General features: G+C 71.7%; 62 protein-coding genes and 1 pseudogene (1 of these 63 only partly in view). 31 read left to right on the top strand and 32 right to left on the bottom strand.

The window, feature by feature from the left end; all coding sequences use genetic code 11:
• The 4 genes from ABZ215_RS07680 to ABZ215_RS07695 form a co-directional block, all read left to right on the top strand.
• Window positions 1-786: cbb3-type cytochrome c oxidase subunit I (locus ABZ215_RS07680; RefSeq protein ID WP_354948587.1), on the top strand; the 786-nt coding region annotated here is incomplete at its 5' end.
• 28 nt (window positions 787-814) lie between these two features.
• Complete coding sequence (gene serB, locus ABZ215_RS07685; protein WP_354713676.1) at window positions 815-2,038, top strand: phosphoserine phosphatase SerB; 1,224 nt, start codon at window positions 815-817, stop codon at window positions 2,036-2,038.
• Window positions 2,035-2,790, top strand: a complete 756-nt coding sequence (locus tag ABZ215_RS07690; RefSeq protein ID WP_020422426.1) for a peptidyl-tRNA hydrolase — start codon at window positions 2,035-2,037, stop codon at window positions 2,788-2,790. The genes serB and ABZ215_RS07690 overlap by 4 nt, the downstream gene beginning before the upstream one ends.
• 19 nt (window positions 2,791-2,809) lie before the next feature.
• The gene (locus tag ABZ215_RS07695; RefSeq protein WP_354948590.1) at window positions 2,810-3,205 is read left to right on the top strand and encodes an OsmC family protein; all 396 of its coding nucleotides are present in this window, start codon (window positions 2,810-2,812) and stop codon (window positions 3,203-3,205) included.
• A 243-nt stretch (window positions 3,206-3,448) separates the two neighbouring features.
• Here the strand turns inward: ABZ215_RS07695 and ABZ215_RS07700 are convergent, their stop codons facing one another.
• On the bottom strand, window positions 3,449-5,494 hold the full coding sequence (locus tag ABZ215_RS07700; RefSeq protein WP_237339952.1) for an ATP-dependent DNA helicase: 2,046 nt from the start codon (window positions 5,492-5,494) through the stop codon (window positions 3,449-3,451).
• A gap of 162 nt (window positions 5,495-5,656) precedes the next feature.
• Between ABZ215_RS07700 and ABZ215_RS07705 the strand changes: the two genes are divergently transcribed.
• On the top strand, window positions 5,657-6,307 hold the full coding sequence (locus tag ABZ215_RS07705) for a choice-of-anchor P family protein (RefSeq protein WP_354948592.1): 651 nt from the start codon (window positions 5,657-5,659) through the stop codon (window positions 6,305-6,307).
• A 4-nt stretch (window positions 6,308-6,311) separates the two neighbouring features.
• Here the strand turns inward: ABZ215_RS07705 and ABZ215_RS07710 are convergent, their stop codons facing one another.
• The 3 genes from ABZ215_RS07710 to ABZ215_RS07720 are packed head-to-tail and all read right to left on the bottom strand — an operon-like array spanning window position 6,312 to window position 8,844.
• Complete coding sequence (locus ABZ215_RS07710; RefSeq protein WP_354948594.1) at window positions 6,312-6,971, bottom strand: bifunctional 4-hydroxy-2-oxoglutarate aldolase/2-dehydro-3-deoxy-phosphogluconate aldolase; 660 nt, start codon at window positions 6,969-6,971, stop codon at window positions 6,312-6,314.
• Entirely contained in the window at window positions 6,971-7,540 is a 570-nt protein-coding gene (locus ABZ215_RS07715) for an isochorismatase family protein (protein WP_020422431.1), read from the bottom strand. Before ABZ215_RS07715 ends, ABZ215_RS07710 begins: the two co-directional genes overlap by 1 nt.
• A complete protein-coding gene (locus tag ABZ215_RS07720) occupies window positions 7,540-8,844 on the bottom strand; it encodes a nicotinate phosphoribosyltransferase (protein WP_354948596.1) in 1,305 nt (434 codons plus the stop codon). Before ABZ215_RS07720 ends, ABZ215_RS07715 begins: the two co-directional genes overlap by 1 nt.
• Before the next feature lie 97 nt (window positions 8,845-8,941).
• Here ABZ215_RS07720 and clpS point away from each other — a divergent pair, with 97 nt between their 5' ends.
• From clpS to ABZ215_RS07760, 8 genes are read left to right on the top strand one after another with little or no spacing between them, the layout of a single operon-like run.
• A complete protein-coding gene (gene clpS / locus ABZ215_RS07725; RefSeq protein WP_017987362.1) occupies window positions 8,942-9,241 on the top strand; it encodes an ATP-dependent Clp protease adapter ClpS in 300 nt (99 codons plus the stop codon).
• On the top strand, window positions 9,238-9,795 hold the full coding sequence (locus ABZ215_RS07730; RefSeq protein ID WP_020422433.1) for a DUF2017 domain-containing protein: 558 nt from the start codon (window positions 9,238-9,240) through the stop codon (window positions 9,793-9,795). Before clpS ends, ABZ215_RS07730 begins: the two co-directional genes overlap by 4 nt.
• A complete protein-coding gene (locus tag ABZ215_RS07735) occupies window positions 9,792-10,781 on the top strand; it encodes a P1 family peptidase (RefSeq protein WP_354948598.1) in 990 nt (329 codons plus the stop codon). Before ABZ215_RS07730 ends, ABZ215_RS07735 begins: the two co-directional genes overlap by 4 nt.
• Before the next feature lie 24 nt (window positions 10,782-10,805).
• Window positions 10,806-11,048 carry an ATP-dependent Clp protease adaptor ClpS gene (locus ABZ215_RS07740; protein WP_354948600.1) on the top strand — a complete coding sequence of 81 codons (243 nt, stop codon included), beginning with the start codon at window positions 10,806-10,808 and terminating at the stop codon, window positions 11,046-11,048.
• Window position 11,049: 1 nt separating this feature from the next.
• Window positions 11,050-11,550, top strand: coding sequence for a hypothetical protein (locus ABZ215_RS07745; protein WP_354948602.1), 501 nt, complete (start codon window positions 11,050-11,052; stop codon window positions 11,548-11,550).
• Between the two features lies 1 nt (window position 11,551).
• Window positions 11,552-11,968 (top strand): M67 family metallopeptidase, encoded by a 417-nt coding sequence (locus ABZ215_RS07750; protein WP_017987367.1) that lies wholly within the window; start codon window positions 11,552-11,554, stop codon window positions 11,966-11,968.
• Between the two features lie 55 nt (window positions 11,969-12,023).
• On the top strand, window positions 12,024-12,302 hold the full coding sequence (locus ABZ215_RS07755; protein WP_017987368.1) for a MoaD/ThiS family protein: 279 nt from the start codon (window positions 12,024-12,026) through the stop codon (window positions 12,300-12,302).
• A gap of 3 nt (window positions 12,303-12,305) precedes the next feature.
• The gene (locus ABZ215_RS07760) at window positions 12,306-13,256 is read left to right on the top strand and encodes a cysteine synthase (RefSeq protein ID WP_237339956.1); all 951 of its coding nucleotides are present in this window, start codon (window positions 12,306-12,308) and stop codon (window positions 13,254-13,256) included.
• A gap of 52 nt (window positions 13,257-13,308) precedes the next feature.
• On the opposite strand, the gene ABZ215_RS07765 is transcribed toward ABZ215_RS07760, so the two are convergent.
• Entirely contained in the window at window positions 13,309-13,671 is a 363-nt protein-coding gene (locus tag ABZ215_RS07765) for a group 1 truncated hemoglobin (protein ID WP_020422438.1), read from the bottom strand.
• Window positions 13,672-13,802: 131 nt separating this feature from the next.
• Between ABZ215_RS07765 and ABZ215_RS07770 the strand changes: the two genes are divergently transcribed.
• The 3 genes from ABZ215_RS07770 to ABZ215_RS07780 are packed head-to-tail and all read left to right on the top strand — an operon-like array spanning window position 13,803 to window position 16,010.
• The gene (locus tag ABZ215_RS07770; RefSeq protein WP_354948605.1) at window positions 13,803-14,426 is read left to right on the top strand and encodes a rhomboid family intramembrane serine protease; all 624 of its coding nucleotides are present in this window, start codon (window positions 13,803-13,805) and stop codon (window positions 14,424-14,426) included.
• On the top strand, window positions 14,423-15,223 hold the full coding sequence (murI, locus tag ABZ215_RS07775) for a glutamate racemase (RefSeq protein WP_354948607.1): 801 nt from the start codon (window positions 14,423-14,425) through the stop codon (window positions 15,221-15,223). Before ABZ215_RS07770 ends, murI begins: the two co-directional genes overlap by 4 nt.
• 19 nt (window positions 15,224-15,242) lie before the next feature.
• Complete coding sequence (locus ABZ215_RS07780) at window positions 15,243-16,010, top strand: MBL fold metallo-hydrolase (protein WP_237339957.1); 768 nt, start codon at window positions 15,243-15,245, stop codon at window positions 16,008-16,010.
• 24 nt (window positions 16,011-16,034) lie between these two features.
• Here ABZ215_RS07780 and ABZ215_RS07785 read toward each other — a convergent pair.
• Both ABZ215_RS07785 and ABZ215_RS07790 read right to left on the bottom strand, forming a co-directional pair.
• Window positions 16,035-16,847: pseudogene (locus ABZ215_RS07785) on the bottom strand (YbhN family protein); the annotation flags it as partial.
• A gap of 68 nt (window positions 16,848-16,915) precedes the next feature.
• A complete protein-coding gene (locus tag ABZ215_RS07790) occupies window positions 16,916-17,713 on the bottom strand; it encodes a hypothetical protein (RefSeq protein WP_354948609.1) in 798 nt (265 codons plus the stop codon).
• Between the two features lie 35 nt (window positions 17,714-17,748).
• Between ABZ215_RS07790 and rph the strand changes: the two genes are divergently transcribed.
• Together rph and rdgB are read left to right on the top strand one after the other, a co-directional pair.
• Window positions 17,749-18,525: a ribonuclease PH gene (gene rph, locus ABZ215_RS07795; protein ID WP_020422444.1), complete on the top strand. Its 777-nt coding sequence runs from the start codon at window positions 17,749-17,751 to the stop codon at window positions 18,523-18,525.
• Window positions 18,522-19,130 (top strand): RdgB/HAM1 family non-canonical purine NTP pyrophosphatase, encoded by a 609-nt coding sequence (rdgB, locus tag ABZ215_RS07800; protein WP_354948611.1) that lies wholly within the window; start codon window positions 18,522-18,524, stop codon window positions 19,128-19,130. The genes rph and rdgB overlap by 4 nt, the downstream gene beginning before the upstream one ends.
• 46 nt (window positions 19,131-19,176) lie before the next feature.
• Here rdgB and ABZ215_RS07805 read toward each other — a convergent pair whose 3' ends face one another.
• Genes ABZ215_RS07805 through ABZ215_RS07820 form a run of 4 tightly spaced genes read right to left on the bottom strand, consistent with a single transcriptional unit; the run spans window position 19,177 to window position 22,767 of the window.
• Window positions 19,177-20,055 (bottom strand): biotin-dependent carboxyltransferase family protein, encoded by an 879-nt coding sequence (locus ABZ215_RS07805; RefSeq protein WP_027931981.1) that lies wholly within the window; start codon window positions 20,053-20,055, stop codon window positions 19,177-19,179.
• Window positions 20,052-20,672 carry a 5-oxoprolinase subunit PxpB gene (gene pxpB, locus ABZ215_RS07810; protein ID WP_020422447.1) on the bottom strand — a complete coding sequence of 207 codons (621 nt, stop codon included), beginning with the start codon at window positions 20,670-20,672 and terminating at the stop codon, window positions 20,052-20,054. The genes ABZ215_RS07805 and pxpB overlap by 4 nt, the downstream gene beginning before the upstream one ends.
• On the bottom strand, window positions 20,669-21,445 hold the full coding sequence (locus ABZ215_RS07815) for a 5-oxoprolinase subunit PxpA (protein WP_354948614.1): 777 nt from the start codon (window positions 21,443-21,445) through the stop codon (window positions 20,669-20,671). Before ABZ215_RS07815 ends, pxpB begins: the two co-directional genes overlap by 4 nt.
• A complete protein-coding gene (locus ABZ215_RS07820; RefSeq protein WP_235716282.1) occupies window positions 21,442-22,767 on the bottom strand; it encodes an MFS transporter in 1,326 nt (441 codons plus the stop codon). Before ABZ215_RS07820 ends, ABZ215_RS07815 begins: the two co-directional genes overlap by 4 nt.
• A 208-nt stretch (window positions 22,768-22,975) precedes the next feature.
• Between ABZ215_RS07820 and ABZ215_RS07825 the strand changes: the two genes are divergently transcribed.
• Entirely contained in the window at window positions 22,976-23,686 is a 711-nt protein-coding gene (locus ABZ215_RS07825; protein ID WP_020422450.1) for a GntR family transcriptional regulator, read from the top strand.
• A 46-nt stretch (window positions 23,687-23,732) separates the two neighbouring features.
• Here ABZ215_RS07825 and bcp read toward each other — a convergent pair whose 3' ends face one another.
• From bcp to ABZ215_RS07840, 3 genes are all read right to left on the bottom strand, one after another.
• The gene (gene bcp / locus ABZ215_RS07830) at window positions 23,733-24,212 is read right to left on the bottom strand and encodes a thioredoxin-dependent thiol peroxidase (RefSeq protein ID WP_020422451.1); all 480 of its coding nucleotides are present in this window, start codon (window positions 24,210-24,212) and stop codon (window positions 23,733-23,735) included.
• 24 nt (window positions 24,213-24,236) lie between these two features.
• Window positions 24,237-24,764: a hypothetical protein gene (locus ABZ215_RS07835; RefSeq protein ID WP_237339959.1), complete on the bottom strand. Its 528-nt coding sequence runs from the start codon at window positions 24,762-24,764 to the stop codon at window positions 24,237-24,239.
• A 201-nt stretch (window positions 24,765-24,965) separates the two neighbouring features.
• Complete coding sequence (locus ABZ215_RS07840; protein ID WP_017987385.1) at window positions 24,966-25,148, bottom strand: hypothetical protein; 183 nt, start codon at window positions 25,146-25,148, stop codon at window positions 24,966-24,968.
• A gap of 180 nt (window positions 25,149-25,328) precedes the next feature.
• Between ABZ215_RS07840 and ABZ215_RS07845 the strand changes: the two genes are divergently transcribed.
• Window positions 25,329-26,126: a hypothetical protein gene (locus ABZ215_RS07845; protein WP_020422454.1), complete on the top strand. Its 798-nt coding sequence runs from the start codon at window positions 25,329-25,331 to the stop codon at window positions 26,124-26,126.
• Between the two features lie 53 nt (window positions 26,127-26,179).
• On the opposite strand, the gene ABZ215_RS07850 is transcribed toward ABZ215_RS07845, so the two are convergent.
• The 6 genes from ABZ215_RS07850 to ABZ215_RS07875 all read right to left on the bottom strand — a co-directional run bounded on the left by ABZ215_RS07850 (window position 26,180) and on the right by ABZ215_RS07875 (window position 30,510).
• Entirely contained in the window at window positions 26,180-26,920 is a 741-nt protein-coding gene (locus tag ABZ215_RS07850) for an SDR family NAD(P)-dependent oxidoreductase (RefSeq protein WP_354948616.1), read from the bottom strand.
• A gap of 21 nt (window positions 26,921-26,941) precedes the next feature.
• Window positions 26,942-27,574 carry a DUF4383 domain-containing protein gene (locus tag ABZ215_RS07855; protein ID WP_027936527.1) on the bottom strand — a complete coding sequence of 211 codons (633 nt, stop codon included), beginning with the start codon at window positions 27,572-27,574 and terminating at the stop codon, window positions 26,942-26,944.
• Between the two features lie 81 nt (window positions 27,575-27,655).
• On the bottom strand, window positions 27,656-28,468 hold the full coding sequence (locus ABZ215_RS07860) for an ABC transporter permease (protein WP_354948618.1): 813 nt from the start codon (window positions 28,466-28,468) through the stop codon (window positions 27,656-27,658).
• Entirely contained in the window at window positions 28,428-29,234 is an 807-nt protein-coding gene (locus ABZ215_RS07865) for an ATP-binding cassette domain-containing protein (RefSeq protein ID WP_354948620.1), read from the bottom strand. The genes ABZ215_RS07860 and ABZ215_RS07865 overlap by 41 nt, the downstream gene beginning before the upstream one ends.
• Window positions 29,231-29,680 carry a MarR family transcriptional regulator gene (locus ABZ215_RS07870; RefSeq protein WP_354948623.1) on the bottom strand — a complete coding sequence of 150 codons (450 nt, stop codon included), beginning with the start codon at window positions 29,678-29,680 and terminating at the stop codon, window positions 29,231-29,233. The genes ABZ215_RS07865 and ABZ215_RS07870 overlap by 4 nt, the downstream gene beginning before the upstream one ends.
• Window positions 29,681-29,757: 77 nt before the next feature.
• Window positions 29,758-30,510, bottom strand: coding sequence for an MBL fold metallo-hydrolase (locus ABZ215_RS07875; protein ID WP_354948625.1), 753 nt, complete (start codon window positions 30,508-30,510; stop codon window positions 29,758-29,760).
• Between the two features lie 103 nt (window positions 30,511-30,613).
• Here ABZ215_RS07875 and ABZ215_RS07880 point away from each other — a divergent pair, with 103 nt between their 5' ends.
• Window positions 30,614-32,110, top strand: a complete 1,497-nt coding sequence (locus ABZ215_RS07880; protein ID WP_354948627.1) for a hypothetical protein — start codon at window positions 30,614-30,616, stop codon at window positions 32,108-32,110.
• Here ABZ215_RS07880 and ABZ215_RS07885 read toward each other — a convergent pair whose 3' ends face one another.
• On the bottom strand, window positions 32,111-33,088 hold the full coding sequence (locus ABZ215_RS07885) for a YafY family protein (protein WP_354948629.1): 978 nt from the start codon (window positions 33,086-33,088) through the stop codon (window positions 32,111-32,113).
• 90 nt (window positions 33,089-33,178) lie between these two features.
• On the opposite strand from ABZ215_RS07885, the gene ABZ215_RS07890 reads away from it, so the two are divergent.
• On the top strand, window positions 33,179-33,583 hold the full coding sequence (locus tag ABZ215_RS07890; RefSeq protein WP_237338449.1) for a VOC family protein: 405 nt from the start codon (window positions 33,179-33,181) through the stop codon (window positions 33,581-33,583).
• A gap of 10 nt (window positions 33,584-33,593) precedes the next feature.
• Here the strand turns inward: ABZ215_RS07890 and ABZ215_RS07895 are convergent, their stop codons facing one another.
• Window positions 33,594-34,556, bottom strand: a complete 963-nt coding sequence (locus ABZ215_RS07895; RefSeq protein ID WP_354948632.1) for a nucleoside hydrolase — start codon at window positions 34,554-34,556, stop codon at window positions 33,594-33,596.
• 11 nt (window positions 34,557-34,567) lie between these two features.
• Here ABZ215_RS07895 and ABZ215_RS07900 point away from each other — a divergent pair, with 11 nt between their 5' ends.
• Complete coding sequence (locus tag ABZ215_RS07900) at window positions 34,568-35,323, top strand: acyltransferase (RefSeq protein WP_237338447.1); 756 nt, start codon at window positions 34,568-34,570, stop codon at window positions 35,321-35,323.
• 53 nt (window positions 35,324-35,376) lie between these two features.
• On the opposite strand, the gene ABZ215_RS07905 is transcribed toward ABZ215_RS07900, so the two are convergent.
• Both ABZ215_RS07905 and ABZ215_RS07910 read right to left on the bottom strand, forming a co-directional pair.
• Entirely contained in the window at window positions 35,377-35,913 is a 537-nt protein-coding gene (locus ABZ215_RS07905) for an NADPH-dependent FMN reductase (RefSeq protein WP_354714244.1), read from the bottom strand.
• A gap of 9 nt (window positions 35,914-35,922) precedes the next feature.
• The gene (locus ABZ215_RS07910) at window positions 35,923-37,347 is read right to left on the bottom strand and encodes a short-chain fatty acyl-CoA regulator family protein (RefSeq protein ID WP_354948634.1); all 1,425 of its coding nucleotides are present in this window, start codon (window positions 37,345-37,347) and stop codon (window positions 35,923-35,925) included.
• Between the two features lie 227 nt (window positions 37,348-37,574).
• Between ABZ215_RS07910 and aceA the strand changes: the two genes are divergently transcribed.
• The 3 genes from aceA (at window position 37,575) to ABZ215_RS07925 (ending at window position 41,555) form a co-directional block, all read left to right on the top strand.
• Window positions 37,575-38,861 carry an isocitrate lyase gene (gene aceA, locus ABZ215_RS07915; protein WP_020422468.1) on the top strand — a complete coding sequence of 429 codons (1,287 nt, stop codon included), beginning with the start codon at window positions 37,575-37,577 and terminating at the stop codon, window positions 38,859-38,861.
• A gap of 67 nt (window positions 38,862-38,928) precedes the next feature.
• Window positions 38,929-40,536 carry a malate synthase A gene (gene aceB / locus ABZ215_RS07920; RefSeq protein ID WP_354948636.1) on the top strand — a complete coding sequence of 536 codons (1,608 nt, stop codon included), beginning with the start codon at window positions 38,929-38,931 and terminating at the stop codon, window positions 40,534-40,536.
• Window positions 40,537-40,763: 227 nt separating this feature from the next.
• A complete protein-coding gene (locus ABZ215_RS07925; protein WP_020422470.1) occupies window positions 40,764-41,555 on the top strand; it encodes a serine protease in 792 nt (263 codons plus the stop codon).
• A gap of 702 nt (window positions 41,556-42,257) precedes the next feature.
• Here ABZ215_RS07925 and ABZ215_RS07930 read toward each other — a convergent pair.
• Window positions 42,258-42,803: a TetR/AcrR family transcriptional regulator gene (locus ABZ215_RS07930; protein ID WP_354948638.1), complete on the bottom strand. Its 546-nt coding sequence runs from the start codon at window positions 42,801-42,803 to the stop codon at window positions 42,258-42,260.
• 84 nt (window positions 42,804-42,887) lie between these two features.
• On the opposite strand from ABZ215_RS07930, the gene ABZ215_RS07935 reads away from it, so the two are divergent.
• Window positions 42,888-43,346, top strand: coding sequence for a nuclear transport factor 2 family protein (locus tag ABZ215_RS07935; RefSeq protein WP_354948640.1), 459 nt, complete (start codon window positions 42,888-42,890; stop codon window positions 43,344-43,346).
• A 120-nt stretch (window positions 43,347-43,466) separates the two neighbouring features.
• Entirely contained in the window at window positions 43,467-43,958 is a 492-nt protein-coding gene (locus tag ABZ215_RS07940; protein ID WP_354948642.1) for a GNAT family N-acetyltransferase, read from the top strand.
• Window positions 43,959-44,010: 52 nt separating this feature from the next.
• Here ABZ215_RS07940 and ABZ215_RS07945 read toward each other — a convergent pair whose 3' ends face one another.
• The 4 genes from ABZ215_RS07945 to ABZ215_RS07960 all read right to left on the bottom strand — a co-directional run bounded on the left by ABZ215_RS07945 (window position 44,011) and on the right by ABZ215_RS07960 (window position 49,317).
• Window positions 44,011-45,339 (bottom strand): glycosyltransferase family 4 protein, encoded by a 1,329-nt coding sequence (locus tag ABZ215_RS07945; protein WP_354948644.1) that lies wholly within the window; start codon window positions 45,337-45,339, stop codon window positions 44,011-44,013.
• 900 nt (window positions 45,340-46,239) lie between these two features.
• Entirely contained in the window at window positions 46,240-47,721 is a 1,482-nt protein-coding gene (locus ABZ215_RS07950) for a glycoside hydrolase family 57 protein (RefSeq protein ID WP_020422726.1), read from the bottom strand.
• On the bottom strand, window positions 47,718-48,485 hold the full coding sequence (locus ABZ215_RS07955) for a class I SAM-dependent methyltransferase (protein ID WP_354948646.1): 768 nt from the start codon (window positions 48,483-48,485) through the stop codon (window positions 47,718-47,720). Before ABZ215_RS07955 ends, ABZ215_RS07950 begins: the two co-directional genes overlap by 4 nt.
• A 22-nt stretch (window positions 48,486-48,507) precedes the next feature.
• Complete coding sequence (locus tag ABZ215_RS07960) at window positions 48,508-49,317, bottom strand: ATP-binding protein (protein ID WP_020422728.1); 810 nt, start codon at window positions 49,315-49,317, stop codon at window positions 48,508-48,510.
• A gap of 142 nt (window positions 49,318-49,459) precedes the next feature.
• Between ABZ215_RS07960 and ABZ215_RS07965 the strand changes: the two genes are divergently transcribed.
• Window positions 49,460-49,888, top strand: a complete 429-nt coding sequence (locus ABZ215_RS07965) for a hypothetical protein (RefSeq protein WP_020422729.1) — start codon at window positions 49,460-49,462, stop codon at window positions 49,886-49,888.
• On the opposite strand, the gene ABZ215_RS07970 is transcribed toward ABZ215_RS07965, so the two are convergent.
• Together ABZ215_RS07970 and ABZ215_RS07975 are read right to left on the bottom strand one after the other, a co-directional pair.
• Window positions 49,848-50,018, bottom strand: a complete 171-nt coding sequence (locus tag ABZ215_RS07970) for a hypothetical protein (RefSeq protein ID WP_017987410.1) — start codon at window positions 50,016-50,018, stop codon at window positions 49,848-49,850. The two genes, ABZ215_RS07965 and ABZ215_RS07970, sit on opposite strands and share 41 nt — an antisense overlap.
• A gap of 71 nt (window positions 50,019-50,089) precedes the next feature.
• Window positions 50,090-50,932, bottom strand: a complete 843-nt coding sequence (locus tag ABZ215_RS07975) for a DegV family protein (protein WP_020422730.1) — start codon at window positions 50,930-50,932, stop codon at window positions 50,090-50,092.
• Between the two features lie 213 nt (window positions 50,933-51,145).
• Between ABZ215_RS07975 and ABZ215_RS07980 the strand changes: the two genes are divergently transcribed.
• Window positions 51,146-51,931, top strand: coding sequence for an electron transfer flavoprotein subunit beta/FixA family protein (locus ABZ215_RS07980; protein WP_020422731.1), 786 nt, complete (start codon window positions 51,146-51,148; stop codon window positions 51,929-51,931).
• 18 nt (window positions 51,932-51,949) lie between these two features.
• Entirely contained in the window at window positions 51,950-52,906 is a 957-nt protein-coding gene (locus ABZ215_RS07985; RefSeq protein ID WP_020422732.1) for an electron transfer flavoprotein subunit alpha/FixB family protein, read from the top strand.
• Window positions 52,907-52,962: 56 nt separating this feature from the next.
• Here the strand turns inward: ABZ215_RS07985 and ABZ215_RS07990 are convergent, their stop codons facing one another.
• A protein-coding gene (locus ABZ215_RS07990; protein WP_354948649.1) for a mechanosensitive ion channel family protein crosses the window boundary here: on the bottom strand, window positions 52,963-54,018 show its 3' portion. Its footprint extends 93 nt past the window's final position; the window shows 1,056 of its 1,149 coding nt (coding positions 94-1,149); its start codon lies off the right edge, out of view; its stop codon occupies window positions 52,963-52,965.

Consider the following 54,018-nt stretch of genomic DNA (forward strand, 5'->3'; position numbering starts at 1 on the left):
CCGACCGGTGTCAAGTTCTTCAACTGGATCGGCACCATGTGGAAGGGCCAGCTGAGCTTCGAGACGCCGATGATCTTCTCGGTCGGCTTCCTCGTGACCTTCCTCTTCGGTGGTCTGACCGGCATCCTGCTGGCCGCCCCGGCCATCGACTTCCACGTGTCGGACAGCTACTTCGTGGTGGCGCACTTCCACTACGTGCTCTACGGCACGATCGTGTTCGCGACCTTCGCCGGGATCTACTTCTGGTTCCCGAAGATCACCGGGCGGATGCTGGACGAGAAGCTGGGCAAGCTGCACTTCTGGACCACGTTCCTCGGCTTCCACGCCACCTTCCTGGTGCAGCACTGGCTGGGCGCGGAGGGCATGCCGCGCCGCTACGCCGACTACCTGGCCAGCGACGGCTTCACCACGCTGAACACGATCTCGACGATCGGCGCCTACATCCTGGGCGCGTCGACCCTGCCGTTCATCTACAACGTGTTCAAGAGCTACCGCTACGGCGAGCTCGTCACGGTGGACGACCCGTGGGGCTACGGCAACTCGCTGGAGTGGGCCACCTCGTGCCCGCCGCCGCGGCACAACTTCACCGAGCTGCCCCGGATCCGTTCCGAGCGCCCGGCGTTCGAGCTGCACTACCCGCACATGGTCGAGCGGATGCACCACGAGGGTGAGATCGGCTTCTTCGGCAAGCCGAAGGTCCACGCCGGGGTCAAGGCCCCGTCGCAGGCCCTCACCGACGCGGTCATCCCGGGCGACCACGACAAGGACAACGCGAGCGAGCAGTGATCCGCGGCGTCCGGGTAGGAACGAGACCATGACGCCAGTGCTGATCACGACGACCGGTCCGGACAAGCCGGGCGTCACGTCGGTGCTCTTCGCCGCTCTCACGCGGCACGGCGTCGAGATGCTCGACGTCGAACAGGTCGTCATCCGCGGCCGGCTCACCCTCGGTGTGCTGGTCGCGGTGGCCGACGACCCGGAGGGCCTGCAGGAGTCCGTCGAGCAGGCGATGGCCAGCGTGGCCATGCACGTCGACGTCCGGATCGGGGACGAGATCGGGGAAGACCCGTTCGCCCCCGCCCGGCAGGGCTCGACGCACGTCGCCGTGATCCTCGGGCGGCCGTTGACCGCCCGCGCGTTCACCGATTTCGCGGGCAGGCTGGCCGCGCTCGGGGCCAACATCGACGCGATCCGGCGCATCGCCGACTACCCGGTCACCGGGCTCGAGGTGCACCTGTCGGTCGCCGAGGACACCGAGCAGGCCGACACCGAGCTGCGGGCCGCGGTCGCCGATGTCGCGTCCGCCGGCGGCGTGGACATCGCCATCGAGCGCGGCGGGCTCGCGCGGCGGGCCAAGCGCCTGATCGTGTTCGACGTGGACTCGACCCTCATCCAGGGCGAGGTCATCGAGATGCTGGCCGCGCACGCCGGGGTCGAGCCGAAGGTCCGCGAGATCACCGAGGCCGCCATGCGTGGCGAGCTGAACTTCACCGAGTCGCTCGAACGGCGGGTCGGCCTGCTGGCCGGGCTGCCCGAGTCGGTGCTCGACGAGGTGGGTGAGCAGATCCAGCTGACCCCGGGAGCGCGCACCACGGTCCGGACGCTCAAGCGGCTCGGGTTCCGCTGCGGTGTCGTGTCCGGTGGGTTCACGCGGATCATCCAGCCGATCGCCGACCAGCTCGGGCTCGACTTCGTCGCGGCCAACGAGCTGGAGGTCGTCGGCGGCAAGCTCACCGGCCGGGTCGTCGGCGAGATCATCGACCGGGCCGGGAAGGCGACGGCGCTGCGCCGGTTCGCCGACCACTACGGCATCCCGCTCGCCCAGTGCGTGGCGGTCGGCGACGGCGCCAACGACATCGACATGCTCAAGGCGGCCGGCATGGGGGTCGCGTTCAACGCGAAGCCCGCGCTGCGCGAGGTCGCCGACACCGCGTTGTCCCACCCGTACCTCGACGCCGTGCTGTTCGTGCTCGGCGTCAGCCGCGCGGAGGTCGAGGCCGCCGACGCGGCCGACGGCCTCTCGCTCGCCCGGCCATGAGCGTTCTCGACCCGCTGGCCGCCCGGTACGCCACCTGGCTCGGGTTGCCCGCGGAGGAGACCGCGCTGCCGGAGGCCGCGCCCGAGGAGGTCCGGGCGATGCCGGTGATCCTGCGGCTGGAAAAGGCCGAACCGCCCTCGCGCACCCCGCTGCTCGAAGCCGCCGCCACCGCGGCGCTCGCCGTCTGCCTGGACGAACGCGCGCAGCCCGGCGGGGAGTGGCACGAGCCGGTGCACGACTGGGTGTCCGGGCACATCCGGAAGGTCGCCCGCCGGGCGCGGGGCGCGCACTGGGCCGCGGCGCAGGACTTCCCCGGCGTGACCGTGTCGGTCGAGGGGGCCGAGGTCCGCGCGCTGGTGCCGGGCCGCGTGGTCGACGTGCCGAAGGAGATCAGCCGCTTGCAGATCTCGGGCAGCGACCTGCCGCCCGACGAGCCCGGTCCCGCCCCGGAGGACCTGCCGTTGCTGCTGCTCAACCCCGAGGTCGCGATGACCGTCGGCAAGGCGGCCGCCCAGGTCGGTCACGGCACGATGATCCTCGCGTCGCTCCTCGGCGACGACGAACTGGCCGCGTGGGGCGAGCGTGGCTACGCGTGCGCGGTGCGGACCGCGACCGTGGACCAGTGGAAGCAGTTGCACCCGGGTGACGATCCCGCGGGGGCCTGGCGCGAGCGGCGGGTCGTCGCCGTGCGGGACGCCGGGTTCACCGAGGTCGACCCCGGGACCGTCACGGTCCTCGCCCAGTGGCGTTGACCCCGATCGAGGAGTGCGTGTGAGCCTGGACGTCCGCCGCGAGGGCGAGCACGAGTTCGTCGGGCGCAACGAGCGAGGCGCGTCGGTGCGGATCGGGCGGAAGGGCGCGCCCGGGTCGTTCTCGCCGGCGGAGCTGCTGCAGATCGCGGCGGCCGGGTGCGCCGCGGTGACGGCCGAGGAGCTGATCACGCGCCGGACGGACGCGCCGCTGCGCGTTGCGGTGACTGCCGACCGTCGCGAGGGCGCGTCCGAGCTGGACGCGGTGCACGTGCTCTTCGACGTCGACCTGTCGACCCTGCCGGACGACGAGCGGGAGAAGCTGGTGGCCACGGTGGACCGGGCCATCGAGCGGTTGTGCACGGTGTCGCGGACGCTGAAGAAGGGGATCCCGGTGACGGAGGAGTTCGCCGGTTAGACCGGAGGACGGCTGCTCGCGCCGGTAGGGCAGGCGGGGATTGGCGAGTGGGACGCGGGCCCTCGCGTGAGCGCTCGGCCCGCACCGGGGGATGGTTCGGGTGCGCCGAGCGCGGAGCTTGCGGCGGGGTGGTGACTCGCGCTGCTGACGCGCGCCGCTGAGCGCGGGGTTCGCGGCGGTGGGGTGGCGCTCGCGGTGCTGGGTGTGGCGCTCGCGTCGGTGGGCGCGGTGCGAGCCCCGGCGTCAGCCGGCGGCCGCGTCCAGGCGTTTGAGCGCCGCTTTCGCCACCTCGGGGTCGTAGGTCGGCCAGAACGGGGGGAGCGAGGAGCGCAGGAAGCCGCCGTAGCGGGCCGTTGCCAGGCGGGAGTCCAGCACCGCCACCACGCCCCTGTCGCCGACCGAGCGGTGCAGCCGTCCGGTGCCCTGCGCCAGCAGCAGCGCCGCGTGGGTGGCCGCGACCGTCAGGAAACCGTTGCCGCCGCGGGCTTCGACCGCCCGCTGGCGCGCCGACTGCACCGGGTCGTCCGGGCGGGGGAACGGGATCCGGTCGACGATCACCAGCTGCAGCGACGGGCCAGGCACGTCCACGCCCTGCCACAACGACAACGTCCCGAACAGGCAGGTCCGCGGGTCCTCCGCGAACTTCGTCACCAGCAGCGACGTCGTGTCCTCCCCCTGGCACAGGATCGGGAAGCCGACCCTGTCCCGCAGCTCCTCGGTCGCCTGCTTCGCCGCGCGCATCGACGAGAACAGGCCCAGCGTCCGGCCGCCCGCGGCCTCGATCAGCGACGCGATCTCGTCCAGCGTCTTCTCACCCAGCCCGTCGCGGCCCGGCGGCGGCAGGTGCTTCGCCATGTAGAGGATCCCGTTGCGCCGGTGGTCGAACGGCGAACCGACGTCCAGACCGGTCCACTTCAGCTCGTCGTCGTCCGCGGGCGGCGCCTTCTCCGTCGCCATGCCCTCCGCGGCGACCACTCGCGCCTGCGACGGCGGCAGCCCCCACTGCCGCGCCAGCGTGTCGAACGCGCCGCCCAGCGCCAGCGTCGCCGACGTCAGCACCGTCGTCTTCTGCGCGAACACCCGCTCCCGCAACAACCCGGCCACCGACAGCGGCGCCACGTGCAGCATCGGCGGCCTGCTGCTGAACGAGAACTTGTCGTTGGACAGCCACACCACGTCCCGCTGGTGCGCGGTGTCCTCGGCGAACGCGTCGAGCAGCCGCACCGCGGTGTCGTGCACCTCCTCCAGCTGCGAGCGCGCGAGCTTGCGGGCCGTGGCCTCCTCTACGTCCTCCTTGCGGTCCGAACCCAGCGCGCTCAGGCACGCGTGCGCGCCGTCCCGCACCGCGGCCACCGCGCCGCCCAGCGCCTTCGGCAGCGTGTCCAGCCGCCCGGCCGGCATGTCCTCCAGGATCATCGCCAGGCCCTCGGAAGCCTCCTGCAGCCGGTCGGCCGTGTCGGCGTCGATCAGCTTCCCGCAGCGCCGCACCGCCACCGCGACCGCCGACGACGTCAGCTCGCCCGTCGCGACCGACGTGACGCGGTCGACCAGCTCGTGCGCCTCGTCGATGATCACCAGGTCGTGCTCCGGCAGCACCTGGTAGCCCTGCAGCGCGTCGATCGCCAGCAGCGCGTGGTTGGTGACCACCACGTCCGCCTTGCCCGCTTCACCGCGCGCCCGCTCCGCGAAGCAGTCCTGGCCGATGGGGCAGCGCGCCACGCCGAGGCACTCCTTGGCGGTGACCGACACCTGCCGCCACGCCTGCTCGGTCACGCCGGGCACCAGCTCGTCGCGGTCACCGGTCTCGGTGTCGGAGGCCCACTCGCGCAGCCGCGTGACCTCCTTGCCCAGCCGCGACACCGCGAACGGGTCGAACAGGGCCGGGTCCTCCGGCTCCTCCGGCGCGCCGGAGTCGAGCCGGTGCAGGCACAGGTAGTTGCGGCGGCCCTTGAGGATCGCGAACGTCGGCATCCGGCCCAGCGGCTTCTTCAGCGCCTTCGCCAGCCGGGGCAGGTCGCGGTCGACGAGCTGGCGCTGCAGCGCGATCGTCGCCGTCGACACGACCACCGTGGTGTCCTTCTCGACCGCGTGCCGGATGGCCGGGACCAGGTACGCCAGCGACTTCCCGGTGCCCGTGCCCGCCTGCACGGCCAGGTGCTCGCCGGTGCGGATGGCGCGGCCGACCGCCTCGGCCATCTTGACCTGCCCCGGGCGCTCCGCACCGCCGAGCGCCTCGACAGCGGTCGTGAGGAGCTCGTTGACACCGGGGAACGCAGTACGGACGGCCACCAGGACACGGTACCGGGGGCCACCGTCAAGACCGGGCCGCCGCCCCGCTCCGGGCAAGTCCGGGATCCACTCGTCCGGGTGGCATCCGGGCGGGTGGGTCAGGCTCGCCGCGGGTCCTGCCGATTGTCGAGGAGGCATTTCCTCAGGCGAAAGGAGCGGCTCATGAAGCGGGCCAGGCGGATCGTGGCGGTGGGGGCCCTGTTCGGGGCGGTGGTGGCCGCGCCGGCGACCGCGCAGGCGCAGGCCGAAGCGACCGGCGCCGGTTCGGTGGGCGCGGTCGACATCACGGTCGACGGCGTGTCGGCCCACGCGGACCCGATCGCGCCGTGCGTCGTGGACACCACCGCGGAGGGCCGCACCGACCCGATCACCGTCGGCACCCGCACGAAGTACGGCCTGGGCAGCACCACCTGCACCCGCAACGCCGACGGCACGGCGAGCGTGAAGGTGACCGGCCAGCGGTTCGAGACCAGTGTGCTGCAGCAGTTCGGCGGGCCGGTGATCAAGGCGAGGACGTTCGGCGCGGGCTGCAACACCACGGCCAACGGCAGCAACGGCTACATGTCGCTGGGCACCGTCACGGGCATCACGGTGCCGCAGAACATCCCGCCGAACCACGTGATCACCATCCCGGGCACGACGCCGGGCGCGCCGCCGATGGCCGAGGTCGTGCTGAACGAGCTCGTCGTGCCGGTGCCCGCGGACGGCAGCCTCACGACGAACGCCATGCACATCAAGCTGTTCCCGCAGGGCGGCCCAGCTTCCGGCGACATCCTCGTCGGGTCCGCGAGCTGCTCGCCGTTCGGGCTCTGACGGCTCAGGCGTAGCGGTCGGCGGTCGCGGCCAGCCGGGAGGCCCGCTTGCCCAGCTCGTCCAGGCGGCCGCCGTCCAGGGCGTCGCCGAGCAGCGGGGATCCGACGCCGACCGCGAGAGCGCCCGCCGCCAGGTAAGCGTCCACATCGGACAGTTCCACCCCGCCCGCGGGCACCAGCGGCACCTCCGGCAGCGCGGCCTGGACCTCCTCCAGGTACCGCGCCCCGCCGGCGGTGGCCGCCGGGTGGAGCTTCACCGCCGCCGGGCCGTAGCGCCAGGCCGCGTCCACCTCCGTGGGCGTGAGCGCGCCGCACACGATGGGCAGCGCGTACTCCTGCGCCCGCCACAGCACGTCCGGCGAAAAGACCGTCGTCGCGACGAAGTCCACGCCCGCCGCGGCGCACCGGTCCACCGCGGCGACCGTGCGCACCCCGCCGGCGCCGATCAACGCGTCCTGCCCCAGTTCGGCCTGCAGGACGCCGATCGCGTCCAGCGCGCCCGGTGTCGTCAGGTCGACCTCCAGCACGCCGAGCCCGGCCTCGTAGAGGACCTGGCCGGCGTCGGCGAACCAGGACGGGTCGTCCGCGCGCAGGATCGCCACCACACGGCCGGTCGCCAGCCGCTCCCGGAAGCGGTTGTTGTGCTTCCGCAGGACGGTGCGCATCAGCCGACCCGCGGGGTGCCCACGAGATCCACGTCCGCGGCCCGCAGCTGTTCCAGCGCGTTGTCCACGGTCTCGCGGGCCACGCCCGCGGTGAGGTCCAGCAGGACCCGCACCGAGAACCCGGCCGCCGCCGCGTCCAGCGCGCTCGCCCGCACGCAGTGGTCCGTCGCGATGCCGACCACGTCGACCTCGGTGATCTGCCGCTCGCGCAACCAGTCGACGAGCTTCTCACCGGCGTCGGTGTGGCCCTCGAACCCGGAGTAGCCGTCGCTGTACTGGCCTTTCGAGAACACCGCGGTGATCGGCCCGACGTCGAGCGCAGGGTGGAACGACGCGCCCGGCGTCCCGGCCTCGCAGTGCCGCGGCCACGACCGCACGTAGTCCGGGTTCTCGCTGAAGTGCGCGCCGGGGTCGATGTGGTAGTCGCGGGTCGCGGCGACCGCCGAATAGCCGCCGCGGGCGAGGTGCTCAGTGATCTTCGCGGCCACCTCGGCCCCGCCGGTGACGGCGAGTGAGCCGCCTTCGCAGAAGTCGTTCTGCACGTCGACGACGATCAGTGCCCTGCTCATCACGCCTCCTGGGGGAAGACGGTGGGGATCGCGGGTTCGCCGCTGGAGAGCTTGAGGCCCTCCCACGGCAGGCTGACCAGGCCCTCGCGCAGCCGCTGACGGCTGTCCTCCAGCGTGGGCAGGCCGTCGACCGGCTTGCCGCCGCGCACCAGCGGGATCGGCAGCTCGCGGTCGTTCTCCCCGGCCTCGGGGCGCTGGCCGGCCGCGTAGACGACCTCCTCCAGCGCGGTGCCGGTCGGCTTGTGGCGGCGCAGCGCGGACTTCTCGCCACCGCGCGAGGCCTTGTTCTCGCTGCGCTTGGCGACCGGGCGGCCGTCGACCTCGACCAGCTTGTAGACCATCCCGGCGGTCGGCGCGCCGGACCCGGTGACCACCGACGTGCCCACGCCGTAGGCGTCGACCGGCTCGGCGCGCAGGGCGGCGATCGCGTGCTCGTCGAGGTCGCCGGACACCACGATCCGGGTGTCCTTCGCGCCGAGCGAGTCGAGCTGCTCGCGCGCCTTGCGGGCCAGCACGCCCACGTCGCCGGAGTCGATGCGGACCGCGCCCAGCTCCGGGCCCGCCACGCGCACCGCGGTCTCGATGCCGCGGGTGATGTCGTAGGTGTCGACCAGGAGGGTGGTGTCGGTGCCCATCTTCTCGACCTGGGCGCGGAAGGCGTCCTCTTCGCTGTCGTGCAGCAGCATGAACGCGTGCGCCACGGTGCCGCGGGTCGGGATGCCGTAGCGGCGCCCGGCCTCCAGGTTCGACGTGGTGGCGAATCCGCCGATGTAGGCGGCGCGCGCGGCGGCGACCGCGGCCATCTCGTGCGTGCGGCGGCCGCCCATCTCGATGATCGGCCTGCCGTGCGCGGCCGAGGACATGCGGGCCGCGGCGGAGGCGATCGCGCTGTCGTGGTTGAGGATGGACAGCGCGACGGTCTCCAGCAGGACCGCCTCGGCGAAGGTCCCCCGAACGGTGAGGATCGGCGAGCCGGGGAAGTACAGCTCGCCCTCGGGGTAGCCGTCGACGTCGCCGCCGAACCGGTAGTTCGCCAGCCACGACAGCGTGTCGTCGTCGACCACCGCGGTGGCCGCGAGCTGGTCGATCTCGGCGTCGGTGAACCGGAAGTCGGCGATCGCCTCCAGCACGCGCCCGGTGCCGGCGACCACGCCGTAGCGCCGTCCGGCGGGCAGGCGGCGGGCGAAGACCTCGAACACACACTGGCGGTCGCCGGTGCCGTCGGCGAGGGCGCTGCCCAGCATGGTGAGCTCGTAGTGGTCGGTCAGCAGGGCCGTGCTGCCGTGCGTCTCGGGGAAACCCATGGGATCAGACTATGAGGTACTTGCGCGTTCGGCCGAATCACCCGAACAGACCCACCACCGGTCCACGCCGTGCCGGTTCCGTGACACCATGGGGCGCATGACCACGCCTGTCGCATCCGAACAGACGCAGGTTGAACCACTCGGCACCGAGGCAGGCGCCGAAGACCAGCCGTGGCAGACGATCGTCTGGAACGACCCGGTGAACCTGATGTCGTACGTGACGTACGTCTTCCAGAAGCTGTTCGGCTACAGCCGCGACCACGCCACCAAGCTGATGCTGGACGTGCACCACAAGGGGCGCGCGGTGGTGTCCTCGGGCACGAAGGAGAAGGTCGAGGCGGACGTGACGAAACTGCACGCCGCGGGACTGTGGGCGACGATGGAGCACACTTCGTGAGGGGCTGGCAGCGCAAGGGCGGCCGCATCCACGCCGGGTTCGAGCAGCAGGAGGCCGCGGTGCTGCGCGGCCTGGTGAGCCAGCTCGAGGACATGCTGCGGGCGCGCGCCGAGGAGGCGCCGCAGGACCCGCTGGCCGAGCTGACCGGCATCCGCACCGGCCCGTCGCAGTCGCCGGACGACCCGGTGCTGTCCCGCCTGCTGCCGGACTACCACAAGATCGACCCGGACACGCCCAGCCAGGAGGTCCTGGACTCGGCGAGCGCGCTGCGGTCGCTGCACGAGCCTGAGCTGGTCGACGCGAAGGTCGGCGTCGCCGCGGTGGTCATGGAGACCCTGCCGCGCGACGGCGGCGACGTGAAGCTGACCTACGAGCAGGCCGACGCGTGGCTGTCCGCGCTCAACGACGTCCGGCTGGCGCTGGGCACGGCGCTGGACGTCACCGAGGACATGCCCGACGAGCTGCCGGAGGACGATCCGCGCTCGCCCCACCTCGGGGTCTACCACTGGCTGACCTGGGTGCAGGAAAGCCTGGTGCAGGCGCTCACCGCATGATCACGGACGTGCCCGGGGTGCTGGTCGGGCACCACCACCGGATCGGGGACGGCTGGGCGACCGGGACGACGGTCGTGCTCGCGCCGCCCGGCACGACGGGCGCGGTCGACCAGCGCGGCGGTGCGCCCGGCACGCGCGAGACGAACCTGCTGGAACCGGAGAACCTGGTCCGGTACGTCGACGCGATCTGCCTGTCCGGCGGCAGCGCCTACGGGCTGGCGGCCGCGGACGGGGTGATGCGGTGGCTGGCCGAGCGGGACCGCGGGTTCCAGGTCGGCGTCGAGCCGCACGAGGTGGTGCCGATCGTGCCGGGCGCGGTGATCTTCGACCTGCCCCGGTCGGCGTGGGGCAACCGGCCGGACGCCTCCTTCGGGTACGCCGCCTGCGAGGCCGCGAGCACCGCGGTCGAGCAGGGCTGCGTCGGCGCGGGAGCGGGTGCGACGGTCGGCTCGCTGAAGGGCGGGGTCGGCACGGCGAGCGAGCGGGTCGGCGACTTCGTGGTCGGGGCGCTCGCGGTGGTCAACGCGCGTGGCGAGGCGGTGTCGTTCGACAGCGGCCGCCCGTTCGCGGCGGATCACGAGGTCGCGGGCGAGTTCAGCGTGCGCTGGCCGGAGCGGGCGGCGTCGGTGCCCGGCCGGGACGCGGACCTGAACACCACGATCGGCGTGGTGGCGGTCGACGCGGACCTGTCGAAGGCCGAGTGCCGCCGCCTGGCGGTCGCGGCGCAGGACGGCCTGGCCCGCGCGGTGCGCCCCGCGCACTCGATGTTCGACGGCGACACGGTGTTCGCGCTGGCCACGGGCGCGCGGGACCTGCCGGCGGCCGAAGGCCCCTTCGGGGTGACCACACGTGCGGCAGGCCTGGACGACCTGTGCGCGGCGGCGGCGCGGGTCTTCGCGCGGGCCTGCGTGCACGGGCTGGTGAGCGCCGTCGGAGTGGCGGGCGTGCCCGCGTACCGCGACGTGTGGCCGGAAGCGTTCGAGTAACGCGGCTGGTCCCGGAGCGATCTGATGGCCGTGGAAAAGGCCTGGGCGGTCGTCGTGCACAACGACGACGTGAACTCGTACCAGACGGTGATCTTCGCACTGCACAGCGTGGTCGGGCTCGCCGTCGAGCGGGGCATGGAATTCGCCGACGTCGTGCATCACCAGGGGGCGGCCGAGCTCACCCGGTTCAGCGCGCGCGAGCAGGCCGAGGGGCTGGTCGCCGAGCTGCAGGTGCTCGGTCTGCACGCCACGGTGCAGGGCGTCTGACGTGGACTTCCTGAACGCTCAGCCGTTGCCCGGCGGCCAGGTCCTGGTCGAGATGTCGTCGAACGTCGGCCAGTGCCTCTACAGCATCGCGGGCGAACTGCTGACCGCGCTGGAAACCGGCTACCGCGGTCGGCGCAGGCTCCGGAACGAGGACCTCTTCCCCGACGCCTACCTGCTCATCCGCGAGGCCAGGGCGTTCCGGGAACGCCACGGCGCGGCGATGCGCGAGAGCGTGACCGCCGCGGTCCGGGCCGTGGTGCGCGGGTGGACCGGCGCGACCGCGTTCACCCTGGATGCGGCGTGGCAGCGCGCGTGGATCATCACTTTCGGCCACGCGCAGGTCCTCTACCTGCGGAACCCCCGGTGGCGGGACCGGCGCGCCTGGGCGCGTCTCCCGGTCAGCCAGCGGGACTACACGCTCGAGTGGCTCGCGCACGCTCAGGACGACGTCGCGCTGGCGTGCGCAGTCTCACTCTGTGAACCCCCGGTGTCCGGCACGTAAGATGTCCGTCGTGCTTCGGATCCGCCGTGAACTCGTCGACGAGATCGTCGCCCACGCTCGCCGGGACCACCCGGACGAGGCGTGCGGCGTGATCGCCGGGCCCGAGGGCTCCGACCGCCCCGAGCGGTTCATCCCCATGCTGAACGCGGCCCGCTCGCCGACGTTCTACGAGTTCGACTCCGGTGACCTGCTCAAGCTCTACCGCGAGATGGACGCGAACGACGAGGTCCCGGTCGTGATCTACCACTCGCACACCGCGACCGAGGCCTACCCGTCACGCACCGACGTGTCCTACGCCTCCGAGCCCGACGCGCACTACGTGCTGGTCTCCACCCGCGACCCCGAGACGCACGAGTTCCGGTCGTACCGGATCGTCGACGGGGTCGTCACCGAAGAGCCCGTGGAGATCACGGAATAAACGCCGGGCAGCCCGACGTCAGACCTGGAAGAAACCCAAGCGGAGGTAGTTACCCATGGCCGTGACCGTGTCCATCCCCACCATCCTGCGCACGCACACGGGTGGTCAGAAGTCGGTCGAGGCGGCCGGCAAGACCGTGGCCGAGGTGATCGACGACATCGAGTCGCGCCACGGTGGCCTCAAGGCCCGCCTGGTCAAGGAGGACAAGCTCCACCGCTTCGTCAACGTCTACGTCAACGACGAGGACGTGCGCTTCGCCGGCGGTCTGGACGCCGAGGTCAAGGACGGCGACACGGTCACCATCCTGCCCGCGGTGGCCGGCGGCGCCCGCTAGGTCATGGCCCGGTACGAATCGCTGCTCGAAGCCCTCGGCGGCACGCCGCTGGTGGGGTTGCCCCGGCTGTCCCCGACGCACGACGTGCGCCTGTGGGCCAAGCTGGAGGACCGCAACCCGACCGGCTCGATCAAGGACCGGCCCGCGCTGGCCATGATCGAGGCCGCCGAGCGCGAGGGCAGGCTGCGCCGGGGCTCGACGATCCTCGAACCGACCTCGGGCAACACCGGCATCTCGCTGGCGATGGCCGCGAAGCTCAAGGGCTACGGCCTGGTGTGCGTGATGCCGGAGAACACCTCGGCCGAGCGCAAGCAGCTGCTGCAGGCCTACGGCGCGCGGATCGTGTTCTCGCCGGCCGCGGGCGGCTCCAACGAGGCCGTGCGGCGCGCCAAGGAGCTGGCGGAGAAGAACCCGGACTGGGTGATGCTCTACCAGTACGGCAACCCGGCCAACCCGGACGCGCACTACCGCACGACCGGGCCGGAGCTGCTGAAGGACCTGCCGACGATCACGCACTTCGTCGGTGGCCTCGGCACCACGGGCACGCTGGTCGGCGTCGGCCGGTACCTGCACGAGCAGAAGCCGGACGTGCAGATCATCGCCGCCGAGCCGCGGTACGGCGAGCTGGTGTACGGGCTGCGCAACCTCGACGAGGGGTTCGTGCCGGAGCTGTACGACCCGGACGTGCTCAACGGCCGCTACTCGGTGGGCGCCTACGACGCGCTGCGCCGCACGCGTGAGCTGCTGGAGCACGAGGGCATCTTCGCCGGCATCTCCACCGGCGCGGTGCTGCACGCCGCGCTCGGGGTGGCCGAGAAGGTCGCCGCGAAGGGCGAGAAGGCCGACATCGCGTTCATCGTCGCCGACGCCGGGTGGAAGTACCTGTCGACCGGCGCGTACAGCGGCACGCTGGACGAGGCCGCCGAGCGCCTCGACGGGCAGCTCTGGGCCTAGGAACCACGCGCGAACGCCCCTCTCCCGGCTGGGAGAGGGGCGTTTTCGCTGTTCAGGCCGTGGGCGAGACGATGTCGGCGGACAGTGGCGCGACCGCGCCGATGATCGTGTTCGTGGTCTCCTCCGGCACCCCGGCGGCCAGCAGCGACTCGGTGAGGTGCTTCGCGACGAGGTCGAAGTGGTGCTGGGCGATGCCGCGGCCGCGGTGCACGTCCTTCATCGACCGGCCCCGGTACTCGTCAGGCCCGCCGAGCGCGGCGGCGAAGAACTCGACCTGCATGCCCTTCAGACGCGGCAGGTTGGTGCCGGTGAAGAAGGGAGCCAGTTCGGCGTCGTCGAGCACCCGCTCGTAGAAGTCGTCGACCACGGCGATCAGCGCGTCCTGCCCGCCGATCTGTTCGTAGATGCTCGTCACGTGCGTTCCTCCAGGCAGTGGTGGTCACCTGCCCCCAGCGAAACGGAGCGTGGTTTCCGCCGGGTAATACCGGTGTCAATTCAGGGTTTTCACCCGATTCCGCACACCAGCGCCGCTCGTACCGTGGAGTCATGAGCACGCTGCCCGCACCCCAGGCCGACCAGGCGAAGCGCGTCCTGTCGGCGAAGCCGAAGACCGCCGCGCTCGTGGTGCTCGCGTTCACCGCGCTGCTGTACCTCGTCGAGGGCGTCGACGTCGTGCTGGACAACCGGCTCGACGCGGAGGGCATCGCGCCGCGCTCGCTCGGCGGGCTGGACGGCGTCGTGTGGGCGCCGCTGCTGCACGGCAGCTGGGCGCACCTGCTCGCCAACACCCTGCCGGTCATGGTGTTCGCCTTCCTCGCGATGGCGAGCGGGATCGCCCGCTGGGCGCTGGTCACGGCGACGATCTGGCTGGTCAGCGGCATCGGGGTGTGGCTCACCTCGGAACCGGGCACGATCACCATCGGCGCGTCCGGGCTCGCCTTCGGCTGGCTGGCCTACCTGCTGGTCCGCGGGCTGTTCAACCGGGCGTTCTGGCAGATCGCGCTCGCCGCGGTGCTGTTGATCGGCTGGGGCGGGATGCTGTGGGGCGTGCTGCCCGGCCAGCCCGGCATTTCCTGGCAGGCGCACCTGTTCGGCGCGCTCGGCGGTGTTCTCGCGGCCTGGTTCGCCGCGCGGGCGGGCCGGAAGCGGGCGGTACCCTCGAAGCCGTGAGCAGTCGTGAGGCCCCGATCGGTGTGTTCGATTCCGGAGTCGGGGGCCTCACGGTCGCCCGCGCGATCCTGAACCAGCTGCCGTCCGAGCAGCTGCGCTACGTCGGGGACACCGCGCACAACCCGTACGGCCCGCTGCCCATCGCACGGGCGCGGGAACTGGCGCTCACCGCGCTGGACAAGCTCGTCGCGGACGGGGCGAAGGCCCTGGTCATCGCGTGCAACACGGCGTCGGCGGCGTGCCTGCGGGACGCGCGCGAGCGCTACGACGTCCCGGTGATCGAGGTCGTGCTGCCCGCCGTGCGCCGGGCCGTCGCCGCCACCCACACGGGTCGCATCGGCGTGATCGGCACCGAGGGCACGATCCGCTCCCGCGCCTACGAGGACGCCTTCGCCGCGGCGCGCGACGTGTCGGTCACCAGCGTCGCGTGCCCCCGGTTCGTCGACTTCGTCGAGCGCGGCGTCACGTCCGGCCGCCAGGTGCTCGGCCTCGCGCAGGGCTACCTCGAACCGCTGTTGCGTGCCGAGGTCGACACCCTCGTGCTCGGCTGCACGCACTACCCGCTGCTGACCGGGGTCCTGCAGATCGTCATGGGCCCGGACGTGACGCTCGTCTCCAGCGCCGAGGAGACCGCCAAGGACGTCGTCCGCGTGCTCACCGAACAGGACATGCTGGCCGAACGGGACGTTCCGCCCCAGCACGAGTTCATCGCGACCGGCTCGCCGGAGCCGTTCGTCCGGCTCGCACAGCGCTTCATGGGATTCGCACCCGGCGTGCTCTCGCCGATCAGCGCCTGAGCTGGCAGGGTGTTGTCCCGTGCGACTGACGATCCTCGGTTGCTCGGGCAGCGTTCCCGGCCCGGGCCAGCCCGCGTCCGGATACCTGCTCGAAGCGGACGGTTTCCTGCTCGGCCTCGAGTTCGGCAACGGCGTGTTCGCCGAGCTGCAGCAGCGGCGTGACCCCTTCGACCTCGACGCGCTGGTGTTGTCGCACCTGCACCCGGACCACTGCGCGGACTTCAGCGCGCTGACCGTGCTGCGCCGCTACCACCCGGCCCCGCCGTACGACACCACCGCGCGCCGGCTCCCGGTGCACGCCCCGGCGAACGCGCCGGTCCGGCTGGCGATGGCGTACGCGCCGAACGAGGCGGAGCTGGCCGAGACCGACCTGTCCGACGTCTACGAGTTCCACGCCCTGTCCGGCGATCCGGTGAAGATCGGCCCGTTCGAGGTCACCGCGATCCCGGTGGTCCACCCGACCGAGGCGTTCGGGTTACGGGTGCGGCACGCCGGCCGCACGCTCGCCTACACCGGCGACACCGGGCCCTGCGACGCACTGGCCGACCTGGTCCGCGACGTCGACGTCCTGCTCGCCGAGGCGTCCTGGACCGACGCCGCGGACCGGCCGCCTGGCGTGCACCTGTCCGGCAAGCAGGCGGGCGAGCTGGCGCGGGACGCGGGTGTGGAGCGCCTGCTCATCACGCACGTCGCGCCGTGGAGCGACCGGAACGCCATCCTCGCCGAGGCCCGGGCGGTCTTCCCCGGCGCTGCGCTCGTCGAGCGGGGCGCGGTCTACGACGTCTGAGGCCCGCCGCAGCGCCGCCCAGCAGGCCAGCCCGATCGGGATGATCAACCAGCAGGACAGCAGCCGGTAGGTGAGCACCGCCGCGGCGGCCGCCGGTTCCGCCGCGCCCGCGGAGACCAGCCCGGTGAGCAGGCTGACCTCGATGACGCCGATGCCGCCCGGGGTGAGCGGGATCTGCCGCACGAGCTGCACCGCGAGGTAGACCGTGGCCAGTTCGAGCAGACCGAGGCCGATGCCGAAGGCGCGGGCCGCCGCGATCAGGCACACCAGGTCGCCGAGCCAGTTCGCGGTGGCCGCGGCCAGCGCGAGCAGCCAGTGCCGGGGCGCGATCGCGCTCGACTGCCGGGACACCAGCGTGACCAGCAGGACCGCGCCCACGACGAGGGCCGCCGCGGCCGCCGGGTGGATCGCGGCCAGCGCCCCGGTGCCGTAGAGCAGCGCCAGCCCCAGCGCCGACAGCACGCCGGAGAGCACCATCACGGCGGCGGCCGACTTCCGGTCCGCGCCGCCTGCCCGGAACTGCTGGAACGCGTAGGCGGCGGACACCGCCGAACCGGCGGGCAGGCTGATCGAGATGGCGGACCGGCCGTAGGACAGGGCCAGGATCCGGCGGCGCTGCAGGGTCACGCCGAACGCGGTGAGCAGCCGCCGCTGCTGGCGGGCGAACATCCCCATCGACACGAACTCGGCGGCCGCCGCCACGGCCAGCCACCCGGGGTCCGCCTCGCGGAGCGCGGCGCCGATCTCCGCGGGCGAGGGGACGCGGTCGCGCAGGGTCAGGACCACGATCGCGAGGACGGCCACGAGCCCGAGGCCGGTCAAGAGTCTGCGCCGCATCACGCACCCCCTAATTCACCTTACGATGAATTCTCCGCGCGGGCGCGAGTTTGTCAACATGTGCTGAATTACGTCGGCAGGTAGTCCTCGGCCAGCGCGTCGGCGTAGGCGGTGAACAGGGCCAGGAAGTTCAGCGTGCCGGCCGGGGCGTCGAACTCGGCGAGGTCGTAGGCCAGGTGTGAGCCGCGGTGGGCGGGCACGTCGTTGGTGACGTCGGTGAACCAGTCCAGGAAGGTCAGCTGCCGCTGGTCGCCCGGGCCGACCGGCGGGGTCAGCAGGTCGAGCAGCATCGGGCGGCTGCGCAGCGTCCACCGGTAGAACTCGGAGAACTGGTAGAAGCGCTCCTCGACCGGAGTTGCGGCGATGCCGTGCACCCGCTCGGCCAGCGCGACGCCGTACTCGGTCGAGGCCTGCTCGGCCTCGCTCCACGCGCGGTCGTGCGCCGAACGGGCCGTCAGCTTCCCGTCACGCAGGTGGGTGAGGTAGCTCGCCCACAAGGTCGCACCGGGGTTGCCGAAGGTGTCCGTGCTGTCCCCGCGGGCCAGCGCGATGCCCCGTTCGATGCCCTCCAGAATCCCGGCATCCACATAGGACACCCAGGTGCCCGGAGCGCCCAGCCCGCGGTCGGCGAAGAACTCCAGCACCCCCTCGATGTTGCGCCACCGCGGCGCGTAACCGGGGACGACCTCCGCCGCCGGACCGGCCGACATCGCGCGCACGAACTCCAGGCGCTGCGCGATCGTCATCCCGTCGATGTCCTCGGCGGTGCAGGTCAGCGTCTCCGCGCAAGTGGCGGTGGACGCGGTGGCGGGTGCGGCGGTCAGGCACAGCAGGCAGGCGAGCAGGGTCGCGAAGGCGGCGCGCATGAACAGGCACAGTAGCGGGGTTCTACGCTGCACGCGTGGTGCGAAAAGACGGCAGGAACGACGACCAGCTCCGCGACGTGAAGATCACGCGGGGATTCCAGCAGTGGCCGGCCGGCTCGGTGCTCATCGAGTTCGGCAACACGAAGGTGCTCTGCGCGGCGAGCGTCAGCGAGGGCGTGCCGCGGTGGCGGACCGGATCGGGTCTCGGGTGGGTGACCGCCGAGTACGCCATGCTGCCCTCGGCCACGCACGACCGCGGCGACCGCGAGTCGGTCAAGGGCCGGATCGGCGGGCGGACGCACGAGATCAGCAGGCTGATCGGCCGCTCCCTGCGGGCGTGCATCGACCTGGCCGCGCTCGGCGAGAACACGATCCAGCTCGACTGCGACGTGATCCAGGCCGACGGCGGCACCCGCACGGCCGCGATCACCGGCGCCTACGTGGCGCTGGCCGACGCGGTCACCTGGCTCGCGGCGGCCGGGCGGCTGGCTGATCCGCAACCGCTTTCCGCCATGGTGTCCGCGGTCAGCGTCGGCGTGGTGGACGGGCGCGTGCGCCTGGACCTGCCCTACGAAGAGGACTCGCGGGCCGAGGTCGACATGAACGTCGTCGCCACCGACGCCGGCACGCTCATCGAGGTGCAGGGCACCGGCGAGGGCGCGACCTTCACCCGTTCCACTTTGGACAAGATGCTGGACCTGGCGCAGACCGGGTGCGCGGAGCTGACCCGGCTGCAGACGGCGGCGCTGGCCGAGCCGTACCCGTACGAGCTGCCGGAGCCGGTCACGGGCAAGAAGAAGGGCTCGAAGTGAGCCGCGTCCTGCTGGCCACCCGCAACGCCAAGAAGCTCGGCGAGCTGCGGCGCATCCTCGCGGCCGAGGGGGTCGAGGGGCTGGAGGTGGTCGGTCTCGCCGACGTGCCGGAGTTCCCCGAGGCGCCGGAGACCGGCGCGACCTTCGAGGAGAACGCGGTCGCCAAGGCCAGGGACGCCGTCGCGGCCACCGGCCTGCCCGCCATCGCGGACGACTCCGGCCTGGCGGTGGACGCGTTGAACGGGATGCCCGGCGTGCTGTCCGCCCGCTGGGCCGGACGGCACGGCGACGACCAGGCGAACCTGGACCTGGTGCTCGCCCAGCTCACCGACACCCCGGACGAGCGCCGGGGCGCGGACTTCGTGTGCGCGGCGGCGCTGGTGCTGCCGGGCGGCGAGGAGACGGTGGTGCGCGGCGAATGGCGCGGCCGGCTGATCCGGAAGTCGCGGGGCACCAACGGGTTCGGCTACGACCCGATCTTCGTGCCGGAGGGGGAGACCCGCACGTCGGCGGAGATGGAACCGGCGGAGAAGGACGCTTCGTCCCACCGCGGTCGCGCGCTGCGGGCGCTGTTGCCGGCGTTGCGGGAACTCGCCGGGCGCTGAGGTTTGGAGCCCGGGAGCCACCCTGACGGATGGCTCCCGGGAGTTTTCAGGCGGCCGCCGGGAGATCGGCGGACACGAGGCGGAACGACACGGTCTGCCCAGGCCGGGCCTGGGCCATCACCGGCAGGTCGTCGGTCAGCACCACACCGATGACCGGGTATCCGCCGGTCACCGGGTGGTCGGCGAGGAACACCAGCGGCAGCCCCGATGGCGGCACCTGGATCGCGCCCGGCACCATGCCCTCGCTGAGCAGCTCGCCCTCGCGGGCGCGCTCCAGGACGGGGCCGGTGAGCCGGACGCCGACGCGGTTGCTCTCCGAGGTCACCTCGTAGGTCGCCGTCGCGAAGGTCTTCAGCGCCTCCGCGGTGAACCAGTCGTCCCGCGGGCCGGGCATCACGCGCACGGTCAGCGCGAACCCGGCCGGGTCGGGCACCGGCGCGACCTCGACCGAGGGCAGCGGGCCGCACTCGTCGTCGCCGATCGGCAGCTCGTCGCCCTCGCTCAGCGCGGCGGGGCCGAGCCCGGCCAGCAGGTCGGTCGAGCGGGACTCCAGCACCTTGTCCACGCCGATCCCGCCACGCACGGCGACGTAGGTGCGCAGCCCGGAGGTCGGCGCCCCCAGCGTCAGCTCCTCGCCTGGCCAGACGGTGAACGGCGCGTTCATCGCCTCACCGCGGCGGCCCCGCCGGATCGGGCACGGCGCGCCGGTCACCACGACCCGCGCCACCTGCCGGAACCGCAGCACCAGGCCGCCGAACGTGGTTTCCAGCACCGCGGCGCCGTCGAGGTTGCCGACGAGCCGGTTTGCCAGTGCGGCCGACCGGCGGTCGGCCGCCCCGGACCGGCCGACCCCCAGGGCGGCCAGTCCGGGACGTCCCAGGTCCTGCACCGTGGTCAGCGGACCCGGCCGCACCACCTCGATCATCGAACCTCCCGGAAGCGGATGCGGGTGCCGGGCCGCAGCAGGGCGGGCGGACGGCGGGCCGGGTCCCACAGCGGGACCTCGGTCCGGCCGACCAGCTGCCAGCCACCCGGCGAGGACCGCGGGTAGATGCCGGTGAACTCACCGGCGATGGCGACCGCCCCGGCGGGCACGTGCGTCCGCGGCGTGGCCCGCCGCGGCAGGTGCAGTTTCGGGTGCAGCCCGGTCAGGTAACCGAAACCGGGCGCGAACCCGCCGAACGCCACCGTGTACTCGGCGGCGGTGTGCATTTCGACGACGCCGTCCGCGCCGAGGCCGGTGTGCTTGCCGACCTCGGCCAGGTCGGCGCCGTCGTAGTACACGGGAATTTCCACCAGTTCGCCGCGCATCGCCTGGGCGGGCACCGGTTCGGTGCCCGTCAGCAGCTCCGCCAGCTCGCCGGCGCCGATCACGGCCGGGTCGAAGCGCACCAGGAGGGTGCGCGCCGCAGGCACCAGTTCCGTCACGCCGTCGGGACGAGGGTCGGACAGCGCGGAGTACAGGCCGAGCACCGCGTCGATCCCGCCGGTGTCGCCGACGTCGACCAGCAGCGCCTGGTCCCCGCATCGCCGGATGTTCATGCGAAGCTCCGCACCTCGACCCCGGCCGACACCAGGGCGGCCCGGGCCGCGGCGGCCAGTTCCACCGCGCCCGGGGTGTCGCTGTGCACGCACAGCGAACCCGCCTGGAGTGGGATGACCGTGCCGTCCACGGCCACCACCTCGCCGTCCCGCACCAGCCGGACGCACCGCCGCGCCACCTCGTCCGCGTCGGTCAGCACCGCCCCCGGCTCGCGCCGGGGGAGGAGCCGCCCGTCGGGCGAGTAACCGCGGTCGGCGAAGGCCTCGGCGATGGTGGTCAGCCCGGCCTCGGCGGCACGCGCCAGCCACCGGGACCCGGGCTGCCCGAGCACGGGCAGCGTCGGGTCGTACTGCCACACCGCCTCGGCCACCGCGCCCGCCTGCTTCTCGTGCGTGGCGATGGCGTTGTACAGCGCGCCGTGCGGCTTGACGTAGGCGATCTCGCCGCCCGACGCGCCGGCCAGTGCGTCGAGCGCACCCAGCTGGTAGAGGATCTCGTCGATCAGTTCGACGGGGTCCACGTCGAGGAACCGGCGGCCGAACCCGGCCAGGTCCCGGTACCCGACGTGGGCTCCGATGGTGACCCCGCGCTTCACCGCCGCCTCGCAGACGTGCCGCATGGTCGAGGGGTCACCGGCGTGGAAGCCGCAGGCCACGTTGGCGCCGGTCACGACGTCCAGCAGGGCTTCGTCATCGGCGATCCGCCAGGCGCCGAACCCTTCGCCCACGTCGCAGTTCAGGTCGATGGTGGCGGTGGTCGCGGGGGCGCTCATCGTGCGACTTCCACCGTGTCGGCCGAGGTGACGACCGGCTGCTCCTCGGGCGCCCGGCGGCTCAGGGCGACACCGATGCCCGTGACGATCGCGGTCACCAGGACGTAGAGCGCCACGGCGAACCAGGAGTCGTAGGCGTCGAGCAGGGCGGTGAAGATCAGCGGAGCGACGGCGCCACCGACCACACCGGCGAGGGTGTAGGCCAGCGAGCTGCCCGTGTAGCGCAGCCGCTCGGTGAACTGCTCGGTGATCATCGCGGCCTGCGGGCCGTAGAGCAGGGCGTGGATCGCCAGCGCGACGACCATGCCGACCGCGATCGCCAGGTAGGACTTGGTGCCGGCCAGCGGGAAGAACAGGAACGGCCAGACACCGGCGGCGATGGTGCCGATCGCGTAGAGCTTGCGGCGGCTGACACGGTCGGAGAGCGCACCGGCGGCCGGCATCAGGAACAGCTGGAACGCCGAACCGATCATGACGGCGGTCAGGCCCTGGCTGCGGCTCATGCCCAGCTCGCTGGTCATGTAGGTGAGGACGAAGACGGTGAACAGCGAGTACAGGACGTCCGGGCAGATGCGGATCAGGATGCCGGCGATCAGGGCACGCGGCTCCTGGGTGAAGACCTCCTTGATCGGGGCCTTCGGCTTCTCGCCCTGCTCGGCGATCTTCTTGAAGACCGGGGTCTCCTCCAGCTTCATCCGCAGCCACAGGCCGAACAGCACCAGGACACCGGAGAGCAGGAACGCGATGCGCCAGCCCCAGGACTCGAACGCGGCGGTGGTCATCACCGCGGCCAGCAGCGCGATCACACCGTTGGCCAGCAGGTTGCCCGCCGGCGGGCCGATCTGGGCCGCCGAGGCCCAGAAACCGCGCTTCTTCGGATCGCCGAACTCACTGGACAGCAGTACCGCGCCGCCCCACTCGCCACCGACACCGACACCCTGCGCGAACCGCAGCGCCACGAGCAGCACGGCCGCCCAGCCGCCGATCGCCGCGTGGGTGGGCAGGATGCCGATCAGGAAGGTGGCGATACCGGTCAGCAGGAGGGTGAACACCAGGACCTGCTTGCGGCCCAGCTTGTCGCCGAGGCGGCCGAAGATGAACCCACCGAGCGGGCGGGCGAGGTAACCGACGGCGTAGGTCGAGAAGGCCGCCATGGTGCCGGCGAGGCTGTCACCCGAGGGGAAGAACAGCTTGCCGAACAACGTCGCGGCCGCCACGGAGTAGGCCGCGAAGTCGTAGTACTCCAGAGTGGTGCCGGACAGGCTAGCCACGAACGCGCGGCGCAGTGAGCGCTTGTCCGTGGGCTCAGTCGAAGCGGTCATCACGGTGTCCATCCATCGAAGGGGAGTGAGGTAGGTCATGAAGTTAGGGATTGTTGAACGATCCGTCAATACTTTCGAGGAACATGGACACCGCTTCGAAGCGTCTGGATAGACTTTTCGTAGAACAAGTCGCAGGTTGGACCGTCCTTCGATGGACTGGTTAAGTTTCCGTTACACGGTCCGACCCCTGATGAACCGGAGGCCCAGCGTGACCACCGACGCCGAGTCCATGGGCTCGATCCTCAGCACCGGGCTCGAAGCCGACCGCCTGTTGCTGGGCCGCACCAGCACGGCCGAACGGCTGGCGGACATCCTGCGGGGGCGCATCACCGAGGGCTTCTTCGAGCCCGGCAGCCGGCTCTCCGAGGAGGCGATCGGCGGGGCGCTCGGCGTCTCCCGGAACACCCTGCGTGAGGCGTTCCGGTTGCTCACCCACGAGAAGCTGCTGGTGCACGAGCTGAACCGGGGCGTCTTCGTGCGGCGGCTGTCGGTCGAGGACGTCATCGACCTGTACAAGGTGCGCAAGCTCGTGCAGTGCGCCGTGCTGCGGGAGATCACCAGTCCGCCGGGTGACAAGCTGCAGGCCGTGGAGGCCGCCGTCGCGGACGGCGAGGACGCGAAGAAGCGTCAGGCCTGGCGCGAGCTGGGCACCGCGAACATCCACTTCCACCAGGCGCTGATCACGCTCGCCGGCAGCCCGCGGGTCGACGAGCTGGTCCGCGGGCTGCTCGCCGAGCTGCGGCTGGTGTTCCACGTGATGGCCGACCCGCAGCCGTTCCACGAGCCGTACCTGGAGCGCAACCGGGAGATCCTGGAGACGCTGCGCACCGGCGACGGCCTCACGGCGGAGCGGCAGCTGGCCGCGTACCTCGACGACGCGGAGGAGCAGCTGGTCGAGGCCTACCGCCGGGTGATGTGAGCGCGGTTCCGGCGCGGGCGGCACTTCGCCCACGCCGGAAGCGGGGTCAAGCCGAGATCTTGAGGTCCTTCAACAGCTTCGCGACGTGGCCGGTCGCCCGGACGTTGTACATCGCCTTCACGATCGTGCCCTCGGGGTCGATCACGAACGTCGACCGGATCACGCCCTGCACGATGCGCCCGTAGTTCTTCTTCTCGCCGAACGCGCCCCACTCGGTGAGGACCGTCTTGTCCGGATCGGACAGCAGCGGGAACGTCAGCTGCTCCGCCTCGGCGAACTTCGCGAGCTTCTCCGGCTTGTCCGGCGAGACGCCGAGCACCTGGTAGCCGGCGCCGTCGAGTTCGCCGAGGTTGTCCCGGAAGTCGCAGGCCTGCTTGGTGCACCCCGGCGTGCCCGCGGCCGGGTAGAAGTAGACGACGACGTGCCTGCCCCGGAAGTCCGACAGCGAGACCTGCTTGCCCGTGCTGTCGGGAAGGGTGAAGTCGGGGGCCTTGTCGCCGGCGGTGAGCCGCTGCGGGTCAGTCATGCCCCGAGCGTATCCGGGCGAGGGTCAGGCCGGCCCGCAGTACACGGCGATCACCGGGCTGGTCGCCGTCGGGCGCAGCGTCAGCCGCATCTCGGCCGGCTCCGGCGGCGCGGTGAAGGCCAGGTTCAGGCGCACGTCGCGCCCGGGCTGCACGTCCTTGCCCGCGTCGACGATGCCGCTGTAGCCCTGCGTGGAGTCCACGACCTGCTTCGACGCGACGTCCCCGACGGTCGCCGACACGCTCAGCCCGGACAACCGGTACGGCTGGTCACCCTCGTTGCGGATGATGATCTCGAACGCGACCGCCCGGTCGCTGCGCGGATAGGCGCTGTTGCTGGGCTTGAACGGTTTCGGCGCGGACACCGACACCGCGACCCCGTCGTCGAACCGGTACTGGCCGCCGAAGTCCAGGGTGCGCAGCGCGGGGACCGCCTGCTGGATCGCGACATCACCGCCGGTGCTCGTCGACCCGCCCTCGACCTGCGCCGGCGCACCGCAAGCGGTCACCGCCACCAGGACGAGGGCGGCCATCGCGTGCCTCGGGGTGCGCACAGGGGCCACTTCCTCACATCTTCGGCTGCCCGGCCGGCTGGTCCGTTCGGGGTAGGTATTTCCGCCGGGCGCGCTCCACTCTGTCCCTAGTCGCGGGCGGGTGCGAGTCACGGCGCGGGGTTGACGCGGACCTGGTGTCGGGCTGTGGCCGATCCGTGATCGGCGGGCCACCAGCCGTGATCACGCTCACCCCCGATGGGGTCACACGGCCATCGCGAGGAAGAGGATGAAGGTGCCGCAGCCGACCAGCCAGGCGACGATCAACCAGCCGAAGTCGCGCCACGGGTCCACCGTGTGGTTGTCCTCGCCCGGCACGTAGACGCCGCGTTGCTCGAACCAGTCCGCCACGCTGCTCACCCACGACAAGGGGTTGCGGCCAGCCACGCTGTCACCTCCGGAACTGCGCGATGCGGCTCACAGTATCGGGTCGCCTCAGCCATCGGCTCGTCACGGTGCGTACGACATTTGGCCCAATGGCTGTGACCTCGATCACGACCTGAGGCAACGAACTGATAACAACAGTAATCATGTCGCGGGCAGTAAGCGGATTTGGAGAGGTTCAGCGTGACGAGCGACGACAAAGACACTCGACCGAGTGCCACGACGCGGCAGATCAGCGTCGCGGAGTTGCTGCGCAGGGAAGGCGTCACGCAGGAGTTCACCGCGGTCAAGCTGCCGAAGGAGCCCGTCGACGACTCCGGCATCACCCCGGAGATGGCCGACGCGCCCACCGTGCGCATCCCGGCGGCCAGCATCCTGCGCCGGGAGAGCGAGCCGGGCAGCCGGTGGGACAAGCGCAAGGCAGGCCGCATCGGCGCCCTCGCCGCCGGTGTGGCGGCGCTGGCCGGGGTCGCGGTCAGCACGCTGACCACCGGGCAGCTGCACGACGCCGCGGCGCCGGGCGGCGCGGGTGGCGGCCCGGACACGAGCACCGGTCACACGCCGACCAGCACGATCGCCGCCCCGCAGCAGCAACTGCTCGCCAGCAGCACGCCGACCTCGACCAGCGCCGAGCTGCCGCCGTCCGGCAGCGCGTCGTCGCAGGCCCAGACGCCGGCGGCGCAGAACGGGACCAGCAGCGCGAGCAGCCAGGCGCGCACCAGCCAGTCGACGGCCGGTGGCACCACGGCGGCGCCGACCACCTCGCAGGCCGCCCCGGCGCCCGCCGTCAGCACGACGACCGGCTCCGGCAGCGCCGAGACCACGTCCCCGGAGACGACCACGCCGCCGGAGACCACGACCGAGCCGAGCTCCCAGCAGCCGAGCAGCTCGCCCGGCACGACCCAGCCGACCACCAAGAAGAACGACGGCCTGGTCGGCGGTCTCCTCGGTGGACTCGTCGGCGGTCTCCTCGGCGGCTGACCACCCCTCACCACGGCGAAGGCCACTCCCGGCGGGAGTGGCCTTCGGTCGTTTCAGCGGGGCATCCGCCGCCAGATCGCCCGCGGCAGCAGCCGCATCAGGAAGAACACCGGCCGCAGCACCGGCGGCACCCACACCTCGCCCCGTCCCCGCCGCAGCGCGCGGACCGTCGCCGTCGCGACCTGTTCCGGCGTGCTGGAGAACGGGGCGGGCGACATGCCCTCGGTCATGCGCCCGACGACGAAACCCGGGCGCACCAGCAGCAGCCGCACGCCGCTGCCGTGCAGGGCGTCGGCCAGGCCGCTCGCGAACCCGTCCAGCCCGGCCTTCGCCGAGCCGTACACGTAGTTCGCCCGCCGCACCCGGACCCCGGCGACCGAGGAGAACACCACCAGCTGCCCGCTGCCCTGCGCGCGCAGCAGGTTCGCCAGCTCCGTCAGGATGCTCACGTGCGCCACGTAGTCCGTGTGGATCACGGCCATCGCGTGCGCCGCGTCCCGTTCGGCCCGCTCCTGGTCGCCCAGGATCCCGAACGACACCACGACCGTCTCCAGTGGACCGTGCTCGGCGACGATCCCGTCGAGCACCTCGCGGTGCCGGGCCACGTCGTCCGCGTCGAACTCGACGCGGACCACCTCCGACGCGCCGGCCCGGCGCAGCGACGCTTCCTCGGAGTCGAGGTCGCCGCTGCGCCGGGCCGCCAGCACGAACTTCCGCCCGCCGTCCACGAGTTTCCGTGCCACGGCGAGCCCGATCTCACTGCGCCCGCCGAGCACCAGCACCGTTCCGCTCACGCCGGGCAGTCTGCCCGACCGTCAGTGGGCGGCGCGGCCCGACCGGTGCATCCGCCAGCGCGACGGGCGGTGGTGGCCGGTCTGCGGTCCCGTCTGGGCCGCGGTCTGCTGCGGCACCGGGCGGGTCGGGACGTCCGCGTTGCCCGGCACGTTGTCACCGGTCACCACCGGCTGCTGCGTGGTGGTGGCGGTGTCGGTGGACTCGACGTGCACCTTCTTGCGCGCCGGCATCACGGCCATGATCAGGCCGAGCACCGCGGTCGCCCCGTGCAGCCAGTTGTCGGCGGTGTTGAGGTTGAGCGGGTTGCCGAGACCGGACACCGGGTTGGCCGAGATGACCCCGGTGATCATCAGGCCCCAGATCGTCACCAGGCCGAACCCGATGAACAGGACCCAGCCGTAGGTGCGGGCCGAGGCCGATGTCGCGGCGAACAGCAGGCCGAGCACGCCGACCACCACGTGCACCAGGTTGTGCAGCGGGTTGATCATGAAGCCCATCAGCATGTGGTCCGTGTTGCCGGTGAAGTCACCGAACCCGGTGCGCACGAACCCGACGATGCCGATCGCGAGGTAGACCAGACCGACGAGCGCGGCGAGCACCTGGACCGGCTGGAAGCCGGCCACCCGGACGCGGGCGTGTTCCGAACGAGACATGTCGCCTGTCCCCTTAATCCGACGGTCACCACGATTGCGTGATGTGCCCAACGGGTTACCCGGGGGTGGAATCGGGCAAACTCACCGCACGAGCCGCCCGAGCAGGGCGGATGCGACGGCGATGGCGATGACGGCGGAGCCGGCGAGCACCCCGAAATCCACCCATACGTGGTCCGCGGTGCCGATCAGCAGTCCCCGCAGGGCATCCACTTCGTAACTGAGCGGGTTGACGTGGCTGAGCACGCGCAGCCAACCGGGCATCAGATCCACCGGGTAGAGCGCGTTCGACCCGAAGAACAACGGCATCGTGATCGCCTGCCCGATGCCCATCAGCCGTTCGCGGGACAACACGAGCCCGGCGATCACGATCGACAGGCAGCAGAAGAACGCCGATCCGAGCACCACGGCGAGCGCCGCGCCGGCCAGCTTCAGCGGGTTCGCGGTCAGGCCGACGCCCAGTACCGCGGCGAGGATCAGCACGATCACGGCCTGCGCGAGTGCCCGCACCCCGGCCGCGAAGGCCTTGCCGGTGACCAGTGCCGCGCGCGGCGTAGGCGTGACGAGCAGCTTGCCCAGCACGCCGGCGTCGCGTTCCCAGATGATCTGGATGCCGTAGAAGATCGCGATGAACAACGCGGACTGCGCGAGGATCCCCGGGGCGAGGAAGTCCAGGTAGGGCGTGCTCCCGGTGGGGATCGCGCGCAGGCGGGTGAAGGTCTCGCCGAAGATCAGCAGCCACAGCGCGGGCTGGATCGCGCGGGTGAGGAGTTCGGCGCGGTCGCGGCGCAGCTTCTGCAGTTCGACCAGGCACATCGTGCCGACCCTGGACAGCAGGCGGCGGACGGCGCCCGGATCAGCCGAGGCGGCGGGCGGTGCGGCGAGCGGCACGGACATCGCGGATCCCTCCCTTGTCTGCGTCGTCGAACGCGTCACCGGTGACCGCGCGGAATACGTCGTCCAAAGTGGACCCGGGTCCGAGTTCGGCCCGCAGTTCCGCCGGGCTGCCCAAAGCGCGGATCTTGCCGCGGTGCATGAGCGCGACCCGTTCGCAGTGCTGCTCGGCCTCGTCCATGTAGTGCGTGGTCACGAGCACCGTCATGCCGGTGTCGGCGCGGACCTGCTCGATGCGTTCCCAGACGCTGGAGCGGGCCACCGGGTCGAGCCCGATGGTCGGCTCGTCGAGTATCAGCAGCCGGGGCGCGCTGACCAGCGCCTGTGCGAGTTCGAGGCGGCGGATCATGCCGCCGGAGTAGGTCGAGGCGGGGCGGTCGGCGTCGCTGCGCAGACCGACGGCGCCCAGGGCGTTGTCGACCTGCTCGGCGCGTTCGCGGCGCGGGACGTCGAAGAGGCGGGCGAACAACGCGACGTTCTCCCGTCCGCTGAGCGCGCCGTCGGCGGAAAGTTGTTGCGGCACATAGCCGATGAGCCGCCGCACGCGCATCTTGCGGCGCGCGGCGTCGAGCCCGAACACCTCGACCGCGCCGGCTTTCGCGGGCAGCAGGGTGGTGATCATGCGGATGGTGGTGGTCTTGCCCGCGCCGTTGGGTCCGAGCAGTCCGAAGATCCGGCCCGTCGGGATATCCAGGTCTACGCCGTCGACGGCGACCGTGTCGCCGAAGGCGTGCCGGAGCCCGGCGCAGCGCACCGCGGGTGTGGTCATCTCTCCTCCTGGATCGCGGCGATCAGCCGGCCGAGAGCGGGCAGGGCGGCCTCGATCGCGTCCCGGTCCCCGGCGGGCAGGGTCGCGATCGCGTCGGCCACGAAGCCGGTGCGGGTGCGGCGCCATTTGGCCAGCCGGGCCCGCGCCGCGGCGGTGAGTTCGAGCCGTGCGGCCCGGCGGTCGTCCGGGTCGACGTGGCGGTCCAGCAGCCCGGCGTCGACGAGCTGGTTGACGAGCGTGCTGACGGAGTTCCCGGCGAGGTGCAGGGCACGAGCAGCCGCGGCGACGCCGATGCCGGGGTGCTCGTGGACCACGCGGAGCAGCTCGACCTGCGCCGGGCGCAGGGGCGCGTGCGGCAGGGTGTCCCGCACGCGCCTGCGGACGACCCGTCGCAGCGCGGCCGTCGTGGTCATCAGGTTCTCGGCCAGTTCCCGCACGTCGCCCAAGGTAGCTCTGTTTAAGAGCTGTTAGCAACGCTCACTAATCCGGCGATCCGGAGGAAACGGAGTGTTCGCCCGGCCGATCAGGGCAGGTGGAAGACGGCGCCGGGAGCCGCGTACGCGACCGGCCCTTCGAAGCGCGCCGCCGCGCGGGTGACGGCGTCGGCCGGCGTGAGGAACGGCCCGACGTGCGTGACGATCAGCCGCCGCACCCCCGCGCCGGCCGCGGCCTCGCCGGCGTCCTCCGGGGTGTGGTGCGCCTCCGAAGGCTCCGGGCCGTCCGCCTCGCACAACAGCGCGTCGCAGTTCTTGGCCAGGCTGGTCACCGCGGGGCAGGGCGCGCTGTCGCCGGAGTAGGCCAGCGAAGCCGCGCCCGTCTCGATGCGCACGCCGAACGCGGGCATGCCGTGCTCGACGGCCGCGGCGGTGAACGTCATCGGCCCGATCTCCGCCCGGTGCCCGTCGGACAGCTCGTGCACGGCGAAAGCCCGCTCGACCGGGCTGCGCGACGGTCCGTTGGTCAGGAAGCCGGCCAGCCGGTCGGCGATCCCGGGCGGGCCGAACAGCGGGATCGGCGCGGGCAGCTCGACGTCCGCGAACAGGGCGCCGTAGTACGCGGTGAGCAGGTCGGCGCAGTGGTCGGCGTGCAGGTGCGAGATCCAGATGCCGGCGAGCCGGTCCAGGCTGGTGTGGCGGCGCAGCTCGGCGAGCGTGCCGGGGCCCGCGTCGAGCCACACGTGCGTCTCGCCGCTGGACACCAGGTAACCGGAGCACGGGTTGCCCGGCTCGGCGTAGGGCGTGGCGGAACCGAGGACCGTCAGGCTGAGATCGCTCACCGGGCCGAGCTTAGCCTGCGTATCATGATCGACAAGTCGACAACTCTACTGTGGACGGAAACACCCGTCCGGGTAACGGACCGCCCTCGCTAAAGTCCTGCGGGTGAGTACCGGAATCTCCACACTGGCGAGTCAGTGCCCAGCGCTGTCCCGGACGAGGGCGCTGGCGAGCTGGGTCGGCGACGGGAGACCCGTTACCCCCAAAGGAGTTCTGCGTCCCGCCGACGTCCCCTCGGTCGCCGGGGTGCTCGGGGTCGAGGTCGGCGAGAAGGTCCGCTCGGCCGCGGACGTCGTCACGATCCACCGGCCGTGGGTGGCCGCGGAAGGCGCGGGCCTGATCGAGGTCGGCGTCGCGGAGGCGGTCGCGCGCCCGCCGCACGACGATCCGGCGCAGCTGTGGCTCAAGGGGCTCGACGCGGTCCTGCGCGCCGAGTCGGCCGATCCGCGCCGTCGCGGGGCGTTCGCGATGTGCCGGGCGGTGCTCACCGCGCTGGCCAACGGCCCGCTGCTCGACGACCTGGTGTTCTCGGTGCACCGTCTGCTCAAGGGCAGCGAGGACGGGGACGCGGTCGCGTCGAGCTTCGGCGGCACGGACCTGTTCCCCCTCGACGCGGCGCTGGACGTGCTGACCGAGTTCGGCGCCCTCGACGCCGACCGGAAGGTGACGCCGCTGGGCCAGTGGGCGCTCGACGAGTGGGCCGCTCGTGAACCGCGACCGGTCACGCCCGGGCTGCGCGCCGCCCAGCTGCTGAGCCGTCTCGCGCCGCTGCCCGCCGACGAGGCCTGGCGGCAGGCGCTGCGCTGGTTCGAGGGCAGGCGCCCGGTCGACGGCGCCGCGCAACTGCTGCACGCCGCGGAGTTCGCGTCCCCGGTCGAACGCGTCGCGGCGATCGAGGTGGTCGCCGGCTTCGGCGACGAGGTGCTGCCGGCCTGGCACGTCGCCCTGGGGTACCGCAATGTGCGCCCGCACGCGGCGGCGATGCTGGAGATGTGGGACGACGGTCCGGGTCTGTCCGAATCGGAGCGCCGGCGGCTGGTCACCGAGTACGCGTTGTCGGCGCGGGAACGCAGCGGGGTCGAGGAGGCCTACCACTACGTGCGCGACCGCGGCGGGCCCGGCGCGCTGGAGCCCGAGGCCACGGCCTTGCGCCGCGAGCTGCAGGCGTTCGCGGAAACCGTGAAGCTGGCCGTCTACCAGCTGAAGGTCACCGTGACCGGCCGCAAGCCGCCGCAGTGGTGGCGGTTGGTGATCCCGGCGAGCGTGACGCTCGGCGTGCTCGCCGAGGCGCTCGACGCGGACGGCGCGGAGCACCACTTCGAGGCCGACGGCGTCCGCTACGCCGACCCGTTCTTCGGCCTCGGCGAGGATCGCGACGAACACGACGTGCGGCTCTCCCACGTCCTGGTGCGGCCGGGCACGAGCCTGCGGTTCTTCCTCGGCGCGGAGGAGCACTCCGTCACGTGCGAGAAGATCCTCGACCCGGATCCCGGCCTGACCTACCCGCGCTGCACGAGCGTGTCCAAGGTCGGGGAAAGCGCTTCCGCACGCAACAAGCGCCTGGCCGCCGTGCGCATCCCACACCCCGCGCACCCCTGGTGATCAGTCGTCCGCTCGCGCGCCGGCGTGGCGGGCTAGCCGATCCGCCAGTGCCCGGACCAGGTCGCGGAGTGCGCTGGGCTGCTCGATGACGAACGGCTGATCGAGCGCCGCGAGCAGGGGCGGTATCCAGTCGAGTCGCTGCGCCCGGATCCGCGCCCGAACCCAGGGATCGCCGCTGGTGATCGTCTCCAGCGACGCGACGGACGGCGGGAAGACGGAGCGGATCCGCTCGGGCGTCGACCGGATCCGCACGGACACCTCGTGCTCGTACGGCGTCTCGGCGAGGGCGCCGAGCACCCGCTCGGCGGGATCGAACCCCGCCGGCACGTCGAACGTTCCCGCGGCGATTTCCACAGTCCTGATCCGGTCGACCCGGAACGTGCGCACCTGCCCGCTGGCCGAGTCGAAGCCGCTCAGGTACCACCGCCCGGAGTGCGCCACCACCCCGTACGGGTGGACGACGCGTTCGCTGGCGCCGCCATGGCCCGCGGTGTAAGCGATTTCGACCGGCCGGCGATCCCGCGCTGCCTCCGCCACGGTGAGCAGCACCCCGGCCTCCGCCGTGAGCGCCGGCCGTGGCGGCGCGGTGAAGCCGGCGATCTCCAGCAGCGCGTCGAGCCGCCGCCCGACGGCGTCGGGCAGCACCCGCCGGATCTTCGCGACCGCGCTCTCGGCGGCCGCGACCGACGTGGTGATCAGGCCGGCCCGCCGCCCCGCGACCAGACCGAGCAGGACGGCGAGCGCCTCCTCGTCGGTGAGCATCAGCGGGGGCATGCGGTAGCCGGGCGACAGCCGGTACCCGCCGTGCCGTCCGCGCACCGTGCGGACCGGGACGTCGAGGTCGCGGAGGTGATCGACGTAGCGGCGGACGGTGCGCTCGTCGACGTCGAGCCGCCCGGCGAGCTCGGCCACGGTCCGGGTCCCGCCGCTCTGGAGGATCTCCAGCAGGGCCAGCACGCGGGCGATCGGCCGGGTCACCCGAAGATCCTCGCAATACCGGGCGGATCCTGTCCACTATCGCCCCTAGCGTGGCCGGTGTTCCTCCGAGAAGTGCAGAAAGGACCCGCCGTGCAGCTCGTCTCTGTCCGTGTCATCACCAGCGACGTCGCCCGTCTTGCCGAGTTCTACGAGCAGGTGACCGGCCTCCGCGCGCGGTGGCTCGCCGAGCAGTTCGCCGAGTTCCCCGGTTCCGCGTGCACGCTCGCGATCGGCGGCGCCGAGACGATGTCGCTGTTCAGCCCGGGGGCTGCCGTGCCCGAGTCGAACCGTTCCGCGATCCTCGAGTTCCTCGTCGAGGACGTGGACCGGGCGTACGAACGGCTGACGTCGCTGGCGGTCGTCCCCGAGATCGTGCAGAAGCCGACGACGATGCCGTGGGGCAACCGCTCGCTGCTGTTCCGCGACCCCGACGGCAACCTGGTCAATCTCTTCGCGCCGCTCACCGAAGAGGCCAGGGCCAGGCTCGCCCGTTGACGACCGGCCGTCAGCCGCGAGCCAGCCGCTCCAGGATGAAGCCCCGCAGCCCGTCCAGGTCCGTGTCCACGGCCACCTCGACGCGCCCCGGCGCGACGTCGCCTTCCGCGTCCGCGCGCAGCGCCTGCCGCCGCCGGTCGACCAGCGTCGCGCCGCGGGCGGGGCCCATCGAGCACTCCACGTCGATCGGGTAGCTCTCCGTCCGCAGGATCCCGGGCCGGATCGCCTCCGCCACCGCGACCGCGTCGTGCAGCACGATCCCGTCCCACCCGAGCGCCTTGCGGTAGTGCGCCAGGTAGTCCGGCGTCAGCGCCTCCAGCGCTGCGCCGATCGGCCCGGACGCCGCGAGCTTGCCCAGCCACGCGCTGTCCACCGCGCACCGGTAGGTCAGGTCCATCGGCACCAGCACGCACGGCACCGGCTCCTCGACCAGGACCCGCCGCGCGGCCGCGGGGTCGCTCCAGATGTTGAACTCCGCCGCGCCCGTGGTGTTGCCGCCGGCCAGCCCGCCGCCCATGACGACGATGCGCGCGATCTTCTCCCGCACCTCGGGGTGCGCCGCGAGCAGCAGCGCGATGTTCGTGAGCGGCCCGATCGGCGCGATCGTCACCGGCTCCGCGGCCGCCTCCAGCAGGGAAACCAGCAGGCTCACCGCCCCGCCCGGCTCCAGCGCGCGGTCCGGCTCGGGCAGCGCGGCCGACCGCCCGGACAGCCCGTCCGAGCCGTGCACGTGGCTGGCCCGCTGCAGTTGCTCGTGCACCAGCGGCCGCGCGGCGCCGGCCGCGACCGGGACGTCCGCGCGCCCGCACAGGGCCAGCACGCGGCGCGCGTTCAGGGTGGTCGCCTCGAGCGGGACGTTGCCGAAGACTGTGGTGACCCCCAGCAGTTCGACGTCCTCGCTCAGCGCGGCCAACGCGATCGCGAAGGCGTCGTCCACGCCCGGGTCGGTATCGATGATCAACGGAGTCGGCATACTGTCAACCTATGACGTCCATGTGGGGATCGCCGGTGCTGTCCCGGGTGCAGGCCTGGCGCCGCGCCCGGCGCGACCCTCGTCAGGCGAAGTTCCTGACCGCCGACTCGCTGCGCTGGGTCCTGCGCAACCGCGCCTACACGCCGTGGTACCTGGTGCGGTACTGGCGCCTGCTCAAGTTCCGGCTGGCGAACCCGCACATCATCCTGCGCGGCATGGTCTTCCTCGGCAAGGACGTGGAGATCCACTGCCGCCCCGGTTACGGCCGCCTGGAGATCGGGCGCTGGGTCCACATCGGCGACGGCAACGCGATCCGCTGCCACGAGGGTTCGCTGCGCATCGGCGACAAGGCGGTCTTCGGGCGCCAGAACGTCGTCAACTGCTACCTCGACATCGAGCTCGGCGCGGCCACCCTCGTGGCCGACTGGGTCTACATCTGTGACTTCGACCACGTCACCACCGACATCAACCTGCCGATCAAGGACCAGGGGATCGTGAAGACCCCGGTGCGCATCGGGCCGGACACCTGGATCGGCACGAAGGTGTCGGTGCTGCGCGGCACGCGCGTCGGCCGTGGTTGCGTACTCGGCGCGCACGCCGTGGTGCGCGGCGACATCCCGGACTACGGCATCGCGGTCGGCTCCCCGGCGCGCGTCGTGCGCGACCGCCGCGCCGACTACGAAGCCGACGCCGAACGCCGCGAAGCCATCGCCGACATGGCCCGCAAGGCGAACAAGGCGCTGCAGAAGACCCTTGAACAGAGCTAGCGCCGCGTAGCCGCTCCGTTGAGGGTGGCGGTGGGCGAGGGGCCGGCCCGGGTTTAGCGGGTCGCGAGTGCGGTCAGCGCCGCGCGCACCCGCTCCCGGATGGCCTCGTCGCCGACGAGACCGTCCGCCCCGATCGCCTCGCGCGGCACGGGAATGTGCACGCAGGCCTCCTCGACGATCCGCGTGCCCAGGTAGCCGAGCACGGTCCGCAGCGACTCGTGCGCCCCGGCGGCGCCGGTGACCGACGACGACACGTTGATCCACGCCACCGGCTTGCCGCCCATCGCGTCCGAACCGACTGCCCAGTCGAGCAGGTTCTTGAACGACCCGGGCAGCGCGCCCGCGTACTCCGGTGTGCAGAACAGCACCGCGTCCGCTTCCTTGAGCTGTCCGCGGAGGTCGGCGACGGCGTCCGGGAGCGGGTCCCGGTCGTCGTCCGGATCGAAGTGCGGCAACGACCGGAGCCCGTCGTAGACCTCGACGACCGCGCCCTCCGGCGCGATCGCCTGCGCGGTGGCGAGCATCGCCGAGTTGGTCGAGCCCGCCCGCGTGCTCCCGCTGACGGCCAGGATCCGGAAGAGCGTCGTCATGCGCCCACGCTATCCCTTGGGCACCGCCGGGTACGGGACGAAGGTGCTGGTGTTCTCGTCGACCGTGAGCTGCTTGCCGATCGTCGGGAACGCGCGCTGCGGGCAGGCCGGCCGTTCGCACACCTTGCAGCCCATGCCGATCGGCGTCGCGGCCGCCTTGACGTCCAGGTCCAGACCGGTCGAGTAGATGAGCCGCCCGGCGTGCCGGAGTTCGCAGCCGAGTCCGACGCTGAACATCTTGCCCGGGCTGCCGTAGCCGCCGATGTTGCGCGACACGGTCCGCGCGATCCAGAAGTAGCTCTTGCCGTCCGGCAGCGTCGCGATCTGGGTGAGGATCTTGCCCGGCGAGCTGAACGCCTCGTAGACGTTCCACAGCGGGCACGACCCGCCGACCCGGGAGAAGTGGAAGCCCGCCGCGGACTGCCGCTTCGACATGTTGCCCGCGCGGTCCACCCGCACGAACGAGAACGGCACGCCGCGCCGCTTGGGCCGCTGCAGGGTGGACAGCCGGTGGCACACCGTCTCGAACCCGACGCCGAAGTGGTCGCACAGCCGCTCGATGTCGTAGCGGAAGCTCTCCGCCATGGACAGGAACGGGCCGTAGGGCAGGATCAGCGCGCCTGCGAAGTAGTTGGCAAGACCCACCCGCGCCAGCGACCGCGCGGCCGGGCCGGAGAACGCCCACGAGTCGGCCAGTTCGGTGATCAGGTCGTCGTACTCCAGCAACGCGATCTGCGAAGCCATCCGGAACGCCCGCTGGCCCACCCGCAGGCTCGGCGCGAGCCGGAGGATCTTCGAGTCGGGGGAGTAGCGGTGCTGCTCGCCCGTGGCCTCGTTGATGCCCTCGGTGGTCACCTGCACGCCGTAGTGGTCGGCGAGCCGGTCCTGCAAAGTCTTGTGAACGCCGCCGCGGCGCAGGCCGATGTCCTCGGCCATCCGCTCGGCGCGTTCGTCCAGCTCGGCGACGTAGTTCTCGCGCTCGTAGAAGAAGTCGCGGACCTCCTCGTGGGGCAGGGGCGCGGCGGCGCTGCCGTGCGGGCCCGTGCCGTTCTCGGTGACCAGCGCGGCCGTGCTCTCCACCGCCGCCCGGTAGCTGCGGTGCAGCCGCACCAGGGCCTGCGCGATGGTCGGCAGGTTGGTGGCCAGCTCGTTGAGCTCGCTGGTGGTCGCCTCGATGCCGAGCGACTCGTCGAGCAGCGCTTCGCGCACGTCGGCGACCAGGCGGCTGGTGTCGTTGTTGGCGAAGAACTCGGTGTCGACCCCGAACGCTTCGGTGATGCGAAGCAGCACTGGAACGGTCAAGGGACGCGAGTTGTGCTCGATCTGGTTCAGGTAGCTGGGGCTGATTTCCAGCAACCTGGCCAGGTCCGCCTGGCTCATCGACCGGCTCTCGCGTAGGTGGCGCAGCTTCGCGCCGGCGAAAGTCTTCTCCACGACAGGCCCTTCCCGAGGATCTTTTCCCGACCGCACCGATCACGTGACCGATTCAGTCCACGAACTTTGCAGCGGCTGCGAAATCTCGTTTCGCAACCTTCACAACATGCTACGCCAAAATTTGCAGAAATTGGCAAATTGGAGCGCTGGCGGTGTTTGCGCAGCGCATGTCATGGTCGATCCAAGCAAGCGAGTCATCGCAAAGTTCGCAAAGGTGGAGAACTCCCATGGCAGAGCAGCCCAACGAGTTGCAGCAGGAAGCCGCGAAGCTCGAGCAGCAGTGGGCGTCGGACCCCCGGTGGAAGGGTGTCAAGCGCTCCTACAGCGCGGCCGACGTGGTGAAGCTGCGGGGCAGCGTCGTCGAGGAGCACACGCTGGCCCGCCGCGGCGCCGAGAAGCTCTGGAACCTGCTGCACACCGAGGACTACGTGCACGCCCTCGGCGCGCTGACCGGTAACCAGGCCGTCCAGCAGGTGCGCGCCGGCCTGAAGGCCATCTACCTGTCCGGCTGGCAGGTCGCGGCCGACGCGAACCTCGCGGGCCAGACCTACCCGGACCAGAGCCTGTACCCGGCCAACTCGGTGCCGGCCGTCGTCCGTCGCATCAACAACGCGCTGGGCCGCGCCGACCAGATCAACTGGGCCGAGGGCAACAACGACATCGACTGGTACGCGCCGATCGTCGCCGACGCCGAGGCCGGCTTCGGTGGCCCGCTGAACGCGTTCGAGCTGATGAAGGGCATGATCGCCGCCGGCGCCGCGGGTGTGCACTGGGAGGACCAGCTCGCGTCCGAGAAGAAGTGCGGCCACCTCGGCGGCAAGGTGCTGATCCCGACCAAGCAGCACGAGCGCACCCTGAACGCGGCCCGCCTCGCGGCCGACGTGCTGAACGTGCCGACCCTGGTCGTCGCCCGCACCGACGCGCAGGCCGCGACGCTGATCACCAGTGACGTGGACGAGCGCGACCAGAAGTACATCACCGGCGAGCGCACCTCCGAGGGCTTCTACAAGGTCCGCAACGGCATCGAGCCCTGCATCGACCGCGGCCTGGCCTACGCCGAGTACGCCGACCTGCTGTGGATGGAGACCTCCACGCCGGACCTCGAGGTCGCCCGCCAGTACGCCGAGGCGATCAAGGCCAAGTACCCGGACCAGATGCTGGCCTACAACTGCTCGCCGTCGTTCAACTGGAAGAAGCACCTGGACGACGCGACCATCGCGAAGTTCCAGCGCGAGCTGGGCCACATGGGCTACAAGTTCCAGTTCATCACGCTGGCCGGCTTCCACGCGCTGAACTACTCGATGTTCGACCTGGCGCACGGCTACGCCCGCGAGGGCATGACCGCCTACGTCGACCTGCAGGAGCGCGAGTTCGCTTCGGAGGAGCGGGGCTACACCGCCACGAAGCACCAGCGCGAGGTCGGCACCGGCTGGTTCGACCTGGTCAGCACCGCGCTGAACCCGGAGAGCTCGACCACCGCGCTCACCGGTTCCACCGAAGAAGCCCAGTTCTAGAAGAAGTCGCGAGCGGCCAGGGCGCGCTCGCCCTGGCCGCCTCGCGGCCCCTCCAGGAAGGCTTGCCATGTCCCACAGGTTCACCTCGCAGATCGAGGTCGCCGGCCCGGCCGGCGAGCGGTACGACGAGATCCTCACCCCGGCGGCGCTGGCCTTCATCGCGCGGCTGGACAACGAGTTCGCCGGACGGCGGCGCGAGCTGCTCGACGAGCGGCGGCAGCGGCGGGAGAAGCTCGCCGGCGGCGAAGAGGTGCTCGACTTCCGGCCGGAGACCCGCTGGATCCGCAACGACGACTCCTGGCAGGTGGCGCCCGCGGCGCCCGGCCTCGAGGACCGGCGCGTGGAGATCACCGGCCCGACCGACCGCAAGATGACCGTGAACGCGCTGAACTCCGGCGCGAAGGTGTGGCTGGCCGACTTCGAGGACGCGACCTCGCCGACCTGGTCGAACATCGTCGGCGGGCAGCTGAACCTGTTCGACGCCATCCGGCGCGACATCGACTTCACCACCGAATCGGGCAAGCGCTACACGATCTGCGACAACCCCGCGACGATCGTCGTTCGCCCGCGTGGGTGGCACCTGGTCGAGAAGCACCTGCGCATCGACGGGCGGCCGGTTTCGGCGAGCCTGGTGGACTTCGGGCTGTACTTGTTCCACAACGCGCGCCAGCTGCTGGCGCGGGGCAGCGGGCCGTACTTCTACCTGCCCAAGCTGGAGAACCACCTCGAGGCGCGGCTGTGGAACGACGTGTTCCGCCTTGCGCAGCAGGAGCTGGGCATCCCGCAGGGCACGATCCGGGCGACCGTGCTGATCGAGACGATCACCGCGGCGTTCGAGATGGACGAGATCCTGTTCGAGCTGCGTGAGCACGCGGCCGGCCTGAACGCGGGCCGGTGGGACTACATCTTCTCGATCATCAAGAACTTCGGCGACGCCGGCGCGGACTTCGTCCTGCCCGACCGCGCCGAGGTCACGATGACCGCGCCGTTCATGCGGGCCTACACCGAGCTGCTGGTCCAAACCTGCCACAAGCGCGGCGCCCACGCGATCGGCGGGATGGCGGCGTTCATCCCGAGCAAGGACCCGGAGGCGAACGCGCTGGCGTTCGAGAAGGTCCGGCAGGACAAGGAACGCGAGGCGCGCGACGGTTTCGACGGCTCGTGGGTCGCGCACCCCGGTCTGGTGCCGGTCTGCCGGGAGGTCTTCGACGACGTGCTGGGCGGCTGGCCGAACCAGCTCGGCCGGACGCGCGAGGACGTTTCGGTGACCGCTGAGGATCTGCTGAACGTGGCCAGCGCGGGTGGCGAAGTCACCGAAAAGGGTTTGCGGGCCAACATCAACGTCGCTCTGCGCTACGTGGACGCGTGGCTGCGGGGGACCGGCGCCGCCGCGATCTTCGGCCTGATGGAGGACGCGGCGACCGCGGAGATCGCGCGGGCGCAGGTGTGGCAGTGGATCCGCAACGGCACGAAGCTCGACGACGGCACGGCGGTGACCGATTCGCTGGCCCGGACCATGCTGGACGAGGAGCTCGCGTCGGTCCGAGCCGACCTGGGCCCGGAGGCCAAGCTGGACGATGCGCGCGAGATCTTCGTGGAGACGGCGCTCGGCGAGAAGCTGCCGAACTTCCTGACCACCGGCGCGTACGCGCGCTACCTGACGGATCTGGTCTAGAGCTCCGTCCGTGTTGAGAGGACCCCGGTTTTCCCTCTCCTGACGGGGAAAACCGGCTCGCGCTGGCTGTGGCCGGACAGCGCGGACACTCGGGCCCGGTAGGTATGCTCCACCTACCGGGCCCGACCTGTCCGCAAAATTTCTGTCTTTTGGTAGATGTGTAGAACCCTCCCGACGCGCAATCCTGGACTGCGACACCGTTCACCAGGGCGCCGAAGGAGCTGGTAATGATCCCTGTAGTCCGCCGTTTCACCCGATCGATCGTGGTTCTCGCGAGTTTGGTCGCCGCGTGTGTGTGCGTGCCGGCCGCGCACGCAGAGCCCGGGATCGTCGGTGGCAAGCCCGCGAACATCGCGGAGTACCCGTTCACCGTGGCGCTGACCGATGCCACCGGCCTCCAGTTCTGCGGCGGGACGCTGGTCGCGGCGGACAAAGTGCTGACAGCGGCGCACTGCGCGCAGGGGGAGAGCCCGCCGTCGCTGCGAGTCGTCAGTGGACGGACGCAGCTGAGCGGCCGGGACGGGACGGTGTCCACTGTGTCCCACGTGTGGGTGCATCCGCAGTTCAAGGACGCCACGCAGGGCTACGACGTGGCGCTGCTGACGCTGACGCAGCCGTTGACCGCGCAGCCGCTGCCGCTGGCGACGAAGGATGATCCGGGCTACCAGGCCGGCACCGAGGCGACGATCCTGGGGTGGGGCAACACGGAGCCGATGGGCGACTCGTCGGACGTCCTGCTGAAGGCGACGGTCCCCGTCACGAGCGACGATTATTGCGCGAAGGCGTACCCCCAGCAGTACACCCCCGAGGCGATGGTCTGTGCCGGCTACCCGGAGGGCGGAGTGGACACCTGCCAGGGCGACTCGGGAGGCCCCCTGGTGGCCGCCGGAAGGGTCGTAGGAGTCGTCTCCTGGGGCGAAGGCTGTGCCGAACCAGGAAAGCCGGGAGTCTACGCCCGAGTCGGCGCCTACCACGACGAGCTGCAAGCACAACTAACCCCAGCCGACGTCCTACCCTGACACACCCCGCCGCCCGCCGGCGCCCGCTGACGCACCCCCGCCCCGCCGGGTGCACCCACCGCGGGGGCGGCGCACCCGACGCATGCTCCCGCCCCGACGCATGCCGTCACGCCTCCGTCCGCCGGCACTCCCCTAGCGGGGCGGCGCACGATCCCCGGGCGCCGGGTGTATCCGCCGCGGGGCGGCGCACCGGAGGCATGCCGGTGCGCCCCCCGCCCGCCGGTGCACCTCTCGCGTGGGGGCGCGTACCACCAGCTTGAGCGCTCCTCACGCACATCGGGGCACGCGTGCTGGTGCATGCCGCGCATGCTGGCGCTACCGACGTGCGCCGGTGCGCCTCTCGCCCTGTCGGGCGCGCACCACCGGCTCCGCTGCTCGGGGCTGGTGGCCACGGTGGCATGACTTGCCTCAAGGAGCGGTGCGCTTCCTTGGGTGCGAACCGCTGGGCCGCATCGCTTGGTGTGGTCCCGACTGCATGGCATCGCCTGCGGCGTCCTGGGCACAGCCCGCGTAGGACGCCGAGTCAGTAGCTCGTCGCCGACGGGGACCCGCCTGGCGCCATCACGCGCGCGCTTCAAGACAGCCATGTCCAGGCCGTCCCTCGCAGAAACGCCCCGCCGAAGTGCCCCGTCAACCGTCTCCCGTAAGCGAACCCGGCATCCCAGCCGGATCGCCTGTCTCCACAAACAAACCGCCCCGGCATCACCGCTCGGCGGAAGCCTGAAGCAGCGCCACCGCCGCAGTCTTGGCGCTCTCGGCGGCTCCCGGATCGCCCGTGATGCCCGCGATCACTGTCGCGCCTTCGACCAGCGCGAAGATCTGGTCGCCCAGTTCGTCCGAGCCGGCCAGGGCTCGCAAGTAATCCCGGACCAGGTCCTTGTGCTCCCGCACCACCGCCGCGACGCGAGGTGCCCCGTCGCCCAGTTCGCCGAACGAGTTGATGAACGCGCACCCCCGGAAGTCGTCCTCGCTGAACCACTGCCGCAACCAATCGAACACCGCCGGGACAGCGTCTTCCGGCCGCTGAGCCGACACGTAGTCCGCCAGCGACCGCCGCCACCGTTCGTCGCGGCGGCGCAGGTAGGCCTCGACGAGATCGCCCTTCGCCGGAAAGCATTGGTACAGCCGCTTCAACGAGACGCCCGATCCCGAGCGGATGGCATCCATGCCCACCGCCTGGATGCCGCGCGCGTAAAACAGCTCCTCGGCGGTGTCGAGCAGCCGCACGCGTGCCTCGTCGTGATCCATCCAATCCACCCCTTGCGCGGAGAACGTGCGTTCTCTACGGTAGCGCATCAGCGGAGAACGAGCGTTCTCCAGATTGGGGTTCCCATGTCCGACCGTCCGCCGTTCCCGCCGTTCGACGAAGTCACCGCCGCGCAAAAGGTCCAAGCAGCCGAAGACGCCTGGAACACCAGAGACCCGGAGAAAGTCGCGCTGGCCTACACGCCCGACTCGGTCTGGCGCAACCGGGATCAGCACGTCGTCGGCCGCGACGCGATCGTCGAGTTCCTGCGCCGCAAGTGGGAGCGCGAACTGGACTATGCGCTGCGCAAGGAGCTGTGGGGCTTCCGCGGCAACCGGATCGCCGTGCGCTTCCAGTACGAATGCCACGACGCCGAGGGCCAGTGGTGGCGCAGCTACGGCAACGAGCTCTGGGAGTTCACCGAGAACGGCCTGATGCGCCGCCGCGAGGCGAGCATCAACGACACGCCCATCACGGAGTCCGAGCGCCGAATCTTCGGCCCCCGCCCGGAATCCGAGCGTGGGCAACTGCTGCCGGTGTTCTGAACGGCGGCGGACAGGACGCGGGCATACCGCGCCACAACCTGGCCGACGACTCCGGCATCACCTGCGAGGCGGGCAGCAATTCGATCGACAGGCAACCGGTCGGGTTGCGACGGTAGGGGCGTGCGCGTTGTCCCGTTGCCCCCGGCCACCTACCACGCTCTCGCCGCAGGAGATCTCGCCGCGGCGAACCGTGTGGCGCCGGTCGAGTTGACGCCGTACTTCGTGAACCCGCGCTGGTTACCGGGCTGGGGCCGGGCGAGCACGCGCGTCCGCGCCGACCCGCGGGCTGCCGCTTGGCTCGCCGGCGCCATCGCCGGGCCAGTCGGCGTGGTCGGCCGCGCGGGCTACCACGGGCCGCCGGACGAGCAGGGCGTCGTCGAGGTGACCTACGAGATCGAGCCGGCGTGGCGCCGTCGCGGTTATGCCCGTGCCGCGCTGGCGGAACTCGTCGCGCGCGCCGTGCGTGAACCGGACGTCCGGGTCGTGCGCGCGGTGATCCGGCCGCACAACACCGTCTCCCAACGCCTCGTCACGACGAGCGGGTTCACCGAGGTGCATGAACCACCACTGCCCGACGGGCCCTGGCTGGTCTTCGAGCGCGTTGTGGACTGATCACAGCCACGTGCGAGGTTGATGGCCGACCGCCGTTGATCGCGGGGCGGCTTCAGCGCGCAGGCTTCCTCGTCCCGCCTTTCCGTGCCGCGGCGGTGGTCTTCCGCTCCACGACCACCGGTGGCGGCTCAGGGTTGAGCACGTTGCCCGTCGGGATCTTGGGGCGTCCCAGGTCGCCGTGCTCGCGGACCCGGGCCTTGCGGTAGACCTCGGCGGTCGTCGCCGCGATGCGAGCCCAGTCGAAGTCGTCGGCGAGGCGGGCCTGCGCGGTGCGCGCACGACTCTCCGCGGCGGCGCGGTCCCGCAGCACCGAGTTCACCGCCGCCGTCAGCGCGGGCACATCCCCGGGTGCGAAGGACAACCCGGTGACCCCGTCGACGACGACCTCCCCCAGCCCACCGGCCGTCGAAGCCACCAGTGGCGCCCGCGCGGCCGCCGCTTCCAGGGCGACGATCCCGAACGGCTCGTACCGGCTCGGCAGCACCACCGCGTCCGCCGCCGCGAGCACCGCCCGCAGCTCCCGGTCCCGCAGATGCCCGGCGAACTCGACGGCGTGCTGCATCCGCATCCGCCGCGCCTGCTTGACCAGCTCGTCCAGGTGCCGCCCCCGCCCGGCGACCACCAGCCGCGTGCCGCGGTGCGCGCGGCGGATCTTCGGCAGCGCCGACACCAGGTCCTGGACGCCCTTCTCCCACTCCAGGCGCCCGAAGAACAACAGCAACGGCTCGCCGCCCGGCGCGTACTTCTCCCGCGCCCGCGCGACCTCGTCCGCCGCGACCTGCCAGCCGCGCTCCTCGATGCCGTTGTGGATCACGGTGATGTCGTCCGCCGACACCTCGAACAGCTTCGCGACCTCCGCGCGCATCGCCTGCGAACATGTGATCAGCGCGTCCGACCGGTTGGCCAGCCACCACTCCACGGAGTGCACCTGCTGGTTCAACGGCTGCGACAACCAGCCCGAATGCCGGCCGGCTTCGGTCGCGTGGATCGTCCCGACCAGCGGGCGCCGCAGCGCGCCGGCCAGGCTGATCGCCGGGTGCGCCACCAGCCAGTCGTGGGCGTGCACGACGTCCGGCTGCCACGACCGGGCCAGCTCCAGGCCCGCGCGCACCATGCCGTGGCCCATCGCCAGCGTCCACGCCACGAGGTCCCGCTCGAACGTCACGTGCATCGGGTCCTCGGCGACGCGGATGATGCGCACGCCCTCGACCACCAGGTCCGTTGTGGGGTGTGTGTGGGCGTCGGTGCCTGCCGGGTGCCGGGAGAGGACCACGACCTCGTGCCCGTCCTGGGCGAGGTGGCGGGCCAGCGCGTGCACGTGGCGGGCCAGCCCGCCGACCACGACGGGCGGGTACTCCCAGGACAGCATCAGCACGCGCATGACAGGAGGTTACTCACTGGTCAACTAAGAACTGAACCGCCCGACGACGCGCGATACCGGCGGGTGATGTCGATCACATGACGAGTGGTGGGCGGTGGTGGGCTGCGGTGGGTGGGTGACCGGGCAGGCCTGGGGAGTGGCCGGGCGGCCGGACCGGGCGGCGCGGAGGCGCGACCCGACGGCGCGGGTGGACGAGCAGCGGGGAGGCGCTGCCGGGCGGCGGCGGGTGGCCGGATGGTGGGGAGGCGCTGCCGGGCGGCGGCGGACGGCCGGGTGGTGGGGAGGCGCTGCCGGACGGCGGGTGGTTCGGGTTGCCAGACTGCGGGAAGGCGGGGCGGTGAGGTGGCCCGGCGGTGACCGGGGACGTGGTGCGGCCTGGGCAGGCAGCCGGGGCGGAGTGAATTTCCGAGTGGTGGGCGGGGATTGCCTCGACCGTGCGCGCCCGGGGAGTGGCTGCCGGACGGCGCCTGGGGCGTGGGTGGTCGGGCAGCACGGAGGTGGGGCGGGTGAGGTGGCCCCCAGCAGCGACAGGGGCTGGATGCGGCCTGGGCTAGCGGCCGGGTGGGGGTGCAGTTTCCGGGGTGGGGTGAAGCTGCCGGGGTGGTGGGCAGCGTGGGGCGGGATTGCCTCGATCGTGCGGACCGGGGCGTCGCCGGGTGGCGGCGCCGGTCAGTGGGTGGTTCGGGTTGCCGAGTGGCGCGGAGGCGCTACAGGACGGCGTGGGCGGTCGGGCAGTGCGGAGGCGCTACAAGACGGCAGTGCGCGGCCGGGCCGGGTGCGGAGGCGCGACAGGATGGTGGGCGGCCCGGCGGCGGCGCCGGTGGGCGGCCAGTGCTTCGGGTTGTCGGACGGCGGGGAGGCGACATCGCGCGGCGGCGCCAGGTTCAGGTTGGCTAGCCCTCAGAGCTGCCGCGCATCCAACTGCCCGAACGGATTGTCCTCCCGGGCCCAGCGCTCCACCGCCGCCGGAAGCGGACCCCGGCCGATCCAGCCCGCCAGCTCATCGAACCGCGCGGTGTGCACGGCCGCGCGGCGGCGGGCGTAGTCCGCGGCCGAGTCCTTCGTCACCATGAACGCCCAGTCGCTCGACAGGGCCATCGTCGCTTCGCCCACTGCCCAGTCCGCCACCCGGTCGCGCATCTCCGTGCGGGGGAGGGCCAGCAAGCGCTCCTGCAAAGCCGCGTTGTCCGCCACCATGTCGGCCACCTGCTCGCCGTCCCAGACGCGCCAGTCCTTGCCCGAACCCCACGACGATGCGGGCAACTCCACGGGCGCACCGACGAGCCCCGCCGAGACCGCGCCCTGCAGCGTCGTCACCCGCACGCCCGCCTCCGGCAGCGCCCTCAGCACGCCTTCCAGCCACGTGGGACCCTCGTGCCACCAGTGGCCGAACAACTCGGTGTCGTAAGCCGCCACGACCAGCGCCTCCCGGCCGTGCGCAGAACGCAACGCCCGCAGCCGCGACACCACCGTCTCCACGAAATCCTTCACGTGCGTCCGCAGGGTGTCCGCGGCCAGCGCCGGGTCGTACGGCGCCTTCTCCGCGGGCTCCACCTGCTTGCCCGTCACCCGCGACGGCTTCAACCCCACCTCGTGCGCCCACGTGTGGAAATCCCGGTAGTTCGCGTGCCCCGGGTAGCCCGCCCGCGGCGACCACACCCGGTACGTGACCTCCAGATCCCGCCCGAAGCACAACACGTCCGTCGAACCCACCGGCCGCGCGAACGCCGTGTCCCCGTGCAACGCCGGACCGTCCACCAGGAACCGCCGCACGCCGGCCGCCGCGTAGTCCTCCTCCATGCCCGGCGCGTAACCGCACTCCGGCGCCCAGATCCCGTCCGGCCGGTGCCCGATCCGCAACTCGGTGTCCGCCAGGCCACCCCGCAACATGAACGACCGCACCCGCGGCTGCAGCAACGGCTGGAACGGGTGCGCGTACGGCCCGCCCAGCAACTCCATCACCCCGGAGTCCACAAGGGACCGCAGCACCGGCGAAAAACCGTGCCGCCACCGCGTTTCGAAGTCCTCCAGCGACCACGTCGCCGTGCGGTACTCCGCCGCCGCCAGCTCCCGCAGCAACGGGTCCTCCCGCCACAGCGTCCCGGCCTGCACCGTCCGCAACTGCCAGTGCCCGAGCCACTCGTGGAACGCCCGCAACGCGTACGGGTCGTCCAGCTGCGCCGCGAGCACCGGCGTCACCCCGAGCGTCAGCACGTCCCGCCTGCCCTCCGCCGCGAACCGCCGCAGCAGGTCCACCACCGGCAGGTACGAGTGCGCCCACGCCTGGTACAGCCACTCCTCGCCGACCGGCCACGACCCGTGGTGCGGCAGCCACGGCAGGTGGCTGTGCAGCACCAGGCAGAACGTCCCCTCCCCGGTCACGGCCGCACCGCCACCGCGACCAGGTCCAGGCTCTCGTCCACCCGCTCGCCGTGGATCTCGAAATCCCCAGCGCGGATCGCCGCGACGTCCGCCAGCAGCTCCGGCGGCCACGGCGCCTGCCCCGGCAGGTGTCCCATCACGACTTCCAGCTGCGCGTCGATGATCGACCCGCCGTACCGGGCGTCCAGCTCCCGCACGCCCGGACCGTGGTGCAGGCCGTGCATCAGCTCGACCGCGAAACCCGCCTCGCGCAACAGCGAATCCAGCTCGTCCGCCGCGAGTTCCCTGGTGTGGAACGGGTTCAGCGGCGTGTCGCTGTCCGGGGTGAACGTGATCCGGTTCGGCGTCGTGACCAGCAGCCGACCGCCCGGCCGCAGCACGCGCAGGCACTCCGCCAGGAACGCGCCCTGGTCCCACAGGTGCTCGATCACCTGGAAGTTCGCGACCACGTCGACGGAGCCGTCGCGCAGCGGCAGCCGCACCAGGTTCCCCCGTGCTGTCCACACCTGGGGATAACGCCGGGCGACGTGCTCGGTGGTCGGCTGGTCGTAGTCGAGCGCGAGCACCGACTTCGCCGTCGAGGCGATCAGCCCGGCGCCGTAGCCCTCACCGCAACCGGCCTCCAGCACCACGGCGCCGGCGCACCACGGCAGCAGCGCGTGGTAAGCCGCCTCGTGCCGACGGAACCAGTAGTTCTCCTCGGCGATGCCCGGGACCGTGCGTTCCCCGGTCAGGTGCAGTGCTTCGGCGCGCGACGTACTCACCCCGGGGACACTACTGGGTGAGTCAGGGCCACTTCCGCAGCACGACCGACCACGACGAGGCGTCGACGCGGAACTCGGGCACCGGGTTGCCCGCCTTCGCCATCGCCGAACGGATGCGGAAGATGCCGCGGCCGAAGCGGTTCACGTACCCCAGCGCCTTCATCGCACGCGCCAGGTTCGGGTTGCGGTAGTCGTGCACGCGGTCGAAGTTGTCCGGCCGGACCTGCCCGTACGGGCCGCCCGGGTTGGTCACCTCGATGCGGTCGTCGAACCAGCTGATCCGCACCGGCGCGTGCGAGGTCTCGTAGTTGCGGTGCATCACCGCGTTCATGCACGTCTCCCGCAGCGCCTCCAGCGGGTAGTCCGGCAGCTGCTCCTCGCGGAAGCCCTCGCCGTCGGCCAGCCGCGTCCGCAGGTGGCCGCTGAGCAGCGCGCTCAGCCGCACCGCCGTCTCCACCAGGTTGCCGCGCAGCTCCTGCTGGTCGGCGACCGGCGCATCCGGGTCCAGGCCCTGGTAGCGGACGAACTGGACGTAGGCGCCGGGCACGTGCGCGCTCGGGTCCCGCCCGATCGTCAGCACGCCGAGCGCGGTCGGCACCCCGCCCGGCGTCGTCAGCCGCAGCCACGCGAGGTCCTTCTCGACGGGACGGGAATTTTCCTCCAGCGCCTCGCTCGCCACGAACGACGGCAGATAGGTGGTGCGGAACAGGCGGACGTCCAGGTCGGCCTCGGTCGCGGTCGCCACCGGTCTGCTGTCGAAGGGCGCCGCGGCGAAGCGGCGGAGGTCGGGCTGGATGTGCTGGTCGTCCCGGACGCTCGTAGCCGTGTGCACCGTGACGGCTCCCCTCAGTAGCAGCAGTGCGAGCTGAGGCGTAACCCTATCGGGTGAGCGAGCTACTCCGTTACGGTTCCGGTGGAAACGATCCAACAACGGCCGGCTGTCACGTTCCCGAGGGCTGCGCAGTCCTCATGGCATGCGACTCGGAATTCTCACACTGCTCGCGCTGACCGGCCTCGTGGTGGGCTTCTGGGCAGCGGTCCTGCCGGAGAGCTTCTACGGCGACTTCCCGGTGATCCGGCCGAGCTGGGTCTCGCTGGACGGCCCCTACAACGAACACCTCATCCGCGACGTCGGCTCGATGTTCCTCGCGCTCGGCGCGGTGACGATCGGGGCGATCGTCGTGCGGACCACGACCGCCGCGCGCCTGGCCGGTGTCGCGTGGCTGGTCTTCTCGGTGCCGCACGCGATCTACCACCTGATGCACCTGCACGTGTTCCAGCCGCTGGACCAGGTGATCAACGCGGTCGCGTTGCCCGGGCTGGCCCTGCTGGCGCTGGCGGTCGTGGTGTTGCCGGGAAAGGTCAGTACGGCCGGCGACCGTGCCCGCTCACGCGTGCCTTGAGCTTGGCGATGGCCGACTTGGCCTGTGCGCGGCGGCGGGGATCGTTGGCGAACTGCTGCGCCTGCCGGATGGCGCGCTTGCCCTGCGGGGAGTTGGCGAATCGGGCGATCTTGTTGAACAGCGAAGCCATGTCCGTCCTCCGGGGCGGTATGCCGGTTTCGTCACCGGGTCAACGGATGGGTTACCCCGCTGGTTCCACGGTTACCCGGGGGAGACCGTGATGCTCAGCGCACCGGGGCCGACGTGCGCGCCGATCACGGTGCTGGCCTCGACGATGCTCAGCTCGGTCACGTTCGGGATCCGCTCGCGCAGCTGCTGGACCAGCATCAGCTCGCGCTCGCTGGGGCGGAAGCAGGAGATCGCCAGGTCGGTGGGCAGATTGCCGGCCCGTGCGGCGGCCAGGTCGACGAGCTTCGCCAGCGCGCGCCTGCTGCCGGCGGCCCGCGCGAGCGGCGCCACTTCGCCGTCGCGCACGGTGAGCAGCGGCTTGATCGACAGCGCGGTGCCCAGCAGCGCGGCCGCGCCGCCGATCCGGCCGCCGCGGCGCAGGTACTCCAGCGTGTCCACGTAGAGCAGTTCGCTGCTGGTCGCGAACCGCCGCTGCGCCGCCTCGATCACGCGCTCGACCCGTCCGCCCGCCGCGGCGGCCCTGGCCGCGGACAGCACGGCGAAGCCGAGGCTCATCCCGGTCGTGCCGCTGTCCAGCGGGTACACCGGGATCTGCACCTGCCGCGCCGCCTCCCGTGCGGACGCCAGCGTCGCCGACATGCGCTCCGAGATGTGCACGCTCACGATCGCGCTCGCGCCGGCCGCGGCGGCGTCCTGATAGGTCCAGAAGAAGGCGCCGGGATCGGGCGGGTTCGTGCTCACCCGCTGCCCGGCCTTCAGCGCCTCGGTCAGCTCGCCGCGGTCGAACCGGTTCTCCTCGTCGACCTGGTCGCCCACCTGCAGCTGGAGCTGGATGACCGAGATGTCCCACTGCTTGCGCAGCTGCTCCGGCAGGGACGCGGTCGAGTCGGTCACTACGGCGACGTGGTTGGGCACGGGAAGTCAGGTTAGACCGATCGCACCATCCGGGGTAACCCATCCGCGCAAGCGTCCACTCGGAGTAGCCTGGGCGCATCGGAGATAAAGCTGAACGATCGTCCCGATAAATCGGGATTCCGGGTGAATGCCGTCACCTCGGGGCGCGTCGGGGCTGAAATCTCCCTACGCTACCGACCAGTAAGGCTGGTTCAGGGAGGTCGAAGGGGACCAATGACGAACATTGTTGTCCTGGTCAAGCAGGTGCCGGACACCTATTCGGAGCGCAAGCTCTCCGATGGTGACCACACGCTCGACCGCGAGTCCGCCGACGCCGTTCTCGACGAGATCAACGAGAAGGCGGTCGAAGAAGCGCTGAAGATCAAGGAAGCCGGCGAGGGCGAGGTCACCGTGATCTCGGTGGGCCCGGACCGCGCGACCGACGCCATCCGCAAGGCCCTCTCGATGGGCGCGGACAAGGCCATCCACGTCTCGGACGAGGCCCTGCACGGCTCCGACGCCGTGGCCACCGCCAAGGTGCTCGCCGCCGCCGTCGGCAAGGTCGAGGGCTTCGACCTGGTCATCGCCGGCAACGAGGCCTCGGACGGCCGCGCCGGCGCCGTTCCCGCGATGCTGGCCGAGCTGCTCGGGCTGCCGCAGCTGACCCAGGTCCGGTCGCTGACCGTCGAGGGCACCACCGTCAAGGCCGACCGGGAGACCGACGACGGCCTGACCCACCTCGAGGCGAACCTGCCCGCGCTGGTGAGCGTCACCGAGAAGATCAACGAGCCGCGTTACCCGTCCTTCAAGGGCATCATGGCCGCGAAGAAGAAGCCGGTGGAGACCCTGACGATCGCCGACCTCGGCGTCGACGCGGGCGCCGTCGGCCTCGGCAGCGCGCTGTCCACTGTGGTCGAAGCGGCCCCGAAGCCCCCGCGCACCGCGGGTGAGCGCGTCGAGGACGAGGGTGACGGCGGCAGCAAGATCGCCGAGTACCTGGTCGGCCAGAAGATCATCTGAGGCAGGAGCAACGGAGCAATGGCTGAAGTTCTGGTTCTCGTCGACCACCTCAACGGCGAGCTGAAGAAGACCACGTTCGAGGCGCTGACCGCCGCCCGCGAGCTGGGCGAGCCGTCGGCCGTCGTCGTCGGCGCCCCCGGCACCGCCGGCAAGTTCAAGGAGCAGCTGGGCGCCTACGGTGCCCAGAAGGTATACGTGGCCGAGTCCGAGGACGCCGCGAACTACCTGGTGACCCCGAAGGTCGACGCGCTGGCCAAGCTGGTCGAGCAGGCCTCCCCGGCGGCGGTGATCGTCACCGCGTCCGCCGAGGGCAAGGAGGTCTCCGGCCGTCTGGCGATCCGCGTCGGCGGCGGCCTGATCTACGACGCCGTGGGTGTCAACTCCGACGGCACCGTGGAGCAGTCCATCTTCGGTGGCGCGTACTCGGTGAAGTCGAAGGCCCAGGGCCTGCCGATCATCTCGGTGCGCCCGGGTGCGGTCGAGGCCGCGCAGGCCGAGGGCGCGGCGGCCGAGGAGGCCGTCGAGCTGCCCGCAGTCGATGCCGCCAAGTCGGCGAAGATCACCGGCGTGGAGCCGGTCGTCGGCGGCGACCGCCCCGAGCTGACCGAGGCCACGATCGTGGTGTCCGGTGGCCGCGGTGTCGGTTCGGCCGAGAAGTTCGAGGTCGTGGAGAAGCTGGCCGACTCGCTCGGCGCGGCCGTCGGCGCCTCGCGCGCCGCGGTCGACTCCGGCTACTACCCGGCGCAGTTCCAGGTGGGGCAGACCGGTAAGACGGTGTCGCCGCAGCTGTACGTCGCGCTGGGCATCTCCGGCGCGATCCAGCACCGGGCCGGCATGCAGACCTCGAAGACCATCGTCGCGGTCAACAAGGACCCGGAGGCGCCGATCTTCGAGATCGCCGACTTCGGCGTGGTGGGCGACCTGTTCAACGTCGCGCCGCAGCTGACCGAAGAGGTCACCAAGCGCAAGAGCTGAGGGCTCGCCTGATGCCTGAGGGGCCACCGCCGGATTTTCCGGCGGTGGCCCTTTTTTCACGACCGGCCAGGCCCGTGGAAGGCGTGCTCCCGCACCATGCCGTCGACGCTGCCGCCGAACACGCGCGCGTCCTGCTCGGGCGGTTCCTCCTCGGTGCGGCGCGACGGGGTCTCGGGGACGCGCTCGGTCCGCACGCGCGGCACGGCGTATGGGTGCTTGCTCCGCAGCCACTGCACCAGCTGCTCCCGCACCAGGCAGCGCAGGTCCCACAGCGTGCCGGCGTCCACCGCGCTCACCAGCGCCCGTACGCGCACCAGCGTGTGCGTCGCGTCGGTCACCTGCAGCACGCTCACCCGGCCGTCCCACAGGTCGGTCGACTCCAGGATCCGCCGCAGCTCGTCGCGCATCTCGTCGACCGGCATCGTCCAGTCGACGTCCAGCTCCACCGTCCCGAGCAGCGCGGCGTCGCGGCGGGTCCAGTTTTCGAACGGCTGCGACATGAACTGCGCGGTCGGGATGACCAGCCGCCGGTCGTCCCACAGGTGCACCACCAGGTAGGTCAGCGTGATGTCCTCGACGCGGCCCCACTCGTTCTCCACGATCACCACGTCGTCCAGCCGGATGGCGTCGCTGAACGCGATCTGCAGCCCGGCGAACACGTTGCCAAGCAACGACTGCGCGGCCAGCGCGGCGATCGCGCCGATGACACCGGCCGAGGCCAGCAGGCTGGTGCCCGCCGTGCGCAGCCCGGGGAACGTCATCAGCATCGCGCCGAGCGCGAGCACCGCGATCGCGGCCACGATGACTCGCCGCACCAGCCGGATCTGCGTCTGCATGCGCCGCGCGTGCCGGTTGTCGGCGACGTCGACGCGCCACCGGCCGAGCATCGTCTGCTCGATCGCGGTCAGCACGCCGGCCAGCAGCCACGCGCCGGTCCCGATCAGCGCCAGCGTCAGCACGTGCGAGGTGGCGTTGCGCCAGGACCCGGTGGGCAACGCGACGAGCACGGTGATGCGCAGGACGATCATCGCGCCGAACCACCGCAGCGGCGCGTGGATGTGCTCGCCGAGCTCACCGAGCACGGTCGCGCGCTGACCGAGCCGCCGCAGGAC

Source organism: Amycolatopsis sp. NPDC006131 (assembly GCF_040614175.1).
GTDB classification, from domain to species: domain Bacteria; phylum Actinomycetota; class Actinomycetes; order Mycobacteriales; family Pseudonocardiaceae; genus Amycolatopsis_E; species Amycolatopsis_E tucumanensis.

Excerpts from the sequence above, each read along its gene's own strand:
- ABZ215_RS07905 (WP_354714244.1), bottom strand. The coding sequence starts at position 35,913 with ATGACGACGCTCTTCCGGATCCTGGCCGTCAGCGGGAGCACGCGGGCG.
- ABZ215_RS07735 (WP_354948598.1), top strand. The coding sequence starts at position 9,792 with ATGATCACGGACGTGCCCGGGGTGCTGGTCGGGCACCACCACCGGATC.
- ABZ215_RS07985 (WP_020422732.1), top strand. The coding sequence starts at position 51,950 with ATGGCTGAAGTTCTGGTTCTCGTCGACCACCTCAACGGCGAGCTGAAG.
- serB (WP_354713676.1), top strand. The coding sequence starts at position 815 with ATGACGCCAGTGCTGATCACGACGACCGGTCCGGACAAGCCGGGCGTC.
- ABZ215_RS07860 (WP_354948618.1), bottom strand. The coding sequence starts at position 28,468 with ATGTCCGTGCCGCTCGCCGCACCGCCCGCCGCCTCGGCTGATCCGGGC.
- ABZ215_RS07980 (WP_020422731.1), top strand. The coding sequence starts at position 51,146 with ATGACGAACATTGTTGTCCTGGTCAAGCAGGTGCCGGACACCTATTCG.
- ABZ215_RS07770 (WP_354948605.1), top strand. The coding sequence starts at position 13,803 with ATGAGCACGCTGCCCGCACCCCAGGCCGACCAGGCGAAGCGCGTCCTG.
- clpS (WP_017987362.1), top strand. The coding sequence starts at position 8,942 with ATGACCACGCCTGTCGCATCCGAACAGACGCAGGTTGAACCACTCGGC.
- ABZ215_RS07705 (WP_354948592.1), top strand. The coding sequence starts at position 5,657 with ATGAAGCGGGCCAGGCGGATCGTGGCGGTGGGGGCCCTGTTCGGGGCG.
- ABZ215_RS07900 (WP_237338447.1), top strand. The coding sequence starts at position 34,568 with ATGACGTCCATGTGGGGATCGCCGGTGCTGTCCCGGGTGCAGGCCTGG.
- ABZ215_RS07760 (WP_237339956.1), top strand. The coding sequence starts at position 12,306 with ATGGCCCGGTACGAATCGCTGCTCGAAGCCCTCGGCGGCACGCCGCTG.
- ABZ215_RS07965 (WP_020422729.1), top strand. The coding sequence starts at position 49,460 with ATGCGACTCGGAATTCTCACACTGCTCGCGCTGACCGGCCTCGTGGTG.
- ABZ215_RS07895 (WP_354948632.1), bottom strand. The coding sequence starts at position 34,556 with ATGCCGACTCCGTTGATCATCGATACCGACCCGGGCGTGGACGACGCC.
- ABZ215_RS07755 (WP_017987368.1), top strand. The coding sequence starts at position 12,024 with ATGGCCGTGACCGTGTCCATCCCCACCATCCTGCGCACGCACACGGGT.
- ABZ215_RS07930 (WP_354948638.1), bottom strand. The coding sequence starts at position 42,803 with ATGGATCACGACGAGGCACGCGTGCGGCTGCTCGACACCGCCGAGGAG.
- aceA (WP_020422468.1), top strand. The coding sequence starts at position 37,575 with ATGGCAGAGCAGCCCAACGAGTTGCAGCAGGAAGCCGCGAAGCTCGAG.
- ABZ215_RS07820 (WP_235716282.1), bottom strand. The coding sequence starts at position 22,767 with ATGACCGCTTCGACTGAGCCCACGGACAAGCGCTCACTGCGCCGCGCG.
- aceB (WP_354948636.1), top strand. The coding sequence starts at position 38,929 with ATGTCCCACAGGTTCACCTCGCAGATCGAGGTCGCCGGCCCGGCCGGC.
- ABZ215_RS07815 (WP_354948614.1), bottom strand. The coding sequence starts at position 21,445 with ATGAGCGCCCCCGCGACCACCGCCACCATCGACCTGAACTGCGACGTG.
- ABZ215_RS07855 (WP_027936527.1), bottom strand. The coding sequence starts at position 27,574 with ATGTCTCGTTCGGAACACGCCCGCGTCCGGGTGGCCGGCTTCCAGCCG.
- ABZ215_RS07790 (WP_354948609.1), bottom strand. The coding sequence starts at position 17,713 with ATGCGCGCCGCCTTCGCGACCCTGCTCGCCTGCCTGCTGTGCCTGACC.
- ABZ215_RS07720 (WP_354948596.1), bottom strand. The coding sequence starts at position 8,844 with ATGGGTTTCCCCGAGACGCACGGCAGCACGGCCCTGCTGACCGACCAC.
- ABZ215_RS07690 (WP_020422426.1), top strand. The coding sequence starts at position 2,035 with ATGAGCGTTCTCGACCCGCTGGCCGCCCGGTACGCCACCTGGCTCGGG.
- ABZ215_RS07935 (WP_354948640.1), top strand. The coding sequence starts at position 42,888 with ATGTCCGACCGTCCGCCGTTCCCGCCGTTCGACGAAGTCACCGCCGCG.
- ABZ215_RS07970 (WP_017987410.1), bottom strand. The coding sequence starts at position 50,018 with ATGGCTTCGCTGTTCAACAAGATCGCCCGATTCGCCAACTCCCCGCAG.
- ABZ215_RS07805 (WP_027931981.1), bottom strand. The coding sequence starts at position 20,055 with ATGATCGAGGTGGTGCGGCCGGGTCCGCTGACCACGGTGCAGGACCTG.
- pxpB (WP_020422447.1), bottom strand. The coding sequence starts at position 20,672 with ATGAACATCCGGCGATGCGGGGACCAGGCGCTGCTGGTCGACGTCGGC.
- ABZ215_RS07710 (WP_354948594.1), bottom strand. The coding sequence starts at position 6,971 with ATGCGCACCGTCCTGCGGAAGCACAACAACCGCTTCCGGGAGCGGCTG.
- ABZ215_RS07740 (WP_354948600.1), top strand. The coding sequence starts at position 10,806 with ATGGCCGTGGAAAAGGCCTGGGCGGTCGTCGTGCACAACGACGACGTG.
- ABZ215_RS07865 (WP_354948620.1), bottom strand. The coding sequence starts at position 29,234 with ATGACCACACCCGCGGTGCGCTGCGCCGGGCTCCGGCACGCCTTCGGC.
- bcp (WP_020422451.1), bottom strand. The coding sequence starts at position 24,212 with ATGACTGACCCGCAGCGGCTCACCGCCGGCGACAAGGCCCCCGACTTC.
- ABZ215_RS07945 (WP_354948644.1), bottom strand. The coding sequence starts at position 45,339 with ATGCGCGTGCTGATGCTGTCCTGGGAGTACCCGCCCGTCGTGGTCGGC.
- ABZ215_RS07750 (WP_017987367.1), top strand. The coding sequence starts at position 11,552 with ATGTCCGTCGTGCTTCGGATCCGCCGTGAACTCGTCGACGAGATCGTC.
- ABZ215_RS07715 (WP_020422431.1), bottom strand. The coding sequence starts at position 7,540 with ATGAGCAGGGCACTGATCGTCGTCGACGTGCAGAACGACTTCTGCGAA.
- ABZ215_RS07925 (WP_020422470.1), top strand. The coding sequence starts at position 40,764 with ATGATCCCTGTAGTCCGCCGTTTCACCCGATCGATCGTGGTTCTCGCG.